This is a genomic window from Saccharothrix lopnurensis (assembly GCF_042658445.1).
In the GTDB taxonomy this organism is placed as follows: Bacteria; Actinomycetota; Actinomycetes; order Mycobacteriales; family Pseudonocardiaceae; genus Actinosynnema; species Actinosynnema lopnurensis.
The window spans coordinates 115,344-171,094 of sequence record NZ_JBHSQO010000008.1; the positions used below are offsets into that span (position 1 = coordinate 115,344).

The 55,751-nt window shown below is 74.0% G+C and carries 55 protein-coding genes and 1 pseudogene (2 of these 56 cut by a window edge); 23 read left to right on the top strand and 33 right to left on the bottom strand.

The window, feature by feature from the left end; genetic code table 11:
- Together ACFP3R_RS10670 and ACFP3R_RS10675 are read right to left on the bottom strand one after the other, a co-directional pair.
- A protein-coding gene (locus tag ACFP3R_RS10670) for a M48 family metalloprotease (RefSeq protein WP_380635112.1) crosses the window boundary here: on the bottom strand, positions 1-1,712 show its 5' portion. It extends 370 nt beyond the left edge of the window; the window shows 1,712 of its 2,082 coding nt (coding positions 1-1,712); the start codon lies at positions 1,710-1,712; the stop codon falls past the left edge of the window.
- Entirely contained in the window at positions 1,709-2,158 is a 450-nt protein-coding gene (locus tag ACFP3R_RS10675; protein ID WP_380635114.1) for a hypothetical protein, read from the bottom strand. The genes ACFP3R_RS10670 and ACFP3R_RS10675 overlap by 4 nt, the downstream gene beginning before the upstream one ends.
- A gap of 188 nt (positions 2,159-2,346) precedes the next feature.
- On the opposite strand from ACFP3R_RS10675, the gene ACFP3R_RS10680 reads away from it, so the two are divergent.
- Positions 2,347-2,739: a hypothetical protein gene (locus ACFP3R_RS10680; RefSeq protein ID WP_380635115.1), complete on the top strand. Its 393-nt coding sequence runs from the start codon at positions 2,347-2,349 to the stop codon at positions 2,737-2,739.
- Here the strand turns inward: ACFP3R_RS10680 and ACFP3R_RS10685 are convergent.
- Positions 2,693-3,667 (bottom strand): beta propeller repeat protein, encoded by a 975-nt coding sequence (locus tag ACFP3R_RS10685; protein WP_380635116.1) that lies wholly within the window; start codon positions 3,665-3,667, stop codon positions 2,693-2,695. The genes ACFP3R_RS10680 and ACFP3R_RS10685 overlap by 47 nt on opposite strands.
- A 181-nt stretch (positions 3,668-3,848) precedes the next feature.
- Here ACFP3R_RS10685 and ACFP3R_RS10690 point away from each other — a divergent pair, with 181 nt between their 5' ends.
- Both ACFP3R_RS10690 and hrpA read left to right on the top strand, forming a co-directional pair.
- Entirely contained in the window at positions 3,849-4,622 is a 774-nt protein-coding gene (locus tag ACFP3R_RS10690) for an isocitrate lyase/PEP mutase family protein (protein WP_380635263.1), read from the top strand.
- A gap of 64 nt (positions 4,623-4,686) precedes the next feature.
- On the top strand, positions 4,687-8,589 hold the full coding sequence (hrpA, locus tag ACFP3R_RS10695; RefSeq protein ID WP_380635118.1) for an ATP-dependent RNA helicase HrpA: 3,903 nt from the start codon (positions 4,687-4,689) through the stop codon (positions 8,587-8,589).
- A gap of 88 nt (positions 8,590-8,677) precedes the next feature.
- Here hrpA and ACFP3R_RS10700 read toward each other — a convergent pair whose 3' ends face one another.
- From ACFP3R_RS10700 to ACFP3R_RS10730, 7 genes are all read right to left on the bottom strand, one after another.
- A complete protein-coding gene (locus ACFP3R_RS10700; protein ID WP_380635119.1) occupies positions 8,678-9,163 on the bottom strand; it encodes a MarR family winged helix-turn-helix transcriptional regulator in 486 nt (161 codons plus the stop codon).
- A gap of 321 nt (positions 9,164-9,484) precedes the next feature.
- On the bottom strand, positions 9,485-10,393 hold the full coding sequence (locus ACFP3R_RS10705; RefSeq protein ID WP_380635121.1) for a protein phosphatase 2C domain-containing protein: 909 nt from the start codon (positions 10,391-10,393) through the stop codon (positions 9,485-9,487).
- Between the two features lie 82 nt (positions 10,394-10,475).
- Positions 10,476-12,938, bottom strand: coding sequence for a serine/threonine-protein kinase (locus ACFP3R_RS10710; protein ID WP_380635122.1), 2,463 nt, complete (start codon positions 12,936-12,938; stop codon positions 10,476-10,478).
- 85 nt (positions 12,939-13,023) lie between these two features.
- Complete coding sequence (locus ACFP3R_RS10715; RefSeq protein WP_380635123.1) at positions 13,024-13,992, bottom strand: glutamate ABC transporter substrate-binding protein; 969 nt, start codon at positions 13,990-13,992, stop codon at positions 13,024-13,026.
- Positions 13,989-15,272: a hypothetical protein gene (locus ACFP3R_RS10720; RefSeq protein ID WP_380635124.1), complete on the bottom strand. Its 1,284-nt coding sequence runs from the start codon at positions 15,270-15,272 to the stop codon at positions 13,989-13,991. Before ACFP3R_RS10720 ends, ACFP3R_RS10715 begins: the two co-directional genes overlap by 4 nt.
- Positions 15,273-15,451: 179 nt before the next feature.
- Positions 15,452-15,955 (bottom strand): NADAR family protein, encoded by a 504-nt coding sequence (locus ACFP3R_RS10725; RefSeq protein WP_380635125.1) that lies wholly within the window; start codon positions 15,953-15,955, stop codon positions 15,452-15,454.
- 122 nt (positions 15,956-16,077) lie between these two features.
- Complete coding sequence (locus ACFP3R_RS10730) at positions 16,078-16,206, bottom strand: hypothetical protein (protein WP_380635126.1); 129 nt, start codon at positions 16,204-16,206, stop codon at positions 16,078-16,080.
- A gap of 97 nt (positions 16,207-16,303) precedes the next feature.
- Between ACFP3R_RS10730 and ACFP3R_RS10735 the strand changes: the two genes are divergently transcribed.
- On the top strand, positions 16,304-16,870 hold the full coding sequence (locus ACFP3R_RS10735; protein ID WP_380635127.1) for a choice-of-anchor K domain-containing protein: 567 nt from the start codon (positions 16,304-16,306) through the stop codon (positions 16,868-16,870).
- Positions 16,871-17,024: 154 nt separating this feature from the next.
- Here ACFP3R_RS10735 and ACFP3R_RS10740 read toward each other — a convergent pair whose 3' ends face one another.
- From ACFP3R_RS10740 to ACFP3R_RS10755, 4 genes are all read right to left on the bottom strand, one after another.
- Positions 17,025-17,600, bottom strand: a complete 576-nt coding sequence (locus ACFP3R_RS10740) for a pyridoxamine 5'-phosphate oxidase family protein (RefSeq protein ID WP_380635128.1) — start codon at positions 17,598-17,600, stop codon at positions 17,025-17,027.
- Between the two features lie 78 nt (positions 17,601-17,678).
- Positions 17,679-18,281, bottom strand: coding sequence for a class I SAM-dependent DNA methyltransferase (locus tag ACFP3R_RS10745; RefSeq protein WP_380635130.1), 603 nt, complete (start codon positions 18,279-18,281; stop codon positions 17,679-17,681).
- Positions 18,282-18,377: 96 nt separating this feature from the next.
- On the bottom strand, positions 18,378-19,583 hold the full coding sequence (locus tag ACFP3R_RS10750; protein ID WP_380635131.1) for an RNA polymerase sigma factor: 1,206 nt from the start codon (positions 19,581-19,583) through the stop codon (positions 18,378-18,380).
- A gap of 1 nt (position 19,584) precedes the next feature.
- Entirely contained in the window at positions 19,585-19,929 is a 345-nt protein-coding gene (locus tag ACFP3R_RS10755; protein ID WP_380635132.1) for a YciI family protein, read from the bottom strand.
- Positions 19,930-20,092: 163 nt separating this feature from the next.
- Here ACFP3R_RS10755 and ACFP3R_RS10760 point away from each other — a divergent pair, with 163 nt between their 5' ends.
- Positions 20,093-20,656: a dihydrofolate reductase family protein gene (locus ACFP3R_RS10760; protein WP_380635134.1), complete on the top strand. Its 564-nt coding sequence runs from the start codon at positions 20,093-20,095 to the stop codon at positions 20,654-20,656.
- Positions 20,657-20,781: 125 nt separating this feature from the next.
- On the opposite strand, the gene ACFP3R_RS10765 is transcribed toward ACFP3R_RS10760, so the two are convergent.
- Both ACFP3R_RS10765 and ACFP3R_RS10770 read right to left on the bottom strand, forming a co-directional pair.
- Positions 20,782-21,795, bottom strand: coding sequence for an RNA polymerase subunit sigma-70 (locus ACFP3R_RS10765; RefSeq protein WP_380635135.1), 1,014 nt, complete (start codon positions 21,793-21,795; stop codon positions 20,782-20,784).
- 260 nt (positions 21,796-22,055) lie between these two features.
- Complete coding sequence (locus tag ACFP3R_RS10770) at positions 22,056-22,511, bottom strand: GNAT family N-acetyltransferase (protein WP_380635136.1); 456 nt, start codon at positions 22,509-22,511, stop codon at positions 22,056-22,058.
- Between the two features lie 180 nt (positions 22,512-22,691).
- On the opposite strand from ACFP3R_RS10770, the gene ACFP3R_RS10775 reads away from it, so the two are divergent.
- Entirely contained in the window at positions 22,692-23,396 is a 705-nt protein-coding gene (locus tag ACFP3R_RS10775) for a hypothetical protein (RefSeq protein WP_380635137.1), read from the top strand.
- A 61-nt stretch (positions 23,397-23,457) separates the two neighbouring features.
- Here the strand turns inward: ACFP3R_RS10775 and ACFP3R_RS10780 are convergent, their stop codons facing one another.
- Positions 23,458-23,538, bottom strand: coding sequence for a hypothetical protein (locus ACFP3R_RS10780; protein WP_380635265.1), 81 nt, complete (start codon positions 23,536-23,538; stop codon positions 23,458-23,460).
- 189 nt (positions 23,539-23,727) lie between these two features.
- Positions 23,728-24,861: a coiled-coil domain-containing protein gene (locus ACFP3R_RS10785; RefSeq protein ID WP_380635138.1), complete on the bottom strand. Its 1,134-nt coding sequence runs from the start codon at positions 24,859-24,861 to the stop codon at positions 23,728-23,730.
- Between the two features lie 146 nt (positions 24,862-25,007).
- Here ACFP3R_RS10785 and ACFP3R_RS10790 point away from each other — a divergent pair, with 146 nt between their 5' ends.
- The gene (locus ACFP3R_RS10790) at positions 25,008-26,261 is read left to right on the top strand and encodes a tyrosine-type recombinase/integrase (protein ID WP_380635139.1); all 1,254 of its coding nucleotides are present in this window, start codon (positions 25,008-25,010) and stop codon (positions 26,259-26,261) included.
- Between the two features lie 155 nt (positions 26,262-26,416).
- Here ACFP3R_RS10790 and ACFP3R_RS10795 read toward each other — a convergent pair whose 3' ends face one another.
- From ACFP3R_RS10795 to ACFP3R_RS10810, 4 genes are all read right to left on the bottom strand, one after another.
- Positions 26,417-27,559 (bottom strand): FAD-dependent monooxygenase, encoded by a 1,143-nt coding sequence (locus tag ACFP3R_RS10795; protein WP_380635141.1) that lies wholly within the window; start codon positions 27,557-27,559, stop codon positions 26,417-26,419.
- The gene (locus ACFP3R_RS10800) at positions 27,556-28,077 is read right to left on the bottom strand and encodes a TetR/AcrR family transcriptional regulator (RefSeq protein ID WP_380635142.1); all 522 of its coding nucleotides are present in this window, start codon (positions 28,075-28,077) and stop codon (positions 27,556-27,558) included. The genes ACFP3R_RS10795 and ACFP3R_RS10800 overlap by 4 nt, the downstream gene beginning before the upstream one ends.
- Before the next feature lie 75 nt (positions 28,078-28,152).
- Positions 28,153-29,232: a winged helix DNA-binding domain-containing protein gene (locus tag ACFP3R_RS10805; RefSeq protein ID WP_380635144.1), complete on the bottom strand. Its 1,080-nt coding sequence runs from the start codon at positions 29,230-29,232 to the stop codon at positions 28,153-28,155.
- Between the two features lie 42 nt (positions 29,233-29,274).
- Positions 29,275-30,600: a serine hydroxymethyltransferase gene (locus tag ACFP3R_RS10810; protein WP_380635146.1), complete on the bottom strand. Its 1,326-nt coding sequence runs from the start codon at positions 30,598-30,600 to the stop codon at positions 29,275-29,277.
- A 75-nt stretch (positions 30,601-30,675) separates the two neighbouring features.
- Here ACFP3R_RS10810 and ACFP3R_RS10815 point away from each other — a divergent pair, with 75 nt between their 5' ends.
- Both ACFP3R_RS10815 and ACFP3R_RS10820 read left to right on the top strand, forming a co-directional pair.
- Positions 30,676-31,557, top strand: coding sequence for a PucR family transcriptional regulator (locus tag ACFP3R_RS10815; RefSeq protein WP_380635147.1), 882 nt, complete (start codon positions 30,676-30,678; stop codon positions 31,555-31,557).
- A gap of 28 nt (positions 31,558-31,585) precedes the next feature.
- On the top strand, positions 31,586-32,014 hold the full coding sequence (locus tag ACFP3R_RS10820; protein WP_380635148.1) for a MarR family winged helix-turn-helix transcriptional regulator: 429 nt from the start codon (positions 31,586-31,588) through the stop codon (positions 32,012-32,014).
- 20 nt (positions 32,015-32,034) lie between these two features.
- On the opposite strand, the gene ACFP3R_RS10825 is transcribed toward ACFP3R_RS10820, so the two are convergent.
- The 4 genes from ACFP3R_RS10825 to ACFP3R_RS10840 all read right to left on the bottom strand — a co-directional run bounded on the left by ACFP3R_RS10825 (position 32,035) and on the right by ACFP3R_RS10840 (position 36,444).
- Entirely contained in the window at positions 32,035-33,321 is a 1,287-nt protein-coding gene (locus ACFP3R_RS10825) for a M20/M25/M40 family metallo-hydrolase (RefSeq protein ID WP_380635150.1), read from the bottom strand.
- A 208-nt stretch (positions 33,322-33,529) separates the two neighbouring features.
- Positions 33,530-34,741 carry an acyl-CoA dehydrogenase family protein gene (locus ACFP3R_RS10830; RefSeq protein WP_380635151.1) on the bottom strand — a complete coding sequence of 404 codons (1,212 nt, stop codon included), beginning with the start codon at positions 34,739-34,741 and terminating at the stop codon, positions 33,530-33,532.
- Positions 34,742-35,791 (bottom strand): phosphotransferase family protein, encoded by a 1,050-nt coding sequence (locus ACFP3R_RS10835; protein ID WP_380635153.1) that lies wholly within the window; start codon positions 35,789-35,791, stop codon positions 34,742-34,744.
- Positions 35,788-36,444 carry an HAD family hydrolase gene (locus tag ACFP3R_RS10840; protein WP_380635154.1) on the bottom strand — a complete coding sequence of 219 codons (657 nt, stop codon included), beginning with the start codon at positions 36,442-36,444 and terminating at the stop codon, positions 35,788-35,790. Before ACFP3R_RS10840 ends, ACFP3R_RS10835 begins: the two co-directional genes overlap by 4 nt.
- 274 nt (positions 36,445-36,718) lie before the next feature.
- On the opposite strand from ACFP3R_RS10840, the gene ACFP3R_RS10845 reads away from it, so the two are divergent.
- A complete protein-coding gene (locus ACFP3R_RS10845) occupies positions 36,719-37,546 on the top strand; it encodes an NmrA family NAD(P)-binding protein (RefSeq protein ID WP_380635155.1) in 828 nt (275 codons plus the stop codon).
- Positions 37,547-37,615: 69 nt separating this feature from the next.
- On the opposite strand, the gene ACFP3R_RS10850 is transcribed toward ACFP3R_RS10845, so the two are convergent.
- Both ACFP3R_RS10850 and ACFP3R_RS10855 read right to left on the bottom strand, forming a co-directional pair.
- Positions 37,616-38,140 carry a DUF6886 family protein gene (locus ACFP3R_RS10850; protein ID WP_380635156.1) on the bottom strand — a complete coding sequence of 175 codons (525 nt, stop codon included), beginning with the start codon at positions 38,138-38,140 and terminating at the stop codon, positions 37,616-37,618.
- 318 nt (positions 38,141-38,458) lie between these two features.
- Positions 38,459-38,895: pseudogene (locus ACFP3R_RS10855) on the bottom strand (Hsp20/alpha crystallin family protein).
- A 112-nt stretch (positions 38,896-39,007) separates the two neighbouring features.
- Here ACFP3R_RS10855 and ACFP3R_RS10860 point away from each other — a divergent pair.
- Positions 39,008-39,580, top strand: a complete 573-nt coding sequence (locus tag ACFP3R_RS10860; protein ID WP_380635158.1) for an HSP18 transcriptional regulator — start codon at positions 39,008-39,010, stop codon at positions 39,578-39,580.
- A 527-nt stretch (positions 39,581-40,107) separates the two neighbouring features.
- Complete coding sequence (locus ACFP3R_RS10865) at positions 40,108-41,712, top strand: outer membrane protein assembly factor BamB family protein (protein ID WP_380635159.1); 1,605 nt, start codon at positions 40,108-40,110, stop codon at positions 41,710-41,712.
- A 245-nt stretch (positions 41,713-41,957) separates the two neighbouring features.
- Here ACFP3R_RS10865 and ACFP3R_RS10870 read toward each other — a convergent pair whose 3' ends face one another.
- The 3 genes from ACFP3R_RS10870 to ACFP3R_RS10880 form a co-directional block, all read right to left on the bottom strand.
- A complete protein-coding gene (locus ACFP3R_RS10870) occupies positions 41,958-42,641 on the bottom strand; it encodes a dienelactone hydrolase family protein (RefSeq protein ID WP_380635160.1) in 684 nt (227 codons plus the stop codon).
- Entirely contained in the window at positions 42,638-43,501 is an 864-nt protein-coding gene (locus ACFP3R_RS10875; protein WP_380635161.1) for a S66 peptidase family protein, read from the bottom strand. The genes ACFP3R_RS10870 and ACFP3R_RS10875 overlap by 4 nt, the downstream gene beginning before the upstream one ends.
- Positions 43,502-43,601: 100 nt before the next feature.
- The gene (locus ACFP3R_RS10880; protein WP_380635162.1) at positions 43,602-45,557 is read right to left on the bottom strand and encodes a S9 family peptidase; all 1,956 of its coding nucleotides are present in this window, start codon (positions 45,555-45,557) and stop codon (positions 43,602-43,604) included.
- 132 nt (positions 45,558-45,689) lie between these two features.
- Between ACFP3R_RS10880 and ACFP3R_RS10885 the strand changes: the two genes are divergently transcribed.
- The 7 genes from ACFP3R_RS10885 to ACFP3R_RS10915 all read left to right on the top strand — a co-directional run bounded on the left by ACFP3R_RS10885 (position 45,690) and on the right by ACFP3R_RS10915 (position 51,080).
- A complete protein-coding gene (locus ACFP3R_RS10885) occupies positions 45,690-46,256 on the top strand; it encodes a DUF3090 domain-containing protein (protein ID WP_380635163.1) in 567 nt (188 codons plus the stop codon).
- A 7-nt stretch (positions 46,257-46,263) separates the two neighbouring features.
- A complete protein-coding gene (locus ACFP3R_RS10890) occupies positions 46,264-47,058 on the top strand; it encodes an SCO1664 family protein (RefSeq protein ID WP_380635164.1) in 795 nt (264 codons plus the stop codon).
- Positions 47,059-47,158: 100 nt separating this feature from the next.
- Positions 47,159-47,326: a hypothetical protein gene (locus ACFP3R_RS10895; RefSeq protein WP_380635166.1), complete on the top strand. Its 168-nt coding sequence runs from the start codon at positions 47,159-47,161 to the stop codon at positions 47,324-47,326.
- Between the two features lie 40 nt (positions 47,327-47,366).
- Positions 47,367-48,173, top strand: a complete 807-nt coding sequence (locus tag ACFP3R_RS10900; protein WP_380635167.1) for a DUF3097 domain-containing protein — start codon at positions 47,367-47,369, stop codon at positions 48,171-48,173.
- Positions 48,174-48,257: 84 nt separating this feature from the next.
- Positions 48,258-48,686, top strand: coding sequence for an NfeD family protein (locus tag ACFP3R_RS10905; RefSeq protein WP_380635169.1), 429 nt, complete (start codon positions 48,258-48,260; stop codon positions 48,684-48,686).
- Positions 48,687-48,702: 16 nt separating this feature from the next.
- Positions 48,703-49,992 carry an SPFH domain-containing protein gene (locus ACFP3R_RS10910; RefSeq protein ID WP_380635171.1) on the top strand — a complete coding sequence of 430 codons (1,290 nt, stop codon included), beginning with the start codon at positions 48,703-48,705 and terminating at the stop codon, positions 49,990-49,992.
- 152 nt (positions 49,993-50,144) lie between these two features.
- Positions 50,145-51,080 (top strand): hypothetical protein, encoded by a 936-nt coding sequence (locus ACFP3R_RS10915; protein WP_380635173.1) that lies wholly within the window; start codon positions 50,145-50,147, stop codon positions 51,078-51,080.
- Positions 51,081-51,142: 62 nt separating this feature from the next.
- Here the strand turns inward: ACFP3R_RS10915 and ACFP3R_RS10920 are convergent, their stop codons facing one another.
- A complete protein-coding gene (locus ACFP3R_RS10920; RefSeq protein ID WP_380635175.1) occupies positions 51,143-52,522 on the bottom strand; it encodes an amidase family protein in 1,380 nt (459 codons plus the stop codon).
- A 167-nt stretch (positions 52,523-52,689) separates the two neighbouring features.
- Here ACFP3R_RS10920 and ACFP3R_RS10925 point away from each other — a divergent pair, with 167 nt between their 5' ends.
- A complete protein-coding gene (locus ACFP3R_RS10925; protein ID WP_380635176.1) occupies positions 52,690-53,598 on the top strand; it encodes a pentapeptide repeat-containing protein in 909 nt (302 codons plus the stop codon).
- Here the strand turns inward: ACFP3R_RS10925 and ACFP3R_RS10930 are convergent.
- The gene (locus ACFP3R_RS10930; RefSeq protein WP_380635178.1) at positions 53,586-54,107 is read right to left on the bottom strand and encodes a CGNR zinc finger domain-containing protein; all 522 of its coding nucleotides are present in this window, start codon (positions 54,105-54,107) and stop codon (positions 53,586-53,588) included. The two genes, ACFP3R_RS10925 and ACFP3R_RS10930, sit on opposite strands and share 13 nt — an antisense overlap.
- A gap of 26 nt (positions 54,108-54,133) precedes the next feature.
- Between ACFP3R_RS10930 and ACFP3R_RS10935 the strand changes: the two genes are divergently transcribed.
- The 3 genes from ACFP3R_RS10935 to ACFP3R_RS10945 form a co-directional block, all read left to right on the top strand.
- Positions 54,134-54,316: a hypothetical protein gene (locus tag ACFP3R_RS10935; protein WP_380635180.1), complete on the top strand. Its 183-nt coding sequence runs from the start codon at positions 54,134-54,136 to the stop codon at positions 54,314-54,316.
- 12 nt (positions 54,317-54,328) lie between these two features.
- A complete protein-coding gene (locus ACFP3R_RS10940; RefSeq protein ID WP_380635181.1) occupies positions 54,329-54,976 on the top strand; it encodes a TetR/AcrR family transcriptional regulator in 648 nt (215 codons plus the stop codon).
- 88 nt (positions 54,977-55,064) lie between these two features.
- Positions 55,065-55,751, top strand: the 5' portion of a protein-coding gene (locus ACFP3R_RS10945; protein WP_380635183.1) for an alpha/beta fold hydrolase. Its footprint extends 57 nt past the window's final position; 687 of the gene's 744 nt are visible here — the first part of the coding sequence; the start codon lies at positions 55,065-55,067; the stop codon falls past the right edge of the window.

Genomic DNA, 55,751 nt, shown 5'->3' on the forward strand with positions numbered 1-55,751 from the left:
CGCTCCCGAGTGGGAGTGGGCATCGCACTGGCCGTTCGGGAACGGCCGATCACCAACGGGAGGACGAGCAACCCGACCGCGACCGGTAACCAGCCGGAGATGACGAAGTGGGTGTAGAGGTACAGCCGTGCCGTGGCCAGCACTAGTAGAAGTGGATTGGAAACCGCCGGTACCTGTGTGATATAGGCGACGATCACCATGTACTGGGTTTCGTACACGGTTCTGGCTGCCAGCACCACGACCATGACGACGAACGCGATGGGCACTGCGGCGACGCGCGCGGGATGGTCGGAGGCGAGCACTTTCGGCGCCCACACCGCCATTACCCGCTCTATCCACATTCCCAGCAGCCACCCCGCCGCGGCGAGCACCAGGAGAGCTGCCAGTTGGATGTCTACGGGGAACGGGGCCATGGCGTGGTCGGACATCCGGCTCGGTCCCAGCGCCCAACCGGTCGGCAGACCGACGGCGAGACCGAGGCGGCCCACGACGCCGCCCCGGGTCTTGGTCGCGTCGGCGTAGACCGCCGCGCGCAGAGCCCGGATCCCGAGCGCGATGGTTAGTACGAGGACGAACGCCTCGGCAGGCCAGTAGAACCTGTCCTGTCGGAGTGACCCCGTCAGCGAGGTTGCCGCGTCCATGCTGAGTGAGAAGCAGGCGCCGAGGGCGAAGGAGAAAGCGAGGTCCTGACGCAGCAGCGGACCGTAGTCGGTCAGCGCAACCGTTCGGGTCCGGACGTGGGGGTGGGTGCGACGGCGTAGCTCGGCAAGCGACCATTGGCGTTTCGGTGCCGCGTCGAACAACCGCCGCAGCGGTGCGGTGGCGTCGGGCCACCAGGTCAGCACTCGCGCGTCCGCATGCAGTTCACGGGCTTGGAGCACGCTGTAGCGGGTGAGCCAGGCCAAGCCGGCCAGAGCGGCGAGCTGGGCGGCGAACACCCACGACAGCCATGGTCCGGACACGAACGCCTGCTGGGCGCCGCCGATGAACGGCGGCATGCCGATGACGATCCCGGCGGCGGCACCCAACGAGCCGGGTACGAGGATCACCACGAGAAACGAGCGCCATGCTGCGAGGACGACGGCGGTGATGTCCAGGTCACGGTTGCGCACGTGTGCCAGTTCGTGCAGCAGGACCGCGCGGAATAGGCGGAAGTCATGGTCGAACAGGGTCAGCATGCCCCGGCTGAGCACGATACGGCGGCGGCCGACCCGGCCGAAGGCAAGACCATCGACAGCCGGATTGACAATATCGAGCAGGAACTCCACGCGGCGGCCGGGGAGGAATTCGTTCGTGATGCGATCGAGTTCCGCGCACAGCTGGGGAAAGGTGTCCCGGTCGATCGGTCGCAGCCGCCGCCGGCGCATCCGCCAGACCGGCCCGAACCAGTACTGTGCCGCCGTCAGCAGACACAGGATCGCGAACACGAGCAGGATGGCCACCCGCGAGTCAAGCTGGGTGTTGACGATCGCCACGCACTCGGGCGACGGCTCGCGAATCTGGCCCGGCTCTGCGAATATCGCGGCCATGCACCGCGCGTACTCGACCCGCTCACTCGGCGATCTGCCTCCGCTCCCGGTGGACAGCACGCCGAAAAGGGCAGGGTGCCACACCGTCGGGATCGTGAACACGACACAGATCAGCAGGACGAATGCGGAACTGGTGCCGGAAGCCAGCAGGAACGGGCTCGGTTGTCGACGCGGCGGCGTCACGAGCGCCCCTCGCCGGTGACCAGTTCGCTGATCAGCGCGTCCGCCAGCGCGTTCGCCTTGGCATCGGACATACCAAGCTTGCGCGCCCTGCGGTAGGCGACGGCCCGGATCTCCTGCATCCGTGCCGGGGACAACTGAAGTGGCAGCTCCGGTAACGCTTTCGCCTTGCGCCGAAAGACCCGAGCCAGAATCCGGCCCGACCAGGAACCGAAGTCCTTGCTCAGATCCTTGACTACCGCCAGCACAACTCCCGAGGCGATCGCGGTGATCATCACCTCTCCCGCCTCCGGCAAGCCGAACCCGAGCGGTTCCTCGCGACGTCGGCTCCGCCGGCCGGGATTACGTCCGAGTACCTGCCAGGTCTGCTCGAACAACGCCATCTCGTCCGGGGCGAGCTCGGACACGATGCGACGACCGAGCCTGGTTTCGATGCCGTCGGCGGCCACGAAGCCCCGCCTATTATCAGGTGCCATCGGCCGATCATTCCGAGAGATGACGTCAGGCGGACGCCGATCACCACGAGAGCACTCGAACAGACGCCACGCGCCGGATACGCCGACACCGCGCAGCGCCTGGCCGTCGACACCGCCGCCGCCCTGCAACCGACCTGCACCGCGGCCCGGGCCACCTGTCGGTGTACGGGGCGCTGCTGTCCACCGCCGCCTACACCGCTACCGCCTCGGCGCCGACCCAACCACCGGTTCACCGTGTTCGGCCCACCGAGGATGGGCTGTACCTGATCAGCATCGCCCGCGTCCTGGGCGACTACGACACCGCCGTCGAAGACATCCGCCCCGACCTGATCATCCCCACCGGCAAACGCAAGGGGCAGCACCCCAGCGTGGCCGGCATCTACCGGGCCCTGGCCGAACACGGCCGCAACCACCCATCACCCGAGGTCAGCCATATCCGCCCGAAATTTCCCGAGTACTACGGGACCCCCGTAGCGGCAGCGGCGGCACGGGTGCCCGGGTCGGGCGTCACGGGGCGGTGTGGCGCAGGACGTGGACGCCGACCGCGGTCTTGAGGTAGGCCCAGGTGGTGGCGCCGGTGGTGGTGAGGCCGACGTGGGAGGCGGAGGTGCCGGCGAGGTCGTCGGGCAGCGGCACGGGTGCCCAGTCGGCGCCGGTCCAGCGGTGGAAGGCGGGGCGGGTGTCGAAGCTGCGGTGGCCGGCGCGGACGCCCCAGGTCCAGCCTGCGGCGACGCCGTGCAGGCTGAGGCGGTCGGGGGCGTCGGGGGAGGGGACCTCGTGCCAGGCCGAGCCGGTCCAGCGGTGCAGGCGCAGTTCGTGGGTGTCGCGGGCGTGGGCCAGCCAGACGTCGTCGGGCGCGGCGGCGGCCAGGCGGGCGACGTGGCCGCGTTCGAGGTGGGGTCCCGGCAGGTCGTGCCAGGTGTGGCCGTCCCAGCGGACGAGGACGGGGTACTCGTAGCGGGCGGCGCCGACGCCGGCGAGGCCGCCTCCTCCCGCCCAGAGCCGGCCGTCGCCGGTGGGGGTGAGGGTCTGGAGGTTCTCGCGGGCGGAGGACAGGACGGTGCGCGCGTGCCAGGTGGTGCCGTTCCAGTGGAGCCCGTCGCGGCCGGCGCCGACCACGTGGACGTCGTCGGGGCCGACGGCGGCGATGGCCTTGGCCCAGGTCATGGGTGGTGTGTCCAGGGTGCGCCAGGTGGTGCCGTCGTAGTGCAGGACCAGGGGGCGGCCGCCGCTGTTGCCCACGGCCCACACGTCGTCGGGCGCGGTGGCGGTGACGCCGGCGAGGCTGGCGGGCGCGGGCAGGTCGGGGAGCGGTTCCTCGTGCCAGGTGTCGCCGGTCCAGCGCAGGACCAGCGGGGTGGAGGGTCGGCTGGTGAACACGCCGGTGGTGCCGACCAGCCAGGCGTGGTCCTCGCCCGCGGTCGCCAGGTCGGCCAGTGCGGTGCTGGGCGGCAGCACGGGCACCGGCTCCGGTCGGAACAAACCAACTCCCCCGTCGATGGGTCCCCCGACTCATCGCGTGGTCCAGCAGATCGGGAGGTGCGCCGGTGCGCCATCCGCCGAACGGCGGTTTGTGGTCGTGGCGGGCGCGTGGGTTCGGGGTTGGCGCGCTCGCCGGGCCGTGCCGGTCGCGGTGCCGGATGATCGGGTGGTGATCGAAACGATGACCGGCGCCCGGCTGCTGCGCGGGCTGCACGTGCCAGGGGACCCCTTGGTGCTGCCCAACGTGTGGGACGCCGCCTCGGCGCGGGTCCTGGTCGGGGCGGGTTTTCCCGCCGTGGCGACCGCCAGTGCCGCGGTGTCGGCCGCCCTGGGCTACCCCGACGGCCACGGCGTGCCCGCGGACGAGGCGTTCGCGGCGGTCCGCCGGGTGGCCGCGGCGGTGGGGGTGCCGGTGACGGCCGACGTCGAGCGCGGTTACGGGTTGCCGCCCGAGGTGATCGCGGAGCGGTTGGCGGAGGCGGGCGCGGTCGGCTGCAACCTGGAGGACTCGGACCCGGGGACGGGGCGGCTGGTGGACGTGGCCGAGCAGGTCGAGTTCCTGGCGGCGGTGCGCGCGGCGGACCCCGGGCTGGTGATCAACGCGCGGGTCGACGTGTTCGCCCTGGACCCGGGGACCGCCGGGCCCGGGGTTCCCGGCGGCGGGACCGGCGCGGCGTTCGAGGAGGCCGTGCGGCGCGCCAGGGCGTACCTGGGCGCCGGCGCGGACTGCGTCTACCCCATCACCATGCCCGCCGGGCACCTCGCGGCGTTCGTGCGGGAGGTCGGCGGACCGGTCAACCACCTGCACGTGCCCGGCTCGCCGACCCCGGTCGAGGCCGCCGGGCTGGGTGTGGCGCGGGTCAGCCTCGGCCCCGGGCTGCACCGGTTGCTGATGGCCCGGCTGGGCGAGCTGGCCGCCGACCTGCGTGCCGGTCGGAGCCCCTACCCGGGGTGAGCGGCGGGGGCCGGCGGTTAATCCGTCGGCCCCTGTCCCACCTGCCGGATATCCTTGACACCAAATGAGTACCACCTCGCACGCTGACCTGCGTAAACGACTGCCCGACCTGATGACGCGGGACCAGCGGCGGCTGGGGCGCCGCCTGGACGGGGCCCGCAAGGTCCGCGACGACCGGGCGCGGGCGGCCGTCCACGCCGAGATCGAGGCCGAGATCGAGGCCGCCGAGCTGAAGGTGGCGCTGCGCCGCGAGGCGGTGCCCAAGATCACCTATCCGGCCGAGCTGCCGGTCAGCGCCCGCAAGGACGACATCGCCGCGCTCATCCGCGACCACCAGGTGGTGATCGTGGCCGGCGAGACCGGTTCGGGCAAGACGACCCAGCTGCCCAAGATCTGCCTGGAGCTGGGTCGCGGCGTGCTGGGTCAGATCGGCCATACCCAGCCGCGCCGGCTGGCCGCGCGCACCGTGGCCGAGCGGGTCGCCCAGGAGCTGGACACGCGGTTGGGCAGCGCGGTGGGCTACAAGGTCCGGTTCACCGACCAGTCCGGCGACGACACGCTGGTCAAGCTCATGACCGACGGCATCCTGCTCGCCGAGCTCCAGGGCGACCGGATGCTGTCGCGCTACGACACGATCATCATCGACGAGGCCCACGAGCGCAGCCTCAACGTCGACTTCCTGCTGGGCTACCTCAAGCAGCTGCTGCCCCGCCGCCCGGACCTCAAGGTCGTCATCACCTCGGCCACCATCGACCCGGAGCGGTTCTCCCGCCACTTCGGCGACGCCCCGATCATCGAGGTCTCGGGCCGCACCTACCCCGTCGAGGTCCGCTACCGCCCGGTCGTCGACCCCGACGACCCGGACGCCGACCCCGACCGCGACCAGACCGGGGCCATCTGCGACGCCGTGCGCGAGCTCCAGGCCGAGGGGCCCGGCGACGTGCTGGTGTTCCTGTCGGGCGAGCGCGAGATCCGCGACACCGCCGACGCCCTGGCCGCGCTGGACCTGCGCGACACCGAGGTGCTGCCGCTGTACGCGCGGTTGTCCTTCGGTGAGCAGCACCGGGTGTTCCAGCCCCACTCGGGGCGTCGCGTGGTGCTGGCCACCAACGTGGCCGAGACCTCGCTGACCGTGCCGGGCATCAAGTACGTCGTCGACCCCGGCACCGCCCGCGTCTCCCGCTACAGCCACCGCCTCAAGGTGCAGCGGCTGCCGATCGAGCCGATCTCGCAGGCGTCGGCCAACCAGCGCAAGGGCCGCTGCGGTCGCGTCTCGGAGGGCATCTGCGTCCGCCTCTACGCCGAGGACGACTTCGACGCGCGGCCGGAGTTCACCGATCCGGAGATCCTGCGCACGAACCTCGCCTCGGTCATCCTCCAGATGACCTCGATCGGGCTGGGCGACATCGCCGCGTTCCCGTTCATCGACCCGCCCGAGTCGCGCAACATCGCCGACGGCGTGCAGCTGCTCCAGGAGCTGGGCGCGATGGTGCCCGCCGAGCAGAAGCTCACCCCGCTGGGTCGCAAGCTCGCCCAGCTGCCCGTCGACCCGAGGCTGGCGCGCATGGTCGTCGAGGCCGACGCGAACGGCTGCGTCCGCGAGGTGATGGTCATCGCCGCCGCGCTGTCCATCCAGGACCCGCGGGAGCGGCCCAGCGACAAGCAGCAGGCCGCCGACGAGCAGCACGGCCGGTTCAAGGACCCCGGTTCGGACTTCGTGGCCTACCTCAACCTGTGGCAGTACGTGCGGGAGCGGCAGAAGGAGCTGTCGAGCAACCAGTTCCGCAGGCTGTGCCGCGCCGAGTTCCTCAACTACCTGCGCGTGCGCGAGTGGCAGGACGTCTACCAGCAGCTGCGGCAGGTCGCCAAGACCCTCGGGGTGCACGTCAACGAGCAGCCCGCCGACCCGCGCAACGTCCACCTGTCGCTGCTGTCGGGCCTGCTGTCGCACATCGGGCTCAAGGACGTGCCCAAGCGCGAGCCGGGCAAGCGGGCCGCCACCGAGTACCTGGGCGCCCGCAACGCCAAGTTCGCGATCTTCCCCGGTTCGGCGCTGTTCCGCACCCCGCCGCAGTGGGTCATGGCCGCCGAGCTGGTGGAGACCTCCCGGCTGTGGGGCCGGATCGTGGCGAAGATCGAGCCCGAGTGGGCCGAGAAGCTGGGCGGGCACCTGGTCAAGCGCACCTACAGCGAGCCCCACTGGGAGGCCCGGCGCGGCGCGGTGGTGGCGCTGGAGAGGGTGACCCTCTACGGGGTGCCGATCGTGACCTCCCGCAAGGTCGACTACGGGCGCATCGACCCCGGGCTGTCGCGCGAGCTGTTCCTGCGCCACGCCCTGGTGCAGGGGGAGTGGACCACGCACCACGAGTTCGTCCGCCGCAACCGGGAGCTGCTGGCCGAGGTGGAGGAGCTGGAGAACCGGGCCCGCCGCCGCGACATCGCGGTGGACGAGGAGGTCGTCTACGACTTCTACGACCAGCGCGTGCCCGCCGACGTCGTCTCGGTCCGCCACTTCGACACGTGGTGGAAGAAGACCCGCCGCGAGCAGCCGGACCTGCTCACCTTCGACCGGGCGATGCTGGTCAACGAGCGCGCCGACATCACCCCGGAGGCGTACCCCGACGAGCTGCGCCGCGGTGGGCTGAGCCTGCCGCTGACCTACCGGTTCGAGCCCGGCGCGCCGGTCGACGGCATCACCGTCGCCCTGCCGCTGCCGGCGCTGACCGCCCTGCCCGACGACGCGCTGTCCTGGCAGGTGCCCGGGATGCGCACCGAGCTGGTGGTGTCGCTGATCCGGTCGCTGCCCAAGCCCGTCCGCCGCAACTTCGTGCCCGTGCCCGACGTCGCCGCCGCGGCCCTGAGCGGCATGGACCCCGACGAGCCGGTGCTGCCGGCCCTGGAGCGCGAACTGCGCCGCCTGACCGGTGTGGTGGTGCACCGCCACGAGTGGCAGCTGGGGCAGGTGCCCGAGCACCTCAAGCTCACCTTCCGCGTCCTGGACGAGGACGGCCGCGAGCTGGCCACCGGCAAGGACCTGGCCGCGCTCAAGGCCGGGCTGCGCGGGCAGCTGCGGGAGTCGCTGGCCGCCGCCGCGAGCAACCTCGCCCGCACCGGCCTGACCCGCTGGGACATCGGCGACCTGCCGCGCACCGTGCAGAGCCGCCGCTCCGGCATCGTGGTCACCGCCTACCCCGCGCTGGTCGACAAGGGCGAGTCGGTGGCCGTGGAGATCCTCGACACCCCGGGACGGCAGCGGCACGCCATGTGGCGCGGCACCCGCCGGTTGCTGCTGCTCGGCGTGCCCTCACCGGTCAAGTCGCTCCAGCGCGGCCTGAACAACGCCGAGAAGCTCGCCCTGACCCGCAACCCGCACGGCGGCGTCGCCCCGCTGCTGGCCGACTGCATCGCCGCCGCCGCGGACAAGCTGCTGCGCGACGCCGGCGGCCCGGTGTGGAACGAGCAGGACTTCGCGAAGCTCACCGACCTGGTCCGCCGCGGCCTGGGCGAGACCACCTTCGAGGTGGTGCACCAGGTGCGGCGGGTGCTGGAGGCCGCCCAGGACGTGGAGCTGCGCATCGGCGCGGTGCGCGGCGCGGTGTTCGACGCGTCCGTGGCCGACGTCCGGGCCCAGCTCGCGGGCCTGGTGCACCCCGGTTTCGTCACCGGCGCGGGTGCCGACCGGCTGGCCGACGTGCACCGCTACCTCCAGGGCATCGCCCGCCGGCTGGAGAAGCTGCCGCACAACCTCGACCGCGACCGCGAGTGGATGGACCGCGTCCACGAGGTCCACGCCGAGTACCGGGAGCTGCGCGCCGCCCTGCCCGCCGACGAGCCGCACGAGGAGCTGGACGAGGTGCGGTGGATGATCGAGGAGCTGCGGTTGAGCTACTTCGCCCAGACCATCGGCACCCGCTACACCGTCTCCGACAAGCGGATCTACAAGGCCCTCGACGCCGTGCCCCGCTGACGGGGTGGTGTGCCCGCTGCGCGCAGCGGGCACACCACCCCGGTCGGCAGCCCGGCGGCAGGCCCCGGGCGCAGCGGTTCCCGCGTCGTCACTCGCACACCTCCAGAAGCGTCCGCAGCGCGTCGGCGACCACCAGCCTGGTCCGGTCGTCCAACGGTTCCAGCAGCCGCGCGTAGTGCGCGACGTGCTCGCCCAGCATCCCGTCCACCAGCTCCCGCCCCCGCGGCGTCAGCTTGATCCGCACCACCCGCCGGTCCGCCGGGTCGGCCACCCGCTCCACCAGGCCCTTGACCTCCATCCGGTCGATCCGGTTGGTGATCGCGCCCGCCGTGACCAGCGACGCGGACAGGAACGCGCCGGCGGTCATGCCGTGCGTCGGGCCGGCCCGCCGCAGCGTGGTCAGCACGTCGAACTCGCCGGGCTCCAGGTCGTAGTGCGCCAGGAACTCGCGCAGCTCGCGCTCCAGCAGCCGCGACAGGCGCGTCACCCGCGACAGCACCGCCATCGGCGAGGTGTCCACGTCCGGGCGCTGCACCGACCACTGGGCCAGCACCAGGTCAACCGCATCGGCCATCAACCCCTCCAAGGAGTCCGCACATCCGTTTCGGTGCTCACCGGAGCAGGACGCCGAGCAGGATCGGCACCGAGTTGACCGCGCCGTGCACCACCAGCAGCGGCCACACCAGCCGGTAGCGGCTCCACAGGTGACAACAATCGCCGCCGGCCCCGTGACCAGGGCGGCGGTCCCCCCTGTGATCCGCACGTGACCACCGTAGGCAGGTGATCGACTCCCGCGTCGGCGTTACGGCGGAAAACCCCCGCGACGGCGGACACGGCACTGGGCCGCCCGGCGGCACCACCAGCCGGGGGGCCGCACCCGGCCGGCCGGTCGGGCTCAGGCGCCGGGCCCGCCCCGCAGCTGCACGACGGCCACCGTGATGTTGTCGTGCCCCCCGGCCTCCAGCGCGACCTCGACCAGCCCCCGCGCCACCTCCGCCGGCGGCACCCCGCGCGGCAGGGCCGCCACCAGGTCCTCCGGCTCCGGCAGGTAGTTCCACAGCCCGTCGCTGCACAGCACCAGCAGCCCCGGCGTCTCCACCCGGAAGGTCACCGCCTGCGGCTCCACCGGTCCCGCGTCCGCGCCCAGCCACCGCGACAGCACGTGCGCCCGCCGGTCGGTCAGCGCCTGCGCCTCGGTCAGCACGCCCTCCGCCACCAGCTGCGCCGCCCACGTGTCGTCCACGGTCAACCGCGCCGCGCCGGACCCGGCCACCAGGTAGGCGCGGCTGTCCCCGACCCACCCCACGGTGGCCGTGTCGTCGCTGACCACCGCCGAGACGAACGTGCACGACGGCGCGACCTCCGGCGCCTCCGGCCGCGCCAACCCGGCCACCTCCGCGTTCGCCGCCGCCACCGCGTCCGCGGTGGACACCTCCGCGTCCGCACCCGCCCGCAACCCGCTCAGCAGCACGTCCACCGCCGTGTCCACGGCGACCTGCGACGCCTGCTCGGCCCGCTCGGAGGACGCCACCCCGTCGCACACCACCACCGCGACCCCGCGGCCCCGGACCCGCCCGAACGCCATGGAGTCCTCGTTGCGGCGCCGCCGCCGGCCCCGGTCGCTCACCCCGGCCACCCCGGGCAGCGCGAACTCCACCCGGTCGCGCGCCTCGACCGTCCCCGGCCCGCCCACGGGCGTCCGCCGCACGCGCAGGTTGCGCCCGCACGCCTCGCAGAAGCGGTCCTGCGGGGTGACCGGAGCCGCGCACTCCGGGCACGCGTCCCTCGGGGAGTCCTTCGTCATGCCGTCATCCTGCGATCCACCGTTCCGGGTACCACTCGTCCGAATACCGCTCGTCCGGGCGCCACCGGTCCGGGCGCCACCGTCACACCACCGTCCTGGGCCGCACCGCGTTGGCCAGGTCCACCAGGGCGATCCGCTCCGCGGCGGTGTCCGCCAGCCGGGCCAGCTGCCGGTAGCAGCGCTCCAGGCCCAACCGCAGCCCCACCTCGTCCAGCTCGCACCCCAGCAGCCTCCCACCCGGCAGCTTCCCACCCCGCGCCGCGGTGCCGTCGGGCAGCAACTCCAACGCCACCCCCAGCAGTTCGGCGGTCAGCACCGCCCGCCGCGCCACGTCCAGCTCCACCGCCGCCAGCCGCGCCCCGGCCGCCACCACGTCCGCCAACCCGCCCACCGCCTGCACCCGCACCGCCGCCACCTGCGCGGCCACGTGGTGGACCGAGGTGTCCGGCACCGAGTGCAGCACCTCCACCGCCGCCTCCCGGTCGCCGCGCGCCGCCAGCACCCGCGCCAACCCGAACGCCGCCGACACGTACGAGTGGTCCGTGCGCCACACGACCCGGTAGCCCCGGGCCGCCGCGTCCGGCTCGCCGGCCAGCTCCGCGCACACCGCCGCCGCCAGCTTCGGCGCCGCCTCGCCCGGCAGCACGTCGCACACCTGCTCGAACGCCGCCCGCGCCGCCCCCGGGCGGCCGTCGACCAGCGCCACCACCCCGCGGTACCAGCCGGGCCGCCAGTCGTCCGGCGCGGGCTCCTCCGGGTCGTCGGGGTCGAACCGCGAGGAGGGCCAGGGCACCGCGGTCAGCTCGTCCAGCTCCGCCGCCGCCTCGACCACCCGCCCGGCCTCCACCAGCGCCCGCACCACCTGCAACCGCACCTCCACCGTGCGCACCGGCGCGGCGCGCAGCGCGGTCACCGTCTGGTCCGGGTCACCGCCCGCCGCCGTGGCCAGGAACCCCGCCGCCGGGTCGGAGGTGTCCACCTGCGGCACCGGCAGCCCCGACGCCACCGCCCGCGCGGCCGGCTCCCGCCCGGTCCCGGTGACCTCGGTGCCGAACGCCCGCCGCTCCGGCGTGAACTGCCGCGACAACCCCGGCCGCGGCACGTCGTCCTGCTGCGCCAGCACCTCCCGCAGCACCCCGGTCAGCTGCTCGGCCATCTCCTCGGCGGTGGCGAACCGCTGGTCCGGGTCCCGGTGCGCGGCGCGGGCCAGGAACCGGCGCAGCGAGTCGTGCTCGCGCAGCAGCGGCTGCTCCGCCGGCGGGGGCAGCGACTCCCGGTGGGCGCGGCGGAAGTCGAACCGGAGGGCCATCACGGCCAGCGCCCGGCCCACCGTGTACAGGTCGGAGGCCACCGACGGGCCCACCGAGCCGATCTCGGGCGCCTGGTAGCCCAGGGTGCCGTAGATGGGGGAGTGGCGGTCGTCCGCGCGCCGCACCGCGCCCAGGTCGATCAGCTTGAGCTGCTCCTCGGTCTGGATCACGTTGTCCGGTTTGAAATCGCAGTACAGCAGGCCCACCCCGTGCAGGTAGCCCAGCGCGGGCAGCACCTCCAGCGCGTAGGCGATGGCCTGCGCGGGCGGCAGCGACCCGGTCCCGGCGCCGTCGGCGCGCACCGCGTCGAGCATCTCCTTGACGGAGGTGCCGCCGACGTACTCCATGACGATGTAGTCGACCAGCTCGCCGGTGCGCCGGTCGGCGTGCCGCACGAAGTTGTGGATCTTGACGATGTTCGGGTGCTCCACCTCGGCCAGGAACCGCCGCTCGGCGATCGCCGCGGCCATCGCGTCGGCGTCACCGGAGTCCAGCAGGCCCTTGAGCACCACCCACCGGTCGTTGACCGCGTGGTCGGCCGCCAGGTACACCCAGCCCAGGCCGCCGTGCGCCAGGCAGCCCAGCACCTCGTACTGGCCGTGCAGGACCTCGCCGGGCGCCAGCTTCGGGGTGAAGGAGTAGCGGTGGCCGCAGTGCGCGCAGAACCCCTCCACCCGACCCGGCCGCCCCTCCCGGGCGCGCCCGACCTCCTTGCCGCAGCCGGAGCAGAACCGCTTGGCCTCGGGCACCTCCGGGTTCGCCAGCACGGCCGTCTTCGGGTCCCGGTAGGGCACCCGCGGCACCTCCACCAGCCCCGCGCCCAACCGGCCGCGCCCCGACGAGAGGGTCGAGGCCGACGTCCGCCGCGCCCGACCGCCCGACGGCGCGCTCGCCGACCACGGCGCGGTGCCCGGACCGGTGGCGGGGCCCGTGTGCGCACCGGTCGCCGCACCGGTCGCGGAGGCGGTCGCCGCACCGGTCACCGAGCCGGCTGCCGAATCGGCCACCGGGTCAACGGTCTCCGGGTCGACCAGGGAGCCGGGCCGGGTGGCCGGACCGGTCCCGACCCGCGCCCCCGCCGCTGCCCCGGACCTCGCCGCCGGAGCCGGCCGCGCGTCCCCCGGTGCCGGGCTCGGCATCGTCCTGACCAGGACCGGGGCCTCCACCCCGCACGCCTCGCAGCGGCCGTCGCCGTCGACCGCCCCACCGCAGCCGGACCTCGGGCACGTCCTCATCGGGCCTCCGTCCTCGCCGGCACCGCGCTCACCGCCACACAGGAAGAACGCTCCCGCCTCCACGCGAGTGCCCCGCCGCCCACGGTCAGTCCCGGTACACCGCGACGGGCGGGGCCGGCGGCTCACCGAGCCAGCGCCGGTGGATCGCCGCCCACGTGCCGTCCGCGCGCAGCCGCTCCAGCAGCGCGTTGGTGAACCGCACGAAGTCCTCGTCAGCCCGGGGGAAGGCCATCCCGTACGGCTCGGCGGTGAACTGCGGGCCCACCACCTTCGTGTAAGGGTCCTGCGCGGCGAACCCGGCCAGGATCGTGTCGTCGGTGGAGATCGCGTCGACCTGCCCCTGCTGGAGCATCACCAGGCAGTCCGTCCAGTCCGGCACCGACACCGGGACCGGCCGGGACGCCGCCGCGGCCACGTTCGCCAGCGAGCTGGACCCCCTGGTCGCGCACACCCGCCGCCCGCCCAGCGACCCGATGCCGGTCGCCCCCGAGTCCACCGGCACCAGGACCCGCTGCCCGGCCTGGTGGTAGACGGTGGAGAAGGCGACCTGCCGCCACCGCTCGCAGGTGACCGTCATGGTGCGCACCACGACGTCCACCCTGCGCTCCACCAGCGCCGGGATGCGCTGCTCGGAGGTCAGCACCTTGAACTGGACCGCGCCCGGGTCCCCCAGGACGGCCCGCGCGACCTCGCGGACCATGTCCACGTCGAAGCCCTCCAGCTCGCCGGAGAACGGGTTGCGGAACCCCATCAGGTAGGTGTTCTGGTCCACGCCCGCGATCAGCCTGCCGCGCGCCCGGATGCGGTCCACGGTCGACCCGGCGGGCACCTGCCCGACCGGCGGCAGCGGACCCGAGGGGCGCAGGCTGGCCGTCGGGTCGCACGACTCGGGCGCCGCGGTCGTCGACGACGGCGGCCCGGTCAGCTCCGACGCCCCCGCGGGCCACGGCGCCACCGGCGAGGAACCCACGATCGGCGGCGCGGCGCTGGGCACGGGCGAGCACCCCGCCAGCAGCGCCGCGAGCAGGACCGCGACCGGCCACCCCCGCCTCATCGGTACTCCTTGAGCCGCTGCCACAGCCCGGACGTGGTGGCCACCGCCGTGAGCAGCGCCAGCAGCACCACCCCGGGCACCGCGCCGCCCAGCGCGCCCCGCGCCCGGCCGATCGTGTCGGTCAGCCGCGCCCGCGACGCCCCGATGGCCGCCACCAGGGCGTCGTCGAGGGCGTCGAACGCGGTGGCCGCGCCGCCCTCGGCGTGGCCGAGCGCGAGCGCCACGGCGGTCGTGTAGTCGCCCCGGTCGTCGGCCTCGCGCACCCGCCGGTGCACCTCCCGCCACCGCTCGTGGTGCTCCAGCGCCGCCACCACCGGCGGCGCGCCGGTCCGCTGCCGGGCCTGCTCCAGCAGGTCGGCCAGCTGCCCGTCCCGGTCGACGAAGGCGGCCTCGTAGTCCGCGCCGCTGCCGCGCGCCACCAGCGTCAGCATCTCGTCGCCGCGCGCGGTCAGGGTGGTGATCCGCGCCCGCGCCAGCACGTCCACCAGCGCGGCCCCGTCCCTGCTCGCCGCCGAGTGGTGGACCGCCGGCAGGACGGCCGCCGGCACCCACACCAGCGAGACCGCGCTCAGCGCGGTGGCCACCACCAGGCCCGGGTTGAGCACCCGGTTGGTGCGGCGGGTCAGCCAGCGCTGGGCGAGCACCAGCGCCACCAGCGCGGCCACCCCCAGCAGCAGCTCCGGCCACGGCAGCGACCCGGCGCGGTCCAGGTCGCGCACCACGTTGCCTGTCTCCACCCGGTACAGCTCCCGCGCGGTGGGCAGCAGCTCCGACCGCATCAGGTGCGACGCCTGCCGCAGGTAGGCCGCACCCACCGGGTTGCCCTGCCGGTTGTGGGTGCGGGCGGTCTCGACCAGCCCGGTGTAGACCGGCAGCCGCCCCGACAGCGTGGCCAGCGCGGCGGTCAGCTCCGGGGAGCGGGTGGCCCCGGCGGTCGCCGCGGACAGCGCGGCCGCCGCCTCGGCCACGTCCTGCTCGTACCGCTGCCGCAGGGCCGCCGACTCCACGCCGCCGGACAGGAACGCCCCGGCGGCGGTGGCGTCCGCGTCGGCCATCGCCCGGTAGACCTCCTGGGCGGCGAACGCCAGCGGCTCGCTGCGGTCGGCCAGGGTCTCCAGGGCGGCGGAGCGGCGCTGCACCGACGCCGCGGTCAGGCCGCCGACCAGCAGGGACACCACGACCAGCAACAGGGCGAGCAGGCTCAACCGGCCGGGCGTGGTGCGGGCCAGGCCGGTCACCCGGCGCAGCCCGCCCCGATCCGGTTGAGCCCCGACCAGCACGACCGCCCCCTTCCCGGGGTGATCGGCGTCACCCTTCCCGCAGGCGCCAGCGTAGATCGGGAACGGCCGCTCGGGGGCGTGCTGCGCGGGGCCGGTCCACCACCCGTCACCGGTTCGTGGTCGAGGGGGCCGGCGTCACCCGCGGCGAGACCGCGCTCACGCCCCGACCCGGCGCGCGCTCACCCCCGCAGCCGGGCACGCACGGTCATCAGCGCCTCGCCCAGCAGGTTCAGGCCACGCCAGGAGGCCGGGTCCCGCGCCCGCTCGTCGTCGGCGGCCAGCCCGATGCCCCAGATCCGGTCCACCGGGCTGGCCTCCACCAGCGCCCGGTCGCCGGTCGAGAGCAGGTAGGCCCGCAGCTCGTCGTGCGCGCCGAACTTCGCCAGGTTCGCGCGCACGACCACGTCCACCCGGTTGGCCACCCACGTGTCCTCGTCGAACCCGCGCACCTGGCGGCCCAGCGACTTCGCCTCGGCGGGCGTGCGGGCGGCGAGCACCCGGCGGGCGGTGTGCTCGTCGCCGAACAGCAGCGCCTTGCCGACCATCATGTGGTGCTCGGCCGTCGAGTAGGTGCGGCCGTCCTCGGTGAACGGCGCCTCGTACCACTGGCTCAGGCACTGCCTGCCCACCGGCGCGCCCGGCCGCGTCTCGTGCCCCCAGAAGAACAGGTGGTCCGTCGCCATGCCGCGGGACGATGCCACACCGGCATCCGCGAGCAGAAGCGGATTTGCCCCCCGGATTTGCCCCCCGGGATCTGCCCTTCGGCATTTGTCCTTCGGGGGCGATCCGACCCGGGCGCGGCCCCTCAGTTCGGGACCACGAGCACGACCTTGCCGCGGGCGCGCTCGACCTCGACGTGCCGGAGGGTCTCGGCGGTCTTGGCGAGAGCCGTTCCGGGGTGCCGGAGATCAGGCAGTGGATCCGGGACCGTCACAGATGATCACCCGTTCGGTTGATGCGGATGCGCTCGTGCACGCACCACTGTTGGCGCATACCTCGTTCGTGGAGAACCCAAGCGCAAGGAGCGCCTCGTGGTGGACCAAATTCGCACTATCGGCAAGTGGATCTCAGTCGACCCGAACACGCCCGAGATGAAGCTCGACGGTCTGGACAGCGATCACATCAAATGGGGCGTCCCGGCCACGGGTGACCCGAACGCCGGGCGGAGCGAGTACGAGTTCACCGGCGCCCTCGCTCACACGAAACACGACGGCAGCAACAAGTTCGAGGTCACGCTGGGCACGTTCACGCACCACAACTACGTGATCTTAATGGGGCAGCAAACGGAGTTCCAGGCGACTCTCGAGGTCGACATCGAGTTCAGGGACGATGGCACCAAGCACAGGTGCACCGTCGTTTTCTCTCATGTCGAAACCGTCAACTCACCTGGTTACGTGGACGACAAGGTCAAATTGCCGGAGGTCTCCGGAAACGAGATCGTGCACATCGAAGGTATCGAGTACAAGGTGTCGATCGTCGGTTTCCTGGTGGGCGGCCACGGCGAACCGCTTCCCCAATTCCTCAGCGCTGAGGGCAAGCACAACGAGGCCGACATCATCGCCAGGTTCGAGCGGACCAACCCGTTGGTCGGTGGCTGAACCGCCGGTCGGTGCGCCGGAGACGACGCCGGTCGTGGCCGCCCCGTCCGCCACGGGCTCGCCGCGCCGGACCCCGGCGAGGCCGACCACCGCGGCCGAGGCCGGCGCGACCGAGCGCGGCGAGTGCCGCCCGCTCGGCCGCCCCGCGGTCGTTCTACCTGGGCGGCAGCGGCAGGGGCAGCGCGGGCAGGCCGTCGATGCTCACCCCGTTGTGGTCCTTGGACTCGCAGTAGGCCGCGAACTCCTCGTCGGTCTTGCGGCCGAAGTAGTCCGCGTGCAGCGCGCGCTCGCCCCGGTAGTCCAGGAACGGCACGGCGAACCCGCAGGTGTCGGTGATCAGCTTCGCGGTGACCACCACAACGGCCCGCAGTCCGGGCCCGTCGGCGTCGCCGAACCCGGCGACCAGGTCGGGGAAGCGCGGGTCGTCGCGGAAGACCGGCTCGCCGGTGCCGTGCACGCGCACGATGTTCGGCGGGCCGTCGAAGGCGCACCACATGAGCGTGATCCGCCCGTTCTCCCGCAGGTGCGCGAGGGTCTCCGCGTGGCTGCCGCCGAAGTCGAGGAAGGCCACCCGGTGCTCGTCGAGCACCCGCCAGGTGCCCCGGCGCCCCTTGGGCGACAGGTTCACGTGCCCGTCGGCCGCCAGCGGCGCGCTGGCCGTGAAGAACAGCGGCTGCGCCTCGATGAAGTCCTTCAGCCGGCCTTCGATCCGCTCGTAGGTCTTGCCCATGGGGGCAGTATCCACCGGCCGGGCGGCGGGTGACGACGCACTTCCACGCTCCGGTGCGAACCCGTCGCCGGCGATCGGTCAGACCTCGGGGACGCGCCGCGCGACGATGGCGGCGTAGGGGCGTTTGCCCGGATCGACGCGGCTCGTCGTCGCCTCCACCCGGAAACCCGCCTCCGCCAGGCGCCGCGACATCTCCTCGACCGGCCAGTGGTAGGCGGTGACCACGGCGTGCGGGAACGGCTCGACCCGGGGGCCCTCGACCAGGCCGAGCACCAGGCCACCGCCCCCGCGCAGGCACCGCGCGAACTCCCCGAGCACGCGGGGCACGTCCTCCGGGGCGGTGTGGATGATCGAGTACCACGACAGGATCCCGCCCAGCGAGCGGTCGGGCACGCCCAGCTCGTCCAGCCGGCCGACGCGGAAGGAGCTGTCGGGGAACCGCGAGCGGGCCATGTCGACGAAGCGCGGCACGAGGTCCACGCCCTCGACGTCGCAGCCCCGCCCGCGCAGGAAGTCGGTCCAGTGCCCCGGCCCGCACCCCGCGTCGACGACGCGCCCGGACACCTCCTCGGCCCACCGGGACACCAGCCCCACGTCCGGCTCGGGCATCCCCTCCGCGGAGAAGGCCAGCTCGGCGTACTCCTCCGCCAGCCGCCCGTACGCGTCCCTCACGTCATCCACCGACACAGATCCCCCAGGTCGAAAACACGCCGACGGCGACCCTCCGGGGCGGAGACGATCAAGCCCCGGCGCCGACATCCTCCCAACGCGGCCCGGTCATCCCCCCGGCGCGACGACCGCGCCCAGCGCGCGGCGCAGCAGCTCCCGCTCGGCGGTGTTGCCCGCCAGCGCCAGCGCCCGCCCGTAGGCCGCGGCGGCCTCCGCGGGCCGGTCCAGGCGGCGCAGCAGGTCGGCCCGGGTGGCGTGGAACAGGTGGTAGTCCTCCAGCTCCAGCCCGTCCACCAGCGCCAACCCCGCTGCCGGGCCGGACACCTCGGCCACCGCCACGGCCCGGTTGAGCGCCACCACCGGCGTCGGCGTCAACGCCATCAGGTGGTCGTAGAGCAGCACCACCTGAGCCCAGTCGGTGGGCGGCGGGTCGCTGTGCACGGCGTTGATCGCCGCCTGCACCTGGTAGGGCCCGGGTCGGCCGCGCCGCAGGCACCACCGCACCAGCTCCCGCGCCTCCTCCACCAGCGCCCCGTCCCACCGCGACCGGTCCTGGTCGGCCAGCCGCACGAGTTCGCCACCCGGCCCGGTGCGCGCCCCCTGCCGCGAGCGCAGGAACAGCATCAGCGCCAGCAGCCCGACCGCCTCGGGCTCGTCGGGCATCAGCCGCACCAGCACCCGCCCGAGCCGCACCGCCTCCGCGCACAGCCCGTCGCGCACCAGCCCCTCGCCCGAGCCCGCCGAGTAGCCCTCGTTGAACACCAGGTAGAGCACCGCGAGCACGGCCCGCAGCCGGTCGGGCAACTCGGCCTCGTCGGGCACCCGGTAGGGGATGCGCGCGTCGCGGATCTTCGCCTTGGCCCGCACCAGGCGCTGCGCCATGGTCGCCTCGGGCACCAGGAACGCCCGCGCGATCTCGGCCGTGGACAGCCCGCCCAGCAGGCGCAGCGTCAACGCCACCCGCGCCGCCGGGTTCAGCGCCGGGTGGCAGCAGGTGAAGATCAGCCTCAACCGCTCGTCGCCCACCACGTCCTCCTCCGCCGGTTCGCCGTCCGCGCGCAGCAGGACGGCCTGGACGTGCCGGTCCTCGCGCGAGGACTCCCGGCGCAGCCGGTCGATCGCCCGGTTGCGGGCGGTGGTGATGATCCAGCCCACCGGGCTCGGCGGCACGCCCGTCTCCGGCCACCGGCGCACGGCCTCGGCGAACGCGTCCTGAACCGCCTCCTCGGCGATGTCGACGTCGCCGAAGACGCGGACCAGGACCGCCACCGACCGGCCGTGCTCGGCCCGGAAGACCCGCTCGACCTCGGACACGTCAGTCCCGGAAGGGCCGGACCTCGATCGGCAGGGTGATCGCGGACTGGAGCCTGCGACCCCAGTCCAGCGCCGCGTCCAGGTCCGGCACGTCGATGATCGTGAAGCCGCCGAGGTACTCCTTGGTCTCGACGTACGGGCCGTCGATCACCAGCACGTCGCCCCTGCCGTCCGGGCGCAGGGTGGTGGCGGTGTCGGGGAGGTGCAGACCCCCGCCGAACACCCACACGCCGGCCTGCCGCATCTGCTCGTTGACCGCGCCCACGTCGACCATGATCTTCGCCAGCACGTCCGGGTCGGGCACGCCGCCGGTCGGCTGGACCACGCTGAGCAGGTAGTTCGTCATGTCGGCTCCTCCGTGTCGGGGGTTGTCCCGCCTTCTACACGAACGACCCCCGACCGGATCGACACCACGGGCGAAAAATTCTCGGACGAACCCTCCGCACCGATCAGGTTCCCGCGCCGCGCCCGTCGGTACGTGTGAGATCGACTCACGGGAGGTTGGCACGATGCGGAAACTGATCTTCGGCATGAACGTGACCCTGGACGGCTACATCGCCGCGCCCGGCGACGACATCGGCTGGAGTGTGCCGAGCGACGAGCTGTTCCGGTGGTGGCTCGACCGGGAGCTGGGGATCGACCTGATGCTGTACGGGCGGAAGCTCTGGAAGACGATGAGCTCCCACTGGCCGACCGGCGACCAGCGGCCCGACGCCACGTCGGCGGAGGTCGAGTTCGCGCGGAACTGGCGGGACACGCCGAAGGTGGTGTTCTCCTCGACGGTCGACGAGGTCGACTGGAACACCCGCCTGGTCACCGGCGACGCGGTCGCCGAGATCACCCGGCTCAAGGCCGAGGACGGCGGCCCGATGAGCATCGGCGGCGCGGCGCTCGCCGGGGCCGCCGCGCGGGCCGGGCTGGTCGACGAGTACCAACTGGCGACCCACCCGGTCCTGGTCGGCGGTGGCACGCCGTTCTTCACGGTGGTGGACCGCTGGGTGAACCTGGAACTGGTGGAGACCCGGACGTGTCCCGGCGGCGTGGTGCTGACGCGCTACGAGACGAGGCGCTGAGCACGGGCCAGGTGCTCGGCTCGTGAGGCTGGTCGGCTGTGAGGCACCCCTCCCCGCCGTGTTCTCCGGGACGTGAAGACGCCCCGCGGGCGACGCCGGCGGGGCGGTGGTGTCCGCGTTGGTGTTCAGCCGGTCGGTGTCGGGAGCAGGTCCAGCCATTGTTTGTCGGTGGCGTCGAAGCCGGTGAGCTCGGCGATCTTCCCGTCGATGACGCGCAGGACCGCGATGGCGAACAGCCGGTGCCCAGGCTCGTCGGGGGCGCGGAGGTACAGCAGGGCGGCGGGCATCCGGTTGACCGTCGTGGCGACACCGCGCCAGTCGTCGTGACCGCGCCGGAAGAGCCCACCGGAGACCCAACCGTCCACCGCCTCCCGGGCCGTCACGACCGAGGTACCCGACTCGGGCAGCATCGCGAAGCGCAGGTCGTCGCGCAGCAGGGACATCAGCCCGTCGAGGTCGTTGCGCTCGTGGGCGTCGATGTAGGACTTCACCGCGCCGCGCTCGTCATCCGACAGTTCGTGGGTGGCGGGGCTCCGCCAGTCGAGCCGGCGGTCGGGCAGCCGCTCGCGCATCGTCACCCGTGCCCGTTGCAGCGCGCTGGTCACCGAGGCGATGGTCAGGTCGAGGGAGTCGGCGGTCTTCGACGCCGGCCAGCCGAGGACGTCGCGCAGGACGAGCACCGCCCGCTGCCGCGGCGGCAGGTGCTGGACCGCGACGATGAAAGCCAGCTCGATGGTCTCCCGCGCCACCACCGATTCCTGCGGGTCCTCGGGGAGCATCCGATCGGGGTAGGGCTGTAGGTACAGCACCTCGGAGCCGGAGTCCGACAGCCCGGACGGCACGGGTGTGCGGTCGTTGCGCTTCTCCAGGAAGTCGAGGCAGGCGTTCGTCGCGATCCGGTAGAGCCAGGTCCGCAGCGTCGCGTGGCCCTTGAACGACTCCCGCTTGTTCCACGCCCGCAGGAACGTCTCCTGCGTCAGGTCCTGGGCGTCCTCGTAGTTCGCGAGCATCCGGTAGCAGTGCACCTGGAGCTCACGCCGGTGGCGTTCCGTGAGGAGCGCGAACCGCGCCGTGTCGCCTGAACGAGCCGCCGCGATGAACGTGGCCTCGTCATCACCCGACAGCCTGTCGTCGGTCATGGTCGTCAATCCTTCCACCGGTGCGAGAGGGCTGACACAACTGACGACGTGGCGGAGGATTCCTGATCGGTGGAGCCGCCGGCACCGGGCCGTTCGCCGTGGGCCGGCGCGGCTGGGCGTTGGTCTCGGCGCCCAGGACACCCTCAAAGCCTGCCGTCGTCGCGGTGGCCACCGGTCAGCGAGACGACCGGTCCGGTCCTCGCCGCCACCGCGAACACCGACGTGCCGGGCCGGCCCGGAGGTGCACACCAGCCCCCGGGTCAGCCCGGCACCAGCCCGGGGTGCCCGAACTGGGCGATCCGCAGGCCGCCCTCCAGCACCACCGTGTCGACCAGCCGGAACCCCAGCCCCTCGTAGAGCTCGATCGCGGCGGCGTTCGCGGCGCCCGTCGACACGATCGCCGGCCCGCCCTCGGCCAGCACCTGCTCCACCAGGCGCCGGGCGAACCCGAGCCGGAAGTGGCTGGGCGTCACGCACAGGCGGTCGATGTCGAGCACCCCGTCGACCCGCGCGTACCCGACGAACGCCACCAGCTCGTTGTCGACGTAGCCGCCCAGCCAGCGCAGCGGCAGCGTCCTGACGTCCTCGGCGGTCTCGTTCAGGGCGGGGATGGACGTGGTGCCGATCAGCTCGGCCTCCACGGCGTAGGACTGGCGGGCGATCTCGTGGACCGCCGACACCGTGGTGTCGTCGGTCATGTCCAGGGGGACGATCATGCGGCCACCGCCTGACTGTGCGTGGGGAGGGAGACGAGCCGAAGATTTCCATTCGGTGCCCGGTTCAACCACGTGCGTCTCATCGACGCGCACCGCCCGGAAGTGTCGGACCCCACCGCTACGCTGCGCGCACGACCGAGCACAAGGGCCGGTCGGCCGAACTTCATCCAGGGGTGGACCATGTCGGGCTTCTTCACCGACCCGCAGGGACGGGTCAGACCGATCAGGGGCAAGAAGGGCGGTGCCGGCGTGGTGGCCGCCGGGGCGGTCGCGCTGGGCGTCTTCGCCTCCGGCGGGGGAGTGGGCGCGGTCGGCACCGGGGCCGGGGCGGCGGGAACGGCGGCCGAGGTCGGGGTGGGCTCGGTGCGCCTGGGCGGTTCGTCGGGGCAGCTGCGGGCCCGCAGGTCCGAGGGGCAGAAGGCCGCCCGGCGCGGTGAGGTCGAGGGCGCGTGGCAGCGGATGGGGCTGCGGCAGCTCAAGCGCACCGCCAAGCAGCAGGCCGAGTGCGTCGCGGTCTCCTTCGGGCAGGTGCGGCAGTTCTTCACCACCCACCGCTGCACCCACCTGGAACGGGTGCTGTTCGCGGTGGCCGACGAGGCGGGCAACACCGCGGTGGTCTCGGTGGCCTGGGTCGGTCTGACCGGCTCACGCGAGGCCCGCGAGTTCGAGGACCTGATGGAGGTCCACGGCAGCGGCGACATCACCCCGCTGGGCGGCGAGTTGCTGGAACTGGGCGGGATCACCTACACCGGGCTGCGCTACGGCAGCGACCGCGACAACGCCGGTGTCACCGTCGCCGAGGCCGAGAACGGCCCCGGCGGGCAGTTCGACCACGACACCCTCGACGCCATCGCCGAGGTCGCCGCCTACCTGCCACGCCTCTGACCGGACCTCATCGGGTCCGTGTCCTCGCCGGAGTGCGGCGGGGGCACGGACGCGGTGGTGATCATGCCGATACGTCGATGACGTGCGTGCCGTGGACACCGCCGGCCTCGACGGCGCGGTGGGCGTCGGTGGTGCGGTCCATCGGAAAGACGGTGTCGACGACGGGGCGGAGGGCACCGGATTCGACCTCGTCACGGCCATCGCCCTGGCCACCGAGGCGGCCGGCGACCCGGCCGAGCGCCTGCTGACCCTGGCCCTGAACGGCATCCACGCGCACCAGGGCTGAAAGCCGCCGCGCGGAACATGGCGCTGCCGCCCTGCGCGAGTGTCGTCAGGCACCCTCCTGTGATGGTTCGCCCGGGGTGTCGCCCCGGTCGCGCGTGAGGCCGACGATGGTGTCCAGCACGGCGTCCACCTGCCCGGCGGAGGTGTCGTCGCGGGTGTCGCGGAACCGCCCGACGGCCTCGGAGATGCGGTCGAGCAGCGCCCGGTGGTGGTCGCGGTCGCGGCCCAGGCGGTCGGCGCGCTCGGTCTGGGCGCCCAGTTCGGCCATGCGCGCGTCGTGCCCGGCGCGGAGTTCGGCGGTGTCGGCGCGGGCCCGCTCGACTCGGCGTTCGGCATCCGTCGTGACGCGTTCGATCCGCTGCTCGGTCTCGGCGCGCAGGCGCTCGACCGCCTGTTCGGCGGCCTGGAGCCGGTGGTCCCGTTCGGCGAGCTGGGTGCGCAGCGCCTTGAGCTCCGCGCGCAGTTCGGCGGCCTGCTCGCGGGCGGCGGTCTCGGCGGTGGTGGCCGCCTGGACGCGCTGGTCGGCGGCGGCGGTGATGGCGGCGACCGTGGCGGTGGCGGTGACGGCCGCCTGCTCGGCCTGCCGGTGGGCGGCGTCGCGTTCGGCGGTGACGCGCGCCAGTTCCAGCTCGGCCGCGCGCTGCTCCGCTTCGGCCCTGCGCTGTGCGGCGCCGGCCTCCTCGCGGGCGCGCAGTGCCTCGGCGTGCTCCTCGCGGGCGGTGCGCGCGTCCGCCAGGGCCGTGTCCCGGGCGGTCTCGGCGGTGACCCTGTCCTGCTCGGCCTGATCGGCTCGCCGGGTCGCCGTCTCACGCAGCTCGCGTTCGCGCACGGCCTCGGTCCTGGCCTGCTCGACCTGTTCGGCGGCGGTGGCCAGTTCGGTCGCGGTGGAGGTGCGCAGTTCCCGCAGGGCGGTGGTGAGCGCGGTCATCGGTTCCAGGACGCGGTCGGCCGCGTCGACGAAGACGCTCGCCGCTCCGGAGAGGTGGGGTGAGGGGGTCTTCCCCAGTGCCTCGGTCAGCGCGACCTCGGCCCCCGCCAGTTGCTTGCAGGTGTGGCCGCCGGGCCAGTCGCGCTCGGGGCAGTACTCGAACGGGCGGCCGCCCCGGGGGCCGGGCGGGGGGAGAGGGGCGCGGCAGCGGCCGAAGGCGCACAGCGCAGTCCTCTCCGGAGCTGAGGTCATGGGCCAACCCTAGTAATAGGTTGAGAAATCTGCAACTTGGGGTTGGAGATAAATAACTTCAACATAACTCAGCTACAGAAGGAGGCTTTTGTAGCTAAGCTAGTGGCTGACGGATACGGCTACGCAGAGGCAGGCTTGGAAGCACCGTGAGTGACATCGAGCGGGTGGCGGACGACCGGATCGACGCCCGAAAAACCGGGTGGCCCCTGGAGGGCCCCTGGCCGGGGGTGGTGGACCCCGCCGGGCTGCTGGGGGAGATCGCCGAGTGGCTGGGCGCCTACGGCAACGCCGGGACGCGCCGCACCTACGCCGAGGGGCTCGGCCTGCCGGTCGGCGCCGCCGACGTCCGCGAGTGGGTCGGGCACGACGACCCGGCCTGGGCGCACGCCGTCCTGAGGTACGCCACCGCGCTGGGCCTGTCCCTGCAACCCGTGAGCGGGCAACGCCGGTTGCCGCCGCCCGCGCCGCGCGGCCGGTTGCGGCACCTGCACTGGTTCCGCTGGTGCGCCCACCAGGGCCTGGACCCGCTGCGGGCCCGCTCGACCGACGTGAAGACCTGGCTCGCCCGGCTGTCCGGCGAGGGCGCGGCGGTGACCACCCGGGACCGCATGCTGGCCACGGTCAAGGCGCTCTACACCCACCTCGCCGACGTCGGGCTGGCCGCCGGCAACCCGGCGGCGCTGGACCGGCGCCGGCTCGGGCTGGTCGTCGCCCGTGACAGCACCACCAGCACCGTCACCCTCACCATCCGCCAGGTCCAGGCCCTCTACGCGGCGGCGGTGGCGCCCCGGCGCGGGGCCGGGCCGGTCGACACCACACGTGCGGGGGCGGTCGTCGCCCTGTTCACCCTCGGGCTGCGGGTCAGTGAGATCTGCGGCCTCGACCGCGCCGACCTGCACGTCACCCGAGGTCGTCGCGCGCTGCGCGTGACCGGCAAGGGCGGCAAGATCCGCATCGTCTACCTGCACGAACTCGCCGACAACGCCCTGATGGACTACCTGCACCACCGGGACAGCCGCAGCACCGAGGTGGTCCGGTCGCAGGGTCAGGCCGCGTGGCGGTCCCAGCCCCTGCTGACCACCCGCACCGGCAACCGCTACCAGCGCCAGGCTCTGTGGCAGCTGCTGCGGCGCACCGCCGGCTCGGCGGGCGGCACGTTGCGCGACGTCGCCGACGCCATGCACCCGCACGCGCTGCGCCACTTCTACGTCACCACCGCCGTCGAGGCGGGGGCGGAGATGGTGCACGTGCAGGCCGACGTCGGCCACAGCAGCCTCGACACCACCGAGCAGGTCTACAACCACGCCGCCCGCGATCCCGCCCGCAGCGCCGCCGACCTGGTGGGACGCGCCCTGCTCGCGACGGAGGACGCGGAGGGCACCGCTAGATCGTCACCGTGACGAAACTCGGCCATGGGATCAGGTGGAGTGGATCAGTCCCGACGGGGCTTTCCGGGCGGTGCCGATCGGGGGTCACAGCCCGATCGGCACCGGGTGGGCGGAGCAGGCTCACGGCGGTGAACGGGGTCCACCCGGCCCGTCGGCACGCCGGAGGATCAGGCGAGGGACACCGGTTTGCCGACCAGGCCGGTGGTGACGAGCCGGTCCACGCCGGGCAGGTGCGACAGCCGCATCGCGATGCGCCGGGCACGCAGCCGTCGCGACGAGGCGGGCAGGAACCACCGGGCCCCCGACCTGGCCACCCGCTGCCGGTCCTCCACCACCGGTCGCCAGGTGCGCTCGTAGGCGGTGAAGTCGCGGGTGGCGGGGTCGTCCAGGGTCGCGGCCAGCACCCACGCGCCGCCGATGCCCAGCGACGCGCCCTGACCGGCCAGCAACGACACCGCCCCGCACGCGTCGCCCACCAGCACCACCCGCCCGGACGACCAGCGCGGCAGCTCCACCTGGGCGACCTGGTCGTAGTAGATCTCCTCGGGGCAGCGCGCCAACGCCCGCGGCACCACCCAGCCCAGCGATCCGTAGGTCTTCAGCACCGCCGCGCGCGGGTCCTCGGGCAGCTCCGGCGAGGACGTGCGGTGCACGGTGAACGCGGCCACCCGCCCGTCGCGCAGCCCGTAGAACCCGACCTGGCGGCCCACGGTGTCGGTGAGGCAGAAGCGGTCGCGCACCAGTTCGTGGACGTGCGGGTCGTCGAACACGAACGCGGCGGTGTGGAACCCGAGGTGGCGCAGGTGACCGTCGCCGAACACCAGCCGCCGCACCGCCGAGTGCACGCCGTCGGCGCCGACCAGCAGGTCCCCGGTGGCGCTCGTGCCGTCGGCCAGCCGCGCGGTGACCCCGTCGTCGTCCTGCTCGACGCCGACGACGCGGGCGGCGAACCGCAGCTCGACCGCCGGGGGCAGGTCCTCGCGGAACGCGCGTTCGACGTCGGGTCGCATGATGCTCAGCAGCCGCCCGTCCACGGCGCGGGCGACCCGGTCGAAGTCCAGCCCGGCGACCCGGCGGCCGCGGTCGTCGAGGTAGGCGGCCTCGGTGACCCGGTACCCCAGCTCGCGCAGCCGGGGCAGCACGCCCATCCGCTCGGCGGCGTCGTAGCCGGGTCCGAAGAAGTCGATCATGTACCCGGCGGTGCGGGGCGCGGGCGCCTGTTCGAGGATCACGACGTCGTGGCCGAGGGTGCCCAGCCGGTGGGCCAGGGCCAGGCCGGCGATGCCGGCGCCGCTGATCAGGACCCTCACCGCAGCGCCCTGCCCAGCACCGACACGACCACGTCGACGGACAGGTCGGGGGACAGGGCGCGGTGCAGCAGCACCCCGTCCACGGCGGCGGCGAGCACGGCCGCGGTGTCCGCGGGCGCGGGCACGCCGTGCCGGACCAGCCGGGTGGTCAGCTCGGCGCGGAACTCGACCAGCACCTCTCGCACGGCTTCGCGCAGCTCGTCGTCGCGGGTGGCGGCGAGGATGGTCTCGACGAACAGCTCCTGGCCGCTGTGCCCGTCCAGGGCGTCCAGCAGCGCGGTCAGCATCTGCCGGGGCGTGGTCGCGGTGTCCAGCACCCCGGGCAGTCCGGCCAGGGCGGTGCGCAGCGCGCCCACCGCGGCCTCCACCAGCACCGCGGGCAACGAGTCGAAGTGGTAGTGCACCACCCCGGAGCCGACGCCCGCGCGTTCGGCCAGTACCCGCGTGCTGACCGCGCCCCAGCCCTTTTCCGCGATGAGTTCCGTGGCCGCGTGCAGCAGCCGTTGTCGCACCGTCATTGGACGACTGTACTGGACGATCGTCCAAAGCGGTCGGGGGCGGCCCGGACGGCGGCCTCCGGGACGACCGGCTCGTCACCGCGTGGCCGTGGGGACCAGCACCACCTCGCCGGCGGACCCGGCGAAGCGCAGCAGCCGCTCGCCCTCGGCCTCGACGTCGGCCTCCTGCGCCCGGCTCAGCGGCCGGAACACCCGGATCTCCAGGCCGGTGCCGGTGATCCGCCAGGTGCCGTGCACGAAGCCGTCGACCAGCAGGGTCGGGCGGCCGCCCACGACGATCCCGCGCCGGTAGTCCTCGTCGGAGATGACGCGGGTGCGGTCGTGGTGGCCCAGCAGCAGGTTGTCGAACTCGGGCAGGAACCGCGCGGGCGCGGGCACGTCGGGGTCGGGCAGGGGCCCGTCGGGCACGTCGTAGAGCACGCGGCCGTGCTCGTCGGCGAACACGCGCAGGTCCATGGCCTCGACCACGGGCGCGAGGCGGGTCATCCCGATCCAGGTGCGCAGGTCGCGGACCGAGGCGGGGCCGAACGCGGCGAGGTAGCGGCGCACCAGGTCCTCGACCGGCGCGGCGGGGCCGGCGGGGCCGAGCCAGGTGGTCGCGGCGGTCCACCGCGCCGCGCCGGACCGCCCCCACAGGGCGCGCGGCGGCACCTGCACGGTGGGCACGAGGGTGGTGGCGGCGTAGCCGAGCGAGGCGGGGTCGCGGCCGGGCCGGTGCCCGGCCAGCAGGTCGCCCAGCTCGCGGCGGGTGCGCGGCCGCTCCAGCAGCCCGGTGGCCACGGCCGCGAACTCCTCGTGCTCGGCGCCCGCGACGGCGGCGCGGAACGGCGAGGAGGCGAACCGGCGGTGCAGGAACGGCCGCAGCAGCGGTTCCAGCAGGCCGTGGTCGGAGGCGGTGACCAGGTGGATGGTGGCGCGGTGCAGCGTCGCGCGCACCACGTGGCGACCGGTGAGCAGGTCGACCAGCTCGGCGGGCTCGAACGACCGGATCCGGGACCACAGGCCGTAGTAGGGCGAGAAGGGTTCCTGGGCCTGCATCCCGACCAGGTGCCCGACCACGTCGAGGGCCGGGAGGTCCGCCCGCTCCAGCAGCAGCTGCCGGTGCAGGGTGGACCGGTTCAGCGCCCGCCTGGTCAGTACGCGTTCCGTGATCACCTGATCAGGCTAACCCCCATTCAGGACAGGTTCGGTCCTCGATCAATGCCGGGTGGCGCGCGCGTTGACCTCCCGGCGCAGGGCGACGGCGTCGGCGCGCACCCGCTCGGGCGCTTCCCGGGCGATCAGGGCGCGCCGCAGCAGGTCGGCGATCGCGGGCTGGTCGTCGGGGGTGAACCCGCGCCGGGTGATCTCCTGGGTGCCGATGCGCAGGCCGCGCAGGCCCTCGTCGATGCGCTGCCAGGGCAGGCAGATGCCGGACAGGTAGACGCCCGCCTCGCCGAGCAGCTCCGCGGCCGCCTCGCCGCCGCCGAGCGTCAGGGCGTCGACGGCCACGTGGTGGGAGCGGGTGAACTCCCCGTCGTGGCGGGCCACGTCGAAGCCGCGGTCGAACAGCGCCGCGCCGAGCGCCCGCGCGTTGGCCACGCACGCCCGCGCGTACCCGGCGCCGTGCTCGGCCAGTTCGGCGGCGGTGACGGCGAGCGCGCCCAGGCGGCCGGCGTCGTAGTTGGCCAGCATCCCGGGGTAGACGACGGTGGAGACGCGTTCGGCCAGGTCGGGGTCGCGGGTGGCGACGCAGCCGCCGGAGGGGCCGCCGAAGGACTTGTAGGTGGAGAAGGTCATCAGGTGCGCGCCCTCGTGCAGGGGGCGCTGGAAGACCCTGCCCGCGACCAGGCCGGCCATGTGGGAGGCGTCGTAGACCAGGACCGCGCCGACCTCGTCGCAGGCGGCGCGCACCGCGGCCACGTCGTGCGGGAACAGCATCAGGCTCGCGCCGATCACCACGATCCGGGGCCGGTGCACGCGCAGGAAGCCGGGCAGCCTGCCGTAGTCGAGGTCCAGTTCGTCGGGCAGGTAGGGCAGGTCGACCACGGTCAGGCCGCGGATCGCGGGCACGCCCTGGGCGTGGTGGCTGGCGTGGCCGCCCGCGAACTCGGGCAGCACGGCGATCTTGTCGCCGGCGCGGGCGAAGGCGGTGTAGACGGCGAGGTTGGCCAGGGTGGCGCTGGGCAGCCGCACCTCCGCGAAGTTGGCCTCCACCAGGGAGGCGACCAGCATCGGGGCGAGCACCTCCAGGGTGTCCAGGTGGTCCAGGCCCACCTGGTACTTCTCGCCGGGCCAGCCCATGCTGGGCCGGCTGGACACCGGGACGGAGCCCGCGGCCGCGGCGGCGGGGCTGAGCACGTTGGTGCCCGCGTAGAGCACGATCCCGTCGTCGTCGAACCGGGCGGCGTGGGCGTCGAGGGCCTTGCGGACGGTGTCGGCGACACCGGCGGCGCTCAGGTCGGCGGAGACGGCCGCTTCGACCTCGGCGAGCCGTTGCCGCGCCCGCGGCGAGGCCCAGGGTGCGATCCTGCTGTTCGTCACGGTGCGGAACGGTAGGGCGTCCGCCGCCGCTGGGGCGACCGTCGGGCGCAGGGAGTTGTTCCTACAGTTGTCGGAATGCAGGAGCTGCTCGACGAGCTGTCCCGTGAGCTGGGCCGCGGCGTGTCGGTGGACGACGTGGCCGGGCGGGTGGTCGCGCACAGCGCGCAGACCGACGAGGTGGACCCGGCCCGGGTGCGGGCGATCCTGACCCGGCGGGTGCCGGCGGACGTGGCGGCGTGGCAGGAGCTGCACGGGGTGGGCACCGCGACCGGCCCGGTGCCGGTCCCGGCCAACGCGGAGCTGGGGTTCCACGAGCGGGTGGGCTACCCGCTGCGGCACCAGGGCGTGCTGGTGGGCTACCTGTGGGTGCTGGGCGGGCCGCCGGTGGTGGACCTGGCCGGGCGGTTGCCCGCGCTGGCCGCGCAGGTGCCCGCCGGGGAGCGCTCGCCGGTGCGGGTGGTGGTGGCATTGGAGCCGCGCGCGGTGCGCACGGTGGCGGTGGGCGAGCCGCTGCCGTCCCTGCCCGGTCACGTCGGGGTCAGCGACCCGCACCCGCCCGAGCGCGCGGGCGAGGCGTACCGGCAGGCGTTGGCGGCGGCGGAGCTGGCGCGGCTGGACCCGGCGCTGCCCGACCGGGTGGGGTTCGCCGAGCTGGGCGCCTACCGGTTGCTGCTGGGCGCCGCGCCGGAGGAGGTGCTGGCGGGGTTGTCGGAGGTGCAGCTGCGCACGCTGGAGACCTACCTGGACTCCGGGTGCGACGCCCGCGCGACCGCCGGGCGGCTGCACCTGCACCGCACGAGCCTGTACTACCGGCTGGGCCGCATCGCGGAGCTGACCGGCCGCGACCTGGCCGACGGGCGGGTGCGGCTGGAGCTGCACCTGGCGTTGAAGATGGCCCGGTTGGCGCGCCGGACGTGGGGGTCGGACGCGTCCCGGCCGACCGACGTCCCGCGATAGGGTGATCACTTCGACGCCGAGGAGTGACGTGCCTGACGACCTGGGCGTGCTGCTGTTCCTGCCGCACCGCGAGCTGGAGGACCGGGTGTTCGCCGCGCTGGCCGAGGCCGGGTTCGACGACGTGACGCCCGCGCAGGCGCGGGTGTTCCGGCGCATCGGCCGCGACGGCTCACGGCTGGCCGAGTTGGCGCGGGCCGCGCAGGTGGCCCGGCCGACGGCGGGGTTCCTGGTCGACCAGCTGGAGCGGGCGGGCTACGTGGAGCGCACGTCCGACCCCACCGACGCCCGCGCCCGGCTGATCCGGGTGGCCGAGCGCGGGCTGGCGGGGTCGTCGGCCGGGTCGGCCGCGATCGCGGAGGTGGAGCGGGAGTGGACCGCGCACCTGGGCGCGCGGCGGATGGCCGCGCTGCGCGACGCGTTGACCAGGCTGGGGGAGCTCACCGAACCCCATCCGTGACCCCGGTCCCGCCTTTCGGTTCAGGAGGACATGAACCGGTCGAGCACGCGGGCGCCGAAGTGCAGGCCCTCCACGGGCACGCGCTCGTCCACGCCGTGGGGCATGGCGCGGTAGTCGAACCCCTCCGGCAGGGACAGCGGCGCGAAGCCGTAGCAGTCGATGCCGAGCTTGCTGAAGGCTTTGGCGTCGGTGCCGCCGCCCATGCAGTAGGGCACGACCACGGCTTCGGGGTCCTCCGCGCGCAGCGCCGCGGCCATGGCGGCGAAGGCGGGGGAGTCCACGGGGGCCTGCACGGGCGGCTGGTGGTTGAGGAACTCGCGCCGCACGTCCGGGCCCAGCGCGGCGTCGACCGCGGCCAGGAGTTCCTCCACGGTGCCGGGCAGGGTGCGCACGTCGACCTCGGCGGTGGCCACGCCCGGCACGACGTTGACCTTGTACCCGGCCTGGAGGACGGTGGGGGTGGTGCTGTTGCGCACGGTGTTCTCCACCAGCTTCGCGGCGGCCCCGAACCGGGCGACGGTGGCGTCCACGTCGTCCCAGTCGACCGGCACGCCCAGGGTGGCGGCGACCTGCTCGATGAACGCCCGCACCGACGGGGTGAGCCGCACGGGGTGCTCCAGGGCGGCGACGCGGCCCAGCGCGGCGATCAGCTTGAGCACGGCGTTGTCGTCGTTGCGGCGCGACCCGTGCCCGGCGCGCCCGGTGGCGGTCAGCCGCAGGTGGGAGGTGCCGCGCTCGGCGGTGCCGATGGGGTAGACGCGGTGCGGTCCGACGTGGTGGGAGAAGCCGCCGGACTCGCTGATGGCGGTGGCGCAGCCGGCGAAGAAGTCGGGGTGGTGCTCGACCAGCCAGTGCGCGCCGCACGCGCCCTGGTCCTCCTCGTCGGCGACGAAGGCCAGCACGACGTCGCGGCGCGGGCGGCGGCCCTCCCGGGACCAGGCGCCGAGCACGGACAGCACCATGGCGACCATGTCCTTCATGTCCACCGCGCCGCGGCCCCACAGGTAGCCGTCGCGTTCGACGCCGCCGAAGGGCGGCACGCTCCACTCGCCGGGGTCGGCGGGCACCACGTCGAGGTGGGCCTGCACGAGCAGGGCGGGCAGGTCGGGGTCGGCGCCGGGCACGCGGGCGAGCACGTTGGCGCGCCGCGGCGCGGGTTCGAGCAGGGTGGCGGGCACCCCGACGGTCTCCAGGTGACCGGCGACGAACTCCGCGGCCTCCCGCTCGCCCGCGGCCTCACCGCGGCCGTAGTTGGTGGTGTCGAACCGCAGCAGGGCGGCGCACAGGTCGACGACGTCCTCAGCCACGGCCACCTCCCGCCGCGTCGGGTCGCCCGGCGTGCCTCACCCCGTCTTTCGCGGTCAAGATCCTTCGCATTTCCTCAACGTACCCGGGCTTCGTCGCTTCCTCACGTGGTGGTACACACAGGTGTTGCCCGTTCACAGCGCGTCCGGCAGTCGCCGCACCGACCCGCGGCGGGGCGGGTGGATCGGCGGTCATCCCCGCCGGAGGTGGTCACAGGTAGCGCTTGAGCTCCCGCTTGGCCAGCGACATGCGGTGCACCTCGTCGGGACCGTCGGCCAGCCGCAGGGTGCGCGCCGCCGCCCACAGCTCGGCCAGCGGGAAGTCCTGGCTGACCCCGCCCGCGCCGTGCGCCTGGATGGCCTTGTCCAGCACCCACTCCGTCATCAGCGGGGTGGCGATCTTGATGGCCTGGATCTCGGTGTGCGCGCCCTTGTTGCCGACGGTGTCCATCAGCCACGCGGTCTTGAGCACGAGCAGCCGGGCCTGCTCGATGCGCACCCGGGACTCGGCGATCCACTCCTGCACCACGCCCTGGCGGGCGATGGGCTTGCCGAAGGCGACGCGGGCGACCGCGCGGCGGCACATCAGCTCCAGCGCGCGTTCGGCGATGCCGATCAGCCTCATGCAGTGGTGGATGCGCCCCGGGCCGAGGCGGGCCTGGGCGATCGCGAAGCCCTCGCCCTCGCCGGCGATGAGGTTGCCGGCGGGCACGCGGACGTCGTCGAACACGATCTCGGCGTGGCCGCCGTGGGAGGCGTCGGTGTAGCCGAACACGTGCATGCCGCGCTCGACGCGCACGCCCGGGGTGTCGCGCGGGACCAGGACCATGGCCTGCTGGCGGTGCCGCTCGGCGTCGGGGTCGGTCTTGCCCATCACGATGAAGATCGCGCAGTCGGGGTTCATCGCGCCGGAGGACCACCACTTGCGGCCGTTGACCACGTAGGAGTCGCCGTCGCGCTCGACGCGGGTGGCGATGTTGGTGGCGTCGGAGGAGGCGACCTCGGGTTCGGTCATGCAGAACGCCGAGCGGATCTCGCCGTCCAGCAGCGGGCGCAGCCACCGCCGCTTCTGCTCGTCGGTGCCGAACATCGCCAGCACCTCCATGTTCCCGGTGTCCGGGGCGGCGCAGTTGAGCGCCTCGGGGGCGAGGTGCGGGCTGCGGCCGGTGATCTCGGCCAGCGGCGCGTACTGGAGGTTGGTCAGCCCGGCGCCGTGCTCGGCGTCGGGCAGGAACAGGTTCCACAGGCCCTGGCGGCGGGCCTCGGCCTTGAGCTCCCGGAGGACCGCGGGCCGTGCCCACGGGGCGGCGGCCTCGGCCAGTTGCCGCTGGGCGACGGGTTCGGCCGGGTAGACGTGCTCGTCCATGAACCGCAGCAGCCGCTCGCGCAGTTGTTCGGTCGTGGCGTCGTAGGCGAAGTCCATTCAGCGCTCCCCTGCGCTCGCGGCGAGTCCCTGCCGGACCAGCGGCAGGGTTAGTCGGCCGATCTGGTCGAAACCCGCGCCCACGGTCTGGCCGCGGGTGAAGCGGAAGTGGATGCCCTCAAGGATGACGGCGAGCTTGAAGTAGCCGAACGCGGTGTACCAGCCCAGGTCGTCGACGTCGGCGCCGCTGCGCTCGGCGTAGCGGCGCACCATGTCCTCGGCGCTCGCGAACCCGGGCAGGGTGGGCACGGTGCCGGTGATCGGGTCGTCCGGCACGCCCACGCCGGTCCAGTACACGCACAGCAGGCCCAGGTCGGCCAGCGGGTCGCCCAGGGTGGCCATCTCCCAGTCCAGCACCGCGCTGATGTCGAGCGGGTCGGTGGTGACCAGGACGTTGTCCAGGCGGTAGTCGCCGTGCACGATCGTGGTGCGCCGGGTGACCGGGACGGTGGCGGCCAGGCGGTCGCGCAGCTCGTCGATGCCGGGCAGCTCGCGGCTGCGGGAGGACTCCAGCTGCTTGCCCCAGCGGGCGACCTGGCGGTGCAGGAACCCCTCGGGGCGGCCGAAGTCGGCCAGGCCGACCTCGTGCGGGTCGACCGCGTGCAGGTCGGCCAGCACGTCGACCAGCCGGTCGGACAGGGTCGCGGCGTGCTGCGGGGTGAGCCAGGGGCACTGGTCGCGGTGCCGCAGCGCCACGCCCGGTACCTCTTCCATCAGGTAGAACGGCGCGCCGAGGACCTCGGTGTCGGTGCACAGCAGCTCGGCGCGCGGGACGGGCACAGCGGTGTCGGCCAGGGCGGAGATGACGCGGTGCTCGCGGGCCATGTCGTGGGCGGTAGCCAGCACGTGGCCCAGCGGCGGGCGGCGCAGCACCCAGCGCTGCTCGCCGTCGGTGACGCGGTAGGTGAGGTTGGAGCGGCCGCCGGGGATCAGCTCGCCGGACAGCGGGCCGGTGCCCAGCCGGTCGGCGAGGCGGTCGAGGTCCAGGCCGGGCAGGTCGGCGGTGTTCGGCTTGGCGGTGTTCGGCTGGGTGGCGTGCGGTTCGGTCATGCGCGGGCTCCCCTGAGCCGATCGATCACCGCGCACGTGGTGTCGGCGTCGGTGTGGCGGTGGGCGTGCAGGCCGACGGTCCGGGCAGCCTCGACGTTGACCGGCGCGTCGTCGAAGAACACGCACCGGTCGGCGGGCAGGCCGAGCAGGTCGAGGGTGTGCTCGAAGATGCGCGGGTCGGGCTTGCGCAGACCGATGCGGCCGCTGATCACGATGGTGTCGAACAGCTCCAGCAGCAGGTCCTCGGGGTAGCCCTCGCCCCAGCTGTTGGACAGCAGCACGGTGGTCAGGCCGTCGGCGCGCAGCTCGCGGACCAGGTCGACCATCTTGGGGTCGGGGTCGGCGCTGCCGAACATGCGGCGCAGCAGGCCCTTGGCGGCGACCTCACGACCGTCGAGGGTGATCAGCTCGGCGGCCAGCAGCGCCTCGAACTCCGCGACGGACAGCTCCCCGGTCTCCAGCCGGAACACGGGGTTGCCCGGGGCGGCGTCACGGCCCATCCAGCCGCGCATGGTCACGCCGTAGCGGGCCCGGTCGATGTTGTCGGCGGTCAGCCATTGCTCGATGAAGTCGGGAACGGAGACCGTGAGCACCCCGCCCCAGTCCAGCACCACCGCGTCGATGCGCCGTTCGCCCGCGCTCCGTTCGTCCACGTCGGAAGGGTACCGACCGGTCGGTATGTCAGCAAGCGGTGTGCGGCACCCACCCCGTCCACGGCCGAACCACCGCTTCCTCGTCTTCCTCGTCGCCGTTCCGCACTCCGGTCCGGTGAAATCCCCCGGTCCTTTTTGTGGTGCGGCAACCGAACATGAACGCGGTGTTCGCGTTTGACAGTGGGGCATTTCCTCCGCCACCCTCGTCCGGGTCCGCCCGAATTCGTTGATCAAGCCCCTCACCAGGGCTTGTTCGCCATGCCCGGAGGAAATGATGCCGATCCTGGTCACCGGTGCGACCGGCACCGTGGGTGCCTACGTGATCCGCAGGCTGCTCGCCGCCGGCCACCCGGTGCGCGCCCTGACGAGGAACCCGCCCGCCGCCCGCCTGCCCGCCGGGGTCGAGGTGGTGGCGGGCGACTTCACCAATCCTGCGTCGCTGGTGCCGGCGTTGCGCGGGGTGGAGCGGGTGCACCTGGTGGCGATGGAGGGCGACGGCCCGGCGATCGTCGACACGCTGGCTGAGGCCGGGGTGCGCCGCCTGACGCACCTGGGGCACGACGACCCGAGCCGCTCCGACGACGATCCGCTGGAGTCCTGGCACCGGGTGCTGCGCCGGGCCATCGAGTCCTCGGACCTGGAGTGGACGCACCTGTTCCCCGGCGAGTTCATGGCCAACACCCGGGAGTGGGCGCCGTCGATCCGCGCGGAGGGCGTGGTGCGCGCCCCGTTCGGGAACTGGCGCAGCACGCTGGTACACGAGGACGACATCGCCGCGGTGGTCGTCGAGGCGCTGCTGACCGACGGGCACGCCGGACGGACCTACCAGCCCACGGGCCCGCAGCCGGTGCTGCGGCGCGACGCGGTGCGCATGATCGGCGAGGCGATCGGGCGCGAGCTGCGCTTCGACGAACTGACCCCGGACCAGGCCCGCGAGCTGTGGGGCGAGGTCCACGAGCCCGAGGTCGTGGAGTGGTTCCTGGAGATGGGCCGCCACCCCGACGGCAACAGCTGGGTGTCACCGGACGTGGAAGAGGTCCTGGGCCGCCCCGGTCTGACGTTCGACCGGTGGGCCCGCGACCACGTCGCCGACTTCACCTGATCCGATCCTCGATCCACGCGTGGGACCCCATCGCGTCTCGTTCGCCCTTCCTCGACCGCCCTCACCGGGTCAGCCCGGCTCCCGGGCGGCGTTGCGCAACCGGATGCCGCTGAACCCGAGCGTGCTCGCCGTGACCCGCCGCCAGAACGGCCACAGATCGGCCACCACCCGCAACTCGATACCGGCCTCCTCGTGCAGGGCCAACAGGTCACCGACCGGTTCGGGCGCTCCGAGCGGTTCGACCGCCTCGGTGGCGACGTGCGCGTGAGGCGGGTCCCCGATCGGCCGGAACGGTCCGGCGTCGAACCGGTAGGCGTACAACCGCGCGGTCTGCACCCGGCGCAACCACCCGTACTCGATGGCGTGCACCCGTGGCGACCCCAGCCAGGCCCGGTCGTCGGCGTCGGTGGTCGCCTCCGCCCAGGCCATCGCCCGGGGGCACTGGCGCGGGAACCAGTAGTCGGGCGCCCGTCCGTGGTCGACGGCCCAGACGTAGGCGTCGGGCTGCCGCGCGGTCGCCGCCACGTGCGGGTTGAAGCGGGTGATGGTCGGGTCTTCGGAGAAGTGCAGCACCTCTCCCGGCACCGGTCGCACGGTCGGCGATGGTGGCGGAAACCCCGGTGGGGTGCGAACCGGTTTTCCGCCACCGACCCACCGCCAACCCCCGGGGTCCACCAACCCCCGGGTTCGACCGGCAAATCCCCGACCCGATCGCCGACTCCACCGATCCCGGCGACCCGTCGACTCCGCCGGCTCCGGCGACCCCGCCAGTTTTGTGGACGAGGCACCGAACCGACTCCGCGGACAAGGTCCGGGAGCGTCCGAGCCCGCCGGGCCGGCCTGGTCCGTGACCGGCGCGAACCGCTCGATCGGGTGGTGAACCGGGTGGTGATCCGCTCGGGCGTCGATCCGTCAGGCGTTGATCTGCCTGGGCTCGTTGTCGGTGCCGCTGATGGTGATCTTGCGCGGCTTGCCTTCTCCGCGATCGGGATGCGCAGGGTCAGCACCCCGGAGTCGTAGTCGGCCTTGATGCGGTCGGCGTCGAGGGTGTCGCCGAGGAACAGCTGGCGCGAGAACACGCCCAGCGGCCGCTCGGAGACCTGCATCTCGACCCCGTCGCCCGTCCGGCTCGGTCGCCGCTCGGCCTTCACGGTCAGGACGTTGCGCTCCACGTCCAGGTCGATCGCGTCGGCCGCGACACCGGGCAGGTCGAACTCCACCACGAACTCGTCCCCGGCGCGGTAGGCGTCCATCGGCATGGGCGTCGGCCGCGACCAGGTACCCGGTCCGGTGAAGAACTGCTGCGCCAGCCTGTCCAGCTCCCGGAAGGGGTCGGCGCGCATCAACATGGGAACACCTCCTGATCAAGTGGTCGTCTGTTGAGGTCAATGCGCTGCGCCACCATTTCTACCACGTCGTCAACACGTTGACAACCCCCGATGTCATCGGTATGTTGACGTCATGGCGATCAACGATTACGAGACCGTCCGGGCGGCGGCCACCGGCGAGGACCTCAGTGCGGGGCAGGTGCTGTCCGCGCTGGTCCTGCTGCGGCGGCTGCGCGAGGAGCTGTCCGGGTGGGAGCCCCAGTTGATCGCCGCGGCACGCGGGCTGGGTGCCAGTTGGGCCGAGTTGGCGCCCGCGCTCGGGGTGGCCAGTCGGCAGGCCGCCGAACGCCGGTACCTGAGGTTGCGCCCCTCGGAACTGGGTTCGACCGCCGAGGGCAGGGTGCGTGCCGAGCGGGACAAGCGGGCGGGTGACCGCGCGGTGTCGCAGTGGGCGCGCGACAACGCCGCGGTGCTGCGGAGCCTGGCCGGTCAGGCGAGTCGGGTGGACGTGGTGGTGCGGAACGCGCTGGCGGAGGACGACGCCGTCGCGTTGATCGGTCCGCTGGTGGACGCCCTGTCCAAGATCCGGACGGTCAACCCCGAGTTGGCCGCGGAGATCCAGTCGGTGAGCGACCGGACGGAGGAGGTGCGACGCGACATCCAGGAACTGCGGTACAACAAGGGTCCGCGCGATGACCTTGGCTGACGCGGGTGTCGACACCGGTCCCGTCCGGCACCCGTGAGGTCATGAGCCGCAGAAGCCCGACGACAGCACGGCCGAGAGCATGGCAGGAGGTGTCGGAGATCGATTGTCGGACGTCCGGGGTGTCCGGTGGCGGCGGTGCTCGCTCCTGCTCAGGGGTGGTGAGGGAGTGGAGGCCGGGAGTCCCGTGAGGGGGTGGCCTTGGGTGCTGGTACCGGCGCTCACGGCTGCTGCCGGGGCGGGGCTCCCAGCAGAAGGCCATCCGGCGAGGAGGAAGCGGGCCGGTGCGGGGCTTCCGCCGGCAGGGGAAGACCAACCGGTGTGTGAAGACCAACCGGTGCGGGAAGGCCGGTGGTGTGGGAAGGCCGGTGGTGTGGGAAGGCTAGTTGTTCGGGAGCGGAGGTGAATCAACTGATCGGCTGAGTCGGGGTCAACCTTCTTCCGGGGGATCCGGTCCTTTCGCCTGTCGTGGCGGTTTCGTCCTGCTGCCACGGTGGAGGTGCTTTCCACCAACGGCAGGGGGAGATGGGATGGCGGTGCGGAAACGGGTCGTCGCGGTGGTCGCGGTCGCCTCGTCGGTCGTGTTGCTGGGTGCGGGCGCCGGTTCGGCTTCGCCGTACCGGTCCGGTGACTGGGCGACGTGGTCGAGGGATGCGGCCGGGTCGCGGTACGCGGCGGGCGAGTGGCGGATCACCCCGCACAACGTGGGCGGGTTGACGTTGAAGTGGGCGTTCGCGTTCCCGCGGTCGGCGGCGCCGGTGCGCAGCCAGCCCGCAGTGGTCGACGGGACGATGTTCTTCGGCGGACCGGACGGCAAGTTCTACGCCCGGGACGCGCGGACCGGGGCGGAGCGGTGGACGACGGACCTGTCCGGGGTGGCGCCGGGTGCGCGGCCGGCGATCGTGTGGGACAGCCCGTCGGTGTCCGGCGGGCGGGTGTACTTCGGTGACCTGCGGGGGTACGTGTACTCGCTGGACCAGCGCACAGGGCGGGTGGTGTGGGCCGAGCAGGTCGACGCGCACCCGGCGGCGACGGTGACCAGTTCGCCGATCGTGCACGACGGGAAGGTCTACGTCGGCACGTCGAGCGGGGAGAACGCGAACAACAGCGCGGACGGGTCGACCGACGACCCGAACTACCCGTGCTGCACGTTCCGCGGGCACATCGACGCGCTCGACGCGCGCACCGGTGAGCTGGTGTGGCGGCACTACACGGTGCCCGAGCCGCAGGCGGTGGGCACGTGGCCCAGCGGGGCGACGCGCTACGAGCCGTCCGGGGCGGGGGTGTGGAGTTCGCCCGTGGTCGACCCGCGCAGCGGCACGGTCTACGTGGGCACGGGTCAGAACTACACCGGCAGCGCGGGTGACTTCGACACGCTGTTGGCGCTGGACCACCGGACCGGGGCGGTGAAGTGGCGCAACCAGGTGACCGAGGCCGACACGTGGCGGGGGTTGTGCAACAGCCCCGACCCGTCGGGGTTCTGCCCGGGGTTGCAGGACGGTTCGGCGCTGGACTACGACATCGGGGCGACGCCGAACCTGTTCACCGCGGGTGGGCGCAGGCTGGTGGGTGTCGGGCAGAAACTGGGCGTCTACCACGCGTTCGACGCGGCCACCGGTGAGGTGGTGTGGCGGCGGCAGCTGGGTGTGCCGTGGCCCAGTGGCGGGATCGGCGGGATCCAGTGGGGCTCCAGCTTCGACGGGCGGCGGCTCTACGTGGCGACCTACTTCGCCTTCCCGGGCACGTTGTTCGCGCTGGACCCGGCGACCGGTCGGGTGTTGTGGGAGACGCCCAACCCGGCGGACGGGTGCACCACCGGTGGTGCGGCCGCCCATCCGGAGGTGTGCACGCTGGGTCACGGGCCGGCGGTGACCAGCAGTCCCGGTCTGGTGTGGGAGGGGTCCAACGACGGGAAGCTGCGGGCGTACTCGGCGCGGAACGGTCGGGTGCTGTGGACCTACGACACGGTGCGCGACTTCACGGGTGTCAACGGGCTGCCCGGTCGGGGTGGCGCGATCTCCGGTGGCGGCGGGGGCACCGTGGTGGCCGACGGGATGGTGTACGTGCAGGCCGGGTACTCGCCGGAGTACCCGAACCCGGACGGTGGTGACGTGCTGCTGGCCTTTGGTCGGTGAGCGCGCCGGTGGGGGCCTGGTGTCGGTCGCGGCCATGCGGCCAGCGACCGACGCGGGCCGACCGACGCGGGCCGACCGACGCGGGCCGACCGACGCGGGCCGACCGACGCGGGCCGACCGACACGGGCCGACCGACACGGGCCGACCGACACGGGCCGCGTGAGGTGGGCCGCGTGAGGTGGGCCGCGTGAGGTGGGCCGCGTGAGGTGGGCCGCGTGAGGTGGGCCGGGGGCAGGCGGACAGCGTCAGGTGGGCAGGGTGCGGGCCAGGAAGCGGGTGGTCAGCTCCCACGCGGCGGCCGCGGCTTCCGGGTTGTGGAACTGCGGGGCGACGTTGTTGTGGAAGGCGTGCCCGGCTTCTTCCTGGACGTGGATCTCGGCGTTGGGCAGTGCGGTGACGGCGTCGACGACCCGCTGCACGGCCGGGCGCGGGATGTAGGGGTCTCGGCCGCCGAAGTGGAACTGGATCGGGCAGGTGATGCGTCCGGCCTGGTCGAGGCGGTCGGGCACGCCTGAGCCGTAGAAGGACACGGCGGTGTCGGGGTCGGCGGTCGCGGCCACCTCGTAGGCGATGGAGCCGCCGAGGCAGAAGCCGAGGATGCCGGCGCGGCCGGTGCGGGTGCGCAGGCGGCGCAGGGTGGCGATGGCGTCGGACACGCCGAGGGCGAGGTCGAAGCGGCCGGCGACCTCCATCGAGGCGGTGACGCCGGCCTCGTCGTGGCCCGAGGACCAGCCGGGCGCCACGCGCCAGAACAGCTCGGGCACGGCGACGACGTAGCCGAGGGCGGCGAGGTCGGCGGCCACGGAGGTGAGGTAGTCGTCCAGGCCGAAGATCTCCTGGACCAGCACGATGCCGGGGCCGGTGCCGGTGCCGGAGGCGGGTTCCCGGACGGGGGCGTCGAACGTCCCGTCGGCTACGTCGATCTTCACGGGCCTACGGTTACCACACCGGTGTCGCCGTCGATCTCCACCGACACACCCAGCGGCAGGGTGAGCTGCCCGGCGCAGTGCCCGAACGGGGTGTCGGCGACCACGGGCACGCCCAGGCCGGCGAGGCGGTCGTTGATCACGGGCGCGAGGTCCCCGCAGCCGGTCCAGGAGCCCAGGACGATCCCGGCGACGGGGGCGAACCAGCCGGCGCGCAGCAGGCCGGTCAGCATCCGGTCGACGCGGTAGGGCTCCTCGTTGACGTCTTCGAGCAGCACGATCGCCCCGTCCGGTGGCGGCGGGTCGCCCAGGAGGGTGAGGGTGCCGCCGACGGCGGTGCCGCGGGCGGTTCCGGGCACCAGGCCCGTTCCCCGGTAGGAGGTCACGCCGGTGAACAGGGCGCGGCGCAGGTGGTCGCGGGCGGCGGTGTCCTCGACGAAGGCGGTGGTGGCGATCATCGGGCCGAACCAGGTGGGGACGCCCGCCTGCCGGAACAGGTCGTGCAGGACGGTGGTGTCGCTGGAGCCGAGGAAGACCTTGCGGTGGGCCGACAGGGCGGTCGAGTCGAGCAGGTCGGCCAGGCGCGCGCTGCCGTAGCCGCCGCGGGCGCACAGCACGCCGGCCACGTCCGGGTCGGTCCAGGCCCGGTGCAGGCTGCGGGCGCGGTCGGCGTCGTGGCCGGCGAGGTAGGGCAGGGTGGGGTGGGTGGTCCGGGCTTCGGGGGCGACCTGGACGTCGAGGTCCCAGGTGCGCAGGCACGCCACGCCCGCTTCCAGCAGCGCCGGCGTCACGGGGCCGGCGGGGCTGATGACGACCACGCGGTCGCCGGGGTGCAGCAGGGGTGGGCCGCCGGTCGGCGTCACGGGCTCCCCGCCGCGCCCGCGCCGGAGGCGGTGCCCGCGGGGGAGCGTCGTGCGGTGGCCGCGTGCCCGGCCCTCCGGTCGGGGTGGCGTGCCGGGTGGGTCATCGGCGCAGGTCCAGCACCGGCACCCCGGGCGGGGTGAAGCCGAAGACCTGGCCGTAGAACGACAGCTCGGCCTCCAGCGCGGCGATGATCGTGGTGGCCTTGCGGAACCCGTGCTGCTCGCCCTCGAAGGTGAGGTAGGCGTGCGGGACGCCGGTGCCGTCGAGGGCGGCGGCGAAGCGGTCGGCCTGGTCGGGCGGGCAGATCTCGTCCTCCAGGCCCTGGAGCAGCAGCACGGGTCCGGCCAGCCGGTCGACGCGGTGGGCCGGGGACCGCTCGGTGTAGCGGTCGGCGGTCTGCGGCCAGGGACCGACCAGGCCGGTGACGTACCGGGACTCGAAGTCGTGGGTCTCGCCGCCGTCGCCGGTCCAGCCGGCCAGGTCGAGGATGGGGAAGGCGACCATGCCGCACCGGTAGGTGTCGACCGAGGTCAGGGAGGCCGCGGAGGTGAAGCCGCCGGCGCTGCCGCCGCGGATGGCCAGGCGCCGGCTGTCGGCGGTGCCCTCGTCGGCCAGGGCCCTGGCCACGGCGGCGCAGTCGTCGACGTCGACGACGCCCCACTGCTCGCGCAGCCGTTCGCGGAACGCGCGGCCGTGGCCGGTGGAGCCGCCGTAGTCGACCGCGACGACGCCGATGCCGCGGCTGGTGAAGTAGGCGATGTCGAGGTCGAGCACGGGCAGGTGGCGGCCGGTGGGGCCGCCGTGGACGTGCACCAGGTACGGGGGCCGCTCGTCCCCGGGGTGGGTGAAGTCGGGGTTGTGGGGCGGGTAGACGTGGGCGGGGACCTCTCCGTGGGGGCCGGTGAACACGCGCGTCCGGGGGGTGGGCAGGTAGGCGTCGAGCCCGGCGGGCCGGTCGTGGCCTCCGGTGTGGGTGGTCAGCTCGCCGGTGGACAGGTCCAGCGACACCACGGCGGTCCCGGTGTGCGGTCCGGCGGCGGAGCCGACGACCACGCCGTCGTGCACGGCCAGCTGCCCGTGCCAGACGGGCAGGTCCACGTCGACGTCGGTGACGGTGCGGCCGCGTTCGTCGAGCACGGCCAGTCGCCCGGCGGCGAGCACGGCGTGGCGGCCGCCGCCGATGGTGGCGAACCAGCGGTTGCCCAGCCGCCAGAGGGGGCCGCCCAGTTCCCGCCGGACGGGGGCGAGGTTGACCGCGTGCCCGTGGAGGTCCACGCGGTGCAGGTTCCACCAGCCGTCGGGGTCGGTCAGGACCAGCAGGTCCGAGCCGTCCCACTCGACCTGGCAGACGGCCTCGGCGGGGCCGCCGGCCAGGACGCGGTGCCGCGGCGGGTCGGTGCCGGGGGTGGTGTCCGGTGCGACCTCGGCCACGCACAGCTCGGTGCCGTCCCAGGGCATCCGGGGGTGGTCCCAGCCGATCCAGGCGTAGCGGCGGCCGTCGGGCGACAGGCGCGGGCCGGTCATGAAGTGGTGGCTGGCGGCCAGCACCCGCGTCGGGGAGCCGTCGAGGGGCAGGGCGACGAGTTCGCGGCGGATGTCGGTGCGGGCCGGGCCGGTGACGGTCTCGCGCACGCGCCACACCTCCCGGCCGCCGGGGCCCGCGGTGAGGTCGGCGTAGCGCAGGCCGTGCGGGCGGTCGGGTTCGGGGCTGAGGGGCTCCGGACGGGGGTCGGGGCGGGGGTCGTCGGGGTCGAACAGGTAGATCCGCTGGTCGTCCCAGTGGGTGAAGGCCACCCGCGGGCCCCCGGGTGTGTCGAGGACCACCCAGGGTCGTCCTCCGTACTCGTGGACGCGGTTGCGCACGTTCCACGGCGGCGGCAGCAGGTCCTCGCCGTCGCGCACGAGCGCGACCCGGCCGCCCTCGGCGGGGCGCCCCTCGGTCCACCAGGGCCGGCCCCGGTGCAGGTCGACCCAGTCCACGCCGCCCCCGGCCGCGGCGGCGAGGGCCGCGTCGACGGGTGAGCTCCACGTGCCGCACGGTGCGATCTCGACCACGTCGGCACCCTATCCGCACACCCCGGACGAGGCCGTCCGGCGGGGTCCGGGGCGTCCCGTCGGGCGGGACGTGACGGAAAAGCCGGGGCAGGGCTGCCGATCTTGTCCGGGTGGCCTAGGGTCGTCGTTGTCATGGCACGCGTCATCCACGTATTCCGCCAACCCGACCGGTTCGTCGCCGGGACCGTCGGGCAACCTGGCGAGCGCACGTTCTACCTCCAGGTCTCCGAGGAGACCCGGCTGGTCAGCGTGGCGCTGGAGAAGCAACAGGTCGCCGTACTCGCCGAGCGCATCGGCTCGCTCCTGGAGGAGGTGCAGCGGCGGTTCGGCGCGGAGGTCCCCGACGACGTCCCCGAGGACCTCCGGGACACCGAACCCCTGGAGGTGCCGGTCGAGGAGGAGTTCAAGGTCGGCACGATGGGGCTGGGCTGGGACGCCGAGTCCAGCGCGGTGGTCATCGAGCTGCTCGCGATCACCGAGGAGGAGGTCGACGAGGCGGTCGTGCTCGACGACACCGAGGAGGGCCCGGACGCGGTCCGGGTGTTCCTGAGCCCGGTGGAGGCGCGGGCGTTCGCCGAGCGCGCGGAGCGGGTGGTCAAGGCGGGCCGCAAGCCGTGCCCGCTGTGCTCGGAGCCGCTGGACCCGGAGGGGCACGTGTGCCCGCGGCAGAACGGCTACCGGCGCTCGGACGAGGGCTGAGCGGCGCGTGCGGCCGGGCGACGAGGGGGCCCTCGACCTGCTGACCCGCGGTCGCGTCGAGGTCGAGGGCCGGTTGGTGGACGCCTCCAACACGACGCTGTTCTGCCGGATCGCCCTGGACGGGGTGACCGCGCAGTGCGTGTACAAGCCGGTGCGGGGCGAGCGGCCGCTGTGGGACTTCCCCGACGGCACGCTGGCCGGTCGCGAGGTGGCGACGTTCCTGGTGTCGGAGGCGTCGGGGCTGGGGCTGGTGCCGCCGACGGTGCTGCGGCCGGGTCCGTTCGGGCCGGGCATGGTGCAGCTGTGGGTGGAGACCCGCGAGGACGACGACCTGGTCGACATCGTGGCCGAGGAGCAGGTGCGGCCGGGGTGGCGGGGGGTGCTGCGGGCGCACGACCGCTTCGGTGAGCCGGCGGTGCTGGTGCACGCCGACCACCCGCGCATGGCGTTGATGGCGGCGTTCGACGCGGTGGTCAACAACGCCGACCGCAAGGGCGGGCACGTGCTGCACGCGGTCGACGGCGGGGTGTACGGGGTGGACCACGGGATCTGCCTGCACGCCGAGGACAAGCTGCGCACGGTGCTGTGGGGCTGGTTGGGCGAGCCGTTGCCGCCGGAGGCGGTGGAGGCGCTGCGCCGGGTGCGGTCGGGTCTGGACGGCGGGCTGGGCGAGGACCTGCACGGGCACCTGACGCGCGCGGAGGTGCGGGCGTTGGCGGAGCGGGTGGACAAGCTGCTGGCGGCGGGGGTGTACCCGGAGCCGTCGGGCGAGTGGCCGGCGATCCCCTGGCCGGCGTTCTGACCGCGGTCGTCGGCGGGGACGTGGAGGAGTTCGTCCTCCGGCTGGACCGCTGATGACCGGCGCGGACCCGGTGGGAGCGGACCCGGTGGGAGCGAATCCGGTGGGAGCGAATCCGGTGGGCGGGGACGACGGGGGTCTGGCGCGGCGGATGCGGCGGCGTTTCGGCGGGGGAGTGGACCCGTGGCTGGCGGGGCTGCCGTCGCTGGCGGCGTGGTGCCGGGTGTACGCGGCGTTCTACCCCGACCACCCGGCGGTGCGGCGGGCCTGACCCCCGCGGGCGGGGCGCGGTGGCGGTAACGTCGCGCGGCGTGCGATCACAGGATTACGGCCGGGACGTGACGGCGGGGCGCAGGCGTCGGGTGGTGCCGGAGGTGGCGGCCGAGGTCGGCCTGGTGCTGGAGGACCCGGCGTCGGGGTTCTGCGGCGCGGTGGTGCGGTTCGAGTCGGGCGGGGTGGTGCTGGAGGACCGGCACGCCCGGCAGCGGGTGTTCCCGCTGCGCCCGGCGGCGTTCCTGCTGGAGGGGGCACCGGTGACGCTGGTGCGTCCCGCGCCGGCCGCCACCCCGGCGGCGCGGCGGTCGGCGTCGGGTTCGGTGCGGGTGGAGGGACTGCGGGCGCGCACGGCCCGGGACAGCCGCATCTGGGTGGAGGGCGTGCACGACGCGGAGCTGGTGGAGCGGGTGTGGGGCCACGACCTGCGGGTGGAGGGGGTGGTGGTGGAGCCGCTGGACGGGGTCGACGAGCTGGCCGGGCGGGTCGCGGAGTTCGGCACCGGCCCGGGGCGGCGCCTGGGGGTGCTGGTGGACCACCTGGTGGCGGGCAGCAAGGAGTCGCGGCTGGTGGCGGCGGTGCGCGACGAGCACGTGCTGGTCACCGGTCACCCGTACGTGGATGTGTGGCAGGCGGTGAAGCCGTCGTCGGTGGGGATCGCGCAGTGGCCTCGGGTGCCGCGCGGGGTGCCGTGGAAGGAGGGGGTGTGCGCGGCGCTGGGCTGGGGCGAGCCGTGGGAGGGGTGGCGTCGGGTGCTGGCGGGGGTGTCGGGGTTCCGGGACCTGGAGACGCCGCTGCTGGGCGCGGTGGAGCGGTTGATCGATTTCGTCACCGAACCGGGGTGAGACCGGGCCGGTCGTGATCGATTCTCGACCTCCGGGTGTGCCCGTCGGCGTCCGCGGGCTTCCCGGAGGTGCGAGGATGGCGGGGTGGCCGCGTCGTTGATCTGGTTGATCCTCGGTGTCCTGCTGGTGGCCGCCGAGGTCCTGTCGGGTGACTTCGTGCTGGTCATGTTGGGTGTGGCCGCGTTGGGCGCGGCGGGTGCGGCGGGGCTGGGCGCGCCCGTGCTGATCAGCGCGGTGGTGTTCGGTGTGGTGTCGTTGGGGTTGGTGCTGGGCGCGCGGCCGGCGCTCAAGCGCCGGATGGAGCTGGGCACCGGGCACCGGTCGGGCATCGAGGCGCTGGCCGGCGCGACCGCGGTCGTGGTGTCCCGGGTGGACGCGCACGGCGGGACGGTGCGGATCGGCGGCGAGGTGTGGTCGGCGCGGTCGTTGGACCGCGGGGTGATCGAGCCCGGCGTGGAAGTGACTGTTGTGGAGATCTCGGGCGCGACCGCGGTGGTGCTGTCCGGGGCCTGAGCGGAGGCTGGAGTCGATGACCACCACGTTGATCGTCATCGCGGTCCTGGTGTTGTTCGTCCTGATCGTCACGGTGAAATCGGTGTTGGTGATCCCGCAGGCCACGGCCGCGGTGATCGAGCGGCTGGGCCGCTACCGCACGACCGCGGCGCCGGGCCTGAACATCCTGGTGCCGTTCTTCGACCGGGTGCGGGCGCGCATCGACCTGCGCGAGCAGGTGGTGTCGTTCCCGCCGCAGCCGGTGATCACGCAGGACAACCTGACGGTGTCGATCGACACGGTCGTGTACTTCCAGGTGACCGATCCGCGGGCGGCGGTCTACGAGATCTCCAACTACATCGTGGGTGTGGAGCAGCTGACGACCACGACGCTGCGCAACCTGGTGGGCGGGATGAGCCTGGAGGAGACGCTGACCTCCCGCGACCAGATCAACAACCAGCTGCGCGGGGTGCTGGACGAGGCGACGGGCCGGTGGGGCATCCGGGTGGCGCGGGTGGAGCTCAAGGCGATCGACCCGCCGCCGTCGATCCAGGACTCGATGGAGAAGCAGATGCGCGCGGACCGGGAGAAGCGCGCGATGATCCTGAACGCGGAGGGTCAGCGGGAGTCGGCGATCAAGACCGCGGAGGGGCAGAAGCAGTCGCAGATCCTGTCCGCGGAGGGCGCCAAGCAGGCGGCGATCCTGGCGGCGGAGGCGGAGCGGCAGTCGCGGATCCTGCGGGCGCAGGGTGAGCGGGCGGCCCGGTACCTCCAGGCGCAGGGTCAGGCGAAGGCGATCGAGAAGGTGTTCGCGGCGATCAAGGCGGGCCGGCCGACGCCGGAGGTGCTGGCCTACCAGTACCTCCAGACGCTGCCGCAGATGGCGCAGGGCGACGCGAACAAGGTGTGGCTGGTGCCGTCGGACTACGGCAAGGCGCTGGAGGGGTTCGCGCGGATGCTGGGCACGCCGGGCGAGGACGGTGTGTTCCGCTACGAGCCGTCGAAGGAGGAGCCGCCGGTGTCGAGGCCGGAGGAGGACGACGCGTCGGTGGCGGAGTGGTTCGACACGGCGCCGGACCCGGCGGTGGCCGAGGCGGTGCGGGCGGCGGAGGCGGTGGCCCGCAAGGAGGTGCCGGGTCCGCTGGCCGCGCCCGCGCCGCTGGGGTCGGCGGGTGTGGGCGCGGGGTCGTTGTCGGCGGGTGCGGCGGCGCCGGGGTCGTTGGCGTCGGGTGGGTCCTCGGCGCGGGAGCTGGGCGGGGCGGCGGAGCCGTCCGGTCCGCCGTCGCCGTCGCCGCCGTCGTCGGAGTCGGAGCCACCGCGGGAGTGATCTTCCTCGCACGGGGTGCGTGGTGGGGCGTCGGCGGAGGCCGGCGCCCCTGTTTTTTCGGCGTTTCCGGTGGTGGGGGGCGGTGGACGCGCCCGGCGGAGGGCCGTTCGGGTGGTCATGCGCACGGGTGTGGGGTGCGGTTGGATGTCGCGGTGCACGCTTTAGCGAACCGCGCCGCGACCGCGCTGGACCGTTCCACCGGGCCGTGGGCGACGCGGTGGGACGAGCTGGCGGCGGTGGTGGCGCGGTTGTCGGAGCTGGTGCGCGGGGACCCCGACGCGGGTCGGCGGGCGGCGCAGGACGTGGCGGAGCTGCTGGTGGCGGCGGTGGCCGGGGACCGGGAGCACCGGGCGGCGTTGTCGGAGCTGGTGGACCGGGTGGTGGACCTGCACGCGGTGGCGTGCGCGGCGGACCCGCCGGAGCCGGGTGGGCTGGCGGGGTGGCTGCTGCGGTTGCAGACGGGGTTCGCCGAGCCGCCGGAGGTGCGGCTCTCGGCGTACGCGGCGGCGTTGGGCGAGGAGGGGCTGGCCCGGTACCGGGCGGAGGCGGTGGCGCGGTTCGAGCGGCTGCCGGTGATCGGGTTCGGCCGGACCGGGGCCTACGACCGGGAGCGGTGGGCGCTGCTGCGGGTGGTGGAGGAGCTGGCCGAGCACACCGGCGAGGTGGATCTCCAGGTGCTGGTGTTGACGCGGGACCTGTCCTCGGGGTGGCACTACCTGCGGGTGGCCACGGTGTTGCGGGAGGCGGGCCGGTCGGAGGAGGCGCTGGAGTGGGTGCGACGGGGGTTGGCGGCCACGGGTGGTCGGGGCGCGGCGGGCCGGTTGGTGGACCTGGGGGTGGACGAGTGCCTGCGGGTGGGGTGGGTGTCGCGGGCGGTGGAGCTGCGGCGGGAGGCGGTGGTGGCGCACCCGGTGTGGGAGGCGTGGGAGCGGTTGCGGTCGTTGGCCGCGGGGCTGGGGGTGTGGTCGGTGGTGCGGGAGGAGGTGCTGGCCCGGTTGTCCTCGCCGGACGCGGGTCCGGGGGCGGCGGAGCTGGTGCGCCGCGTCGCCGCGGAGCGCCCGCCCCGGCCACCGGCCCCTGACGGCTGACCCCTGACGGCTGACCCCGGCGGCTGACCCCGGCGGCTGACCCGGACGGCGGGAACCGGGGGTCAGGGTGTGGCGGGTGGGCGGCGGTCGGTCCAGGGTCGGGCGCGTTGGAGCTGGCCGGCGGCGGCGAGGATGACGGCTTCGCCGTCGGGGGCGGCGACGAGCTGCACGGCCAGCGGCAGGCCGGTGCCGGTGTGCCCGGCGGGGACGGCGGCGGCGGGGTTGCCGGTGATGTTCCACAGGGGCAGGAACGCGGTCATGCGGGCGGCGGCGAGCAGGGCGGCCACGGCGGGCAGCCGGCGCCATTCGCCCACGCGCAGGGGCGGGCGGGTCAGCACGGGGGTCAGCAGCAGGTCGTGGTCGGTGAACACGACCCGGTTGGCGTGGGCGGTCAGGCCGGGCCGCTGGGCCAGGGCGGCGCGCACGGCCGCGCCGGGCAGGCGGCGGCCGAGGGCGGCCACGACGCGGGTGCGGCGGTCGAGGCGGTCGGGTCGTTCGAGGTCGGCTTCGCCGTCGGCGGCGTGGTGCAGGTAGCGGGTGGCGAAGCCGGTGGAGCCGGAGAGTTCGCGCAGGTCGGGGTCGAGGCGGGTGACGTCGTGGCCGAGGTCGGCGAGCAGCCCGGCGGTGTCCAGGACGGCGTCGCGGACCTCCTGGCGCAGGCCGATGCCGGGGCCCCAGGGGCGCAGTGACACGGCGATGCGCAGGGTGGCGGTATCGGTGACGGCGGCGGTGTGGTCGCGGCCGGGGGCCAGGACGTCGAGCAGCAGGGCGGCGTCGCGGACGTGGCGGGTGATGGGTCCGGCGGCGACGAGCCCGCCCCAGGTGTGCGTGCCGGGGGTGAGGGGGACGCGGTCGCGGCCGGGTTTGAGGCCGAACAGGCTGGTGCAGGCGGCGGGGATGCGGAGGGAGCCCGCGCCGTCGGTGCCGACGGCGGCGCCGACGAGGCCCGCGGCGACGGCGACGGCGGACCCGCCGCTGGACCCGCCGGGGCTGTGCCGGGGTGACCAGGGGTTGCGGGTGGCGCCGGCCCAGGTGGACTCGGTGTGGGGCCACAGGCCCAGTTCGGGCATCCGGGTGCGGCCGACGAGGACGGCGCCGGCGGCGCGCAGGCGGCGCACGATCTCGGCGTCGGCGGCCGCGGGGGTGTCGACGGCGGCGGTGCCGCGGGTGGTGGGCAGCCCGGCCAGCGGGATGTCCTCCTTGACCGCGACGGGCACGCCGAGCAGGGGGGCGTCGTGGCCGCGGGCGCGCAGCGCGTCGGCGTGCCCGGCGTCGGCGAGGGCCTGGCGGGCGAAGACCAGCCGGAAGGCGTTGAGCCGGCGGTCGTGGCGCTCGATGCGGCGCAGGCACTCGGCGACGAGGTCGCGGGAGGTGAGCGCACCGGAGCGCATCAGCTCGGCTTGTCCCGCGGCGCCGGCGAAGCACGCGTCGGTGAGGTCCATGGTGCGCACCCTAGGCCAGGGCCGGCGGCCGTGGTGGTGGTCGACTCCGGGGTGGTCGACTCCGGGGTGGTCGACCCGGGTCCGCGCGGGGTGGCGCGGGGCGTGGCTTCGGGGGCCGGAGGGGTGGCCGGGTCCGCGGGGGCGCCCGGTGGGGGCATGATCGGGGTATGTCCTCGTGGCTGGTGCCGGTGGCGGTGGCGGTGGTCGTCGTGGTGTGGGCCGGGGTCCGGCACGCCCAGGCGGCCCGGTCGGACGCGTTGTTGGACGAGCACGCGCGGCGCCGGGTGGCGCCGGGGGCGGCGGCGGTCTCCCCGGTGGCGGTGTGGCGGGAGGCCAACCGGTTGTTCCGGTGCGGGGACCGGGAGGGGTTGCTGCTGCTGGCCGAGATCGGCCGCCGGGTGCCGCGCCGGCGGCAGGCGGTGGTGGACACGTGGTTGGCGGCGCTGCGCGGCGGGGTAAGCCGGGGCCTGGACGTGGAGTGGCGGTCGCGGGTGCAGCGGGAACTGGTGTCGCACCTGCGGCCGGGCGGCGACTTCTGGCCGGGCATGGACGTGGTGGCGCCGGGGGCGATCCTGGTGGACCTGGACCTGTCGGGGTGCCGGGTGGGCCGGGTGGACCTGGTGGGCGCGGTGTTCGTGGGCGACGCGCGGTTCGGGGCGGCGACGGTGACGGGGGACGCGGACTTCTCGGGGGCGCGGTTCCTGCGGCACGCCGTGTTCACCGACGCGCTGTTCGCCCGGTCGGCTTCGTGGTCGCTGGCGGTGTTCACGGGCAACGTGTCGTGGCGGTCCACGCAGGTGGCGGGATCGCTGGTGGCGGCCGGGGCGAAGGTCTCGGGGCGCGCGGACCTGCGCGGCGCGGAGGTGTACGGCACGGCGGACTTCCGACGGGCCCGGTTCGGGGGCCGGGCGCTGTTCGGCGGGGTGGTGCTGCACCGGGACGCCCTGTTCGGGCACGCGTGGTTCCGGGGCCGCACGGACGTGGGGTCCGCGCTGATCGGGGAGTCCGCGGAGTTCGACCACACCCGCTTCGGCCGCCGGGTGCTCAGCGGCGACCAGGGCGATCAGCGGGCCTGACCGGCACGCCGGCGGTGCCCGGCGACGTGGACGCGGTTGGCGCAGCGGGTGGTGCAGTAGCGACGGCGACCGTTGCGGGAGGTGTCGACGTAGGCGGTGACGCAGCCGGGGCGGGCGCAGCGGCCCAGGCGCGAGGGATCGTCGCAGACGGCGTGGGCGAGCCCGGCGGCGGTGAAGGCCCGCACGCGGTGCGGGGTGGACGCGTCCTCGGGGGCGAAGTGCAGGTGGGGCGCCCGGTCGTCGTGGGTGGAGACGTAGGGCTTGCTGGCGGTGTCGGCGAGCAGCGCGTTGACCAGGTCCACCCGTCCGGGACCGGCGTCGAAGACGGGGGAGAGGCGGGCGGCCCAGTCGGTGAGCTCGCGGGCCTGCGCGGCGTCGAGGTCCCCCAGGGGCTGGTAGCCGTGCTCGCGCAACAGCCGCAACAGCTCCTCGGGGCCGCTGCCGGGATCGGCGTTGACCAGGGCGGAGGCGAGTTCGGCCGCGGCCCCGCCGTAAGGGTTGAAATGCACTGAACCATGACACCACGCTGGGTGCCGTGATCTCCAGGTGCCCCGCGTGCGGGTGGCCCAGCGCCGAACACGTCCGTCCCGTCTCCTCCCACCCCGTCTCCTCCCACGGCGTGGTCGACTACCTGCGCTGCGTCTGCGGGGTCTGGCTCGTGCTGGAACAGGGCCGGGTGGTGGCCGCCGCGGGCAGGCGCGCACCGGGCGTCGGATAGTGTCCCGTCCTCGTGAACCGCCCCCACCGCCGCCGCTCCGACAACCGTCGGGAGCTGCTGTGCGACTGCGCCATCTCGGTGCTGGCCGCGGAAGGCGGCCGGGGACTGACCCACCGGGCCGTCGACCGGGCCGCCGAGGTGCCCGAGGGCACCACCAAGAACTACTTCCCGACCCGCGAATCACTCCTGGAAGCCGCCGCCGGGCGCATGACACGGCTGCACGCCGAGGCGGTGGGCCGCCTGCGGGACACCACACCACGCGGCATCACCCCGACCGAGGTGGCCCGGCTCTACCCCGGGCTGCTGCACCGCGCCGTGCGCGAAGACCCCACCCAGCTGCTCGCCATGGTCGAGCTGTACCTGGAGGCCGTGCGCCGACCCGGCGTGCGCGAGGCACTGGGCCGCATGGCCTCGTCCAACGCCCGCGCCTCCGCCGGACTCCACACCGCCGCCGGCCTCCCCGGCTCCCCACGCGACGCCGGCGTGCTCGACGCCTACTTCCTCGGCACCGCCGTGACCCTGCTGGCCCTGCCCGACGAGGCACTGCGCACGGTGGGCATGGACGACCTGCACGCCCTGGGCACCCGGCTCTTCCACGCCGCCGTCCCCGGCACCCCCGACGACGACCCCGCACACCACCAGGCAGGTCCGACCGGATGACACCGGAACCCGACCACCCCTCCCCGACGACACAGGGTTCGCCCCGAGCGGACACCACGGGAACCCCCGAGGCCCTAGGTTCGACCCCATGGTGATCAAGGAAACCACCGGCGCCGTCGACGGCACCGCCGCCGGCACCGCCGCCGGCGTGCGGTACGTGGCACTGCCCCCCGCCCACGGACCGACCGACCGCCTCGTGCTGCTGTGGCACCTGGTCGGCCAACCCGGCACCCCCGAGGACATGGCGACCGCACTGCCCCTGCACGACGTCCCCGCCTGGCGCGTCTACCCCGCCCTCCCCGCCACCACCCCACCCGACACCGCCGGCGCCAACCCGATCACCGACTGGTACGCACCCCTCGTCGAATCCTCGGTCGCGGCGGTGCCCGCACTGCTCGACCACCTGCGCGACCGCCTCGGCACCACCCCCGCACCGGTGGACCTCGTCGGCGGCTCGGCCGGCGGGCACATCGCCCTGCTGACCGCCGCCCGCCGCCTCACCCCGGTGCGCCGCATCGCCGTGGTCAACCCCGCCGTCACCGCCGAAGCCGTCGTCGACGCCTCCACCGCCCACCACGGACTGCACCACGACTGGACCCCCGCCGCCCGCGACGCGGCCCGCGACCTCGACGTCCTCGCCCACACACCCCACTGGCCCGCCCCGCTGCTCGTGGTGCGCGGCGACCAGGAATACCCGGAGTTCCGGCCCGTCCAGGACGCCCTGCACGCGGCCGTACCCGGCTCCCGCCTCGTCCAAATACCCGGACTCGCCCAC

Bases quoted from the DNA above. Each gene is read 5' to 3' on its own strand.
- ACFP3R_RS10700 (WP_380635119.1), bottom strand. From the start codon at position 9,163: ATGGCCGATGCGGTTGACCTGGTGCTGGCCCAGTGGTCGGTGCAGCGC.
- ACFP3R_RS10865 (WP_380635159.1), top strand. From the start codon at position 40,108: ATGGCGGTGCGGAAACGGGTCGTCGCGGTGGTCGCGGTCGCCTCGTCG.
- ACFP3R_RS10690 (WP_380635263.1), top strand. From the start codon at position 3,849: ATGACCGGCGCCCGGCTGCTGCGCGGGCTGCACGTGCCAGGGGACCCC.
- ACFP3R_RS10925 (WP_380635176.1), top strand. From the start codon at position 52,690: ATGTCCTCGTGGCTGGTGCCGGTGGCGGTGGCGGTGGTCGTCGTGGTG.
- ACFP3R_RS10845 (WP_380635155.1), top strand. From the start codon at position 36,719: ATGCCGATCCTGGTCACCGGTGCGACCGGCACCGTGGGTGCCTACGTG.
- ACFP3R_RS10760 (WP_380635134.1), top strand. From the start codon at position 20,093: ATGCGGAAACTGATCTTCGGCATGAACGTGACCCTGGACGGCTACATC.
- ACFP3R_RS10885 (WP_380635163.1), top strand. From the start codon at position 45,690: ATGGCACGCGTCATCCACGTATTCCGCCAACCCGACCGGTTCGTCGCC.
- ACFP3R_RS10835 (WP_380635153.1), bottom strand. From the start codon at position 35,791: ATGACCGAACCGCACGCCACCCAGCCGAACACCGCCAAGCCGAACACC.
- ACFP3R_RS10765 (WP_380635135.1), bottom strand. From the start codon at position 21,795: ATGACCGACGACAGGCTGTCGGGTGATGACGAGGCCACGTTCATCGCG.
- ACFP3R_RS10710 (WP_380635122.1), bottom strand. From the start codon at position 12,938: ATGAGGACGTGCCCGAGGTCCGGCTGCGGTGGGGCGGTCGACGGCGAC.
- ACFP3R_RS10705 (WP_380635121.1), bottom strand. From the start codon at position 10,393: ATGACGAAGGACTCCCCGAGGGACGCGTGCCCGGAGTGCGCGGCTCCG.
- ACFP3R_RS10780 (WP_380635265.1), bottom strand. From the start codon at position 23,538: ATGGACCGCACCACCGACGCCCACCGCGCCGTCGAGGCCGGCGGTGTC.
- ACFP3R_RS10785 (WP_380635138.1), bottom strand. From the start codon at position 24,861: ATGACCTCAGCTCCGGAGAGGACTGCGCTGTGCGCCTTCGGCCGCTGC.
- ACFP3R_RS10770 (WP_380635136.1), bottom strand. From the start codon at position 22,511: ATGATCGTCCCCCTGGACATGACCGACGACACCACGGTGTCGGCGGTC.
- ACFP3R_RS10755 (WP_380635132.1), bottom strand. From the start codon at position 19,929: ATGACGAACTACCTGCTCAGCGTGGTCCAGCCGACCGGCGGCGTGCCC.
- ACFP3R_RS10830 (WP_380635151.1), bottom strand. From the start codon at position 34,741: ATGGACTTCGCCTACGACGCCACGACCGAACAACTGCGCGAGCGGCTG.
- ACFP3R_RS10920 (WP_380635175.1), bottom strand. From the start codon at position 52,522: ATGGACCTCACCGACGCGTGCTTCGCCGGCGCCGCGGGACAAGCCGAG.
- ACFP3R_RS10715 (WP_380635123.1), bottom strand. From the start codon at position 13,992: ATGAGGCGGGGGTGGCCGGTCGCGGTCCTGCTCGCGGCGCTGCTGGCG.
- ACFP3R_RS10815 (WP_380635147.1), top strand. From the start codon at position 30,676: ATGCAGGAGCTGCTCGACGAGCTGTCCCGTGAGCTGGGCCGCGGCGTG.
- ACFP3R_RS10910 (WP_380635171.1), top strand. From the start codon at position 48,703: ATGACCACCACGTTGATCGTCATCGCGGTCCTGGTGTTGTTCGTCCTG.
- ACFP3R_RS10800 (WP_380635142.1), bottom strand. From the start codon at position 28,077: ATGACGGTGCGACAACGGCTGCTGCACGCGGCCACGGAACTCATCGCG.
- ACFP3R_RS10740 (WP_380635128.1), bottom strand. From the start codon at position 17,600: ATGGGCAAGACCTACGAGCGGATCGAAGGCCGGCTGAAGGACTTCATC.
- ACFP3R_RS10725 (WP_380635125.1), bottom strand. From the start codon at position 15,955: ATGGCGACGGACCACCTGTTCTTCTGGGGGCACGAGACGCGGCCGGGC.
- ACFP3R_RS10775 (WP_380635137.1), top strand. From the start codon at position 22,692: ATGTCGGGCTTCTTCACCGACCCGCAGGGACGGGTCAGACCGATCAGG.
- hrpA (WP_380635118.1), top strand. From the start codon at position 4,687: ATGAGTACCACCTCGCACGCTGACCTGCGTAAACGACTGCCCGACCTG.
- ACFP3R_RS10860 (WP_380635158.1), top strand. From the start codon at position 39,008: ATGGCGATCAACGATTACGAGACCGTCCGGGCGGCGGCCACCGGCGAG.